54 protein-coding genes, 1 tRNA gene and 2 riboswitches (2 of these 57 running past the window's edge) are annotated in these 56,250 nt (G+C 62.6%); of the genes, 33 read left to right on the top strand and 22 right to left on the bottom strand.

Annotation, left to right across the window (positions count from 1 at the left end; all coding sequences use genetic code 11):
• Both ACX80E_RS04625 and ACX80E_RS04620 read right to left on the bottom strand, forming a co-directional pair.
• Positions 1-233 carry the 5' portion of an ABC transporter permease gene (locus ACX80E_RS04625; RefSeq protein WP_459300734.1) on the bottom strand. 454 nt of this gene lie to the left of the window's left edge, so the window shows 233 of its 687 coding nt (coding positions 1-233); its start codon is at positions 231-233; its stop codon lies off the left edge, out of view.
• Positions 233-1,351: an ABC transporter ATP-binding protein gene (locus ACX80E_RS04620; RefSeq protein ID WP_459300740.1), complete on the bottom strand. Its 1,119-nt coding sequence runs from the start codon at positions 1,349-1,351 to the stop codon at positions 233-235. Before ACX80E_RS04620 ends, ACX80E_RS04625 begins: the two co-directional genes overlap by 1 nt.
• Before the next feature lie 318 nt (positions 1,352-1,669).
• Between ACX80E_RS04620 and ACX80E_RS04615 the strand changes: the two genes are divergently transcribed.
• From ACX80E_RS04615 to ACX80E_RS04590, 6 genes are all read left to right on the top strand, one after another.
• Positions 1,670-2,725, top strand: a complete 1,056-nt coding sequence (locus ACX80E_RS04615) for an ABC transporter substrate-binding protein (RefSeq protein WP_459300733.1) — start codon at positions 1,670-1,672, stop codon at positions 2,723-2,725.
• Positions 2,726-2,849: 124 nt separating this feature from the next.
• Positions 2,850-3,860, top strand: coding sequence for a FecCD family ABC transporter permease (locus ACX80E_RS04610; RefSeq protein WP_459300739.1), 1,011 nt, complete (start codon positions 2,850-2,852; stop codon positions 3,858-3,860).
• Entirely contained in the window at positions 3,857-4,897 is a 1,041-nt protein-coding gene (locus ACX80E_RS04605; protein ID WP_459300732.1) for a FecCD family ABC transporter permease, read from the top strand. The genes ACX80E_RS04610 and ACX80E_RS04605 overlap by 4 nt, the downstream gene beginning before the upstream one ends.
• Before the next feature lies 1 nt (position 4,898).
• Positions 4,899-5,774 carry an ABC transporter ATP-binding protein gene (locus tag ACX80E_RS04600; RefSeq protein WP_459300731.1) on the top strand — a complete coding sequence of 292 codons (876 nt, stop codon included), beginning with the start codon at positions 4,899-4,901 and terminating at the stop codon, positions 5,772-5,774.
• Entirely contained in the window at positions 5,771-6,748 is a 978-nt protein-coding gene (locus ACX80E_RS04595; RefSeq protein ID WP_459300730.1) for a siderophore-interacting protein, read from the top strand. Before ACX80E_RS04600 ends, ACX80E_RS04595 begins: the two co-directional genes overlap by 4 nt.
• A gap of 80 nt (positions 6,749-6,828) precedes the next feature.
• Positions 6,829-7,242: a VOC family protein gene (locus ACX80E_RS04590; protein WP_459300729.1), complete on the top strand. Its 414-nt coding sequence runs from the start codon at positions 6,829-6,831 to the stop codon at positions 7,240-7,242.
• 173 nt (positions 7,243-7,415) lie between these two features.
• Here the strand turns inward: ACX80E_RS04590 and ACX80E_RS04585 are convergent, their stop codons facing one another.
• Positions 7,416-7,907, bottom strand: a complete 492-nt coding sequence (locus tag ACX80E_RS04585; protein WP_459300728.1) for a MarR family winged helix-turn-helix transcriptional regulator — start codon at positions 7,905-7,907, stop codon at positions 7,416-7,418.
• A gap of 102 nt (positions 7,908-8,009) precedes the next feature.
• Between ACX80E_RS04585 and ACX80E_RS04580 the strand changes: the two genes are divergently transcribed.
• The 8 genes from ACX80E_RS04580 to ACX80E_RS04545 all read left to right on the top strand — a co-directional run bounded on the left by ACX80E_RS04580 (position 8,010) and on the right by ACX80E_RS04545 (position 16,869).
• Positions 8,010-9,869 carry an ABC transporter ATP-binding protein gene (locus tag ACX80E_RS04580; protein WP_459300727.1) on the top strand — a complete coding sequence of 620 codons (1,860 nt, stop codon included), beginning with the start codon at positions 8,010-8,012 and terminating at the stop codon, positions 9,867-9,869.
• 203 nt (positions 9,870-10,072) lie between these two features.
• Positions 10,073-10,852, top strand: a complete 780-nt coding sequence (locus tag ACX80E_RS04575; protein ID WP_459300726.1) for an SGNH/GDSL hydrolase family protein — start codon at positions 10,073-10,075, stop codon at positions 10,850-10,852.
• Positions 10,853-11,194: 342 nt separating this feature from the next.
• Positions 11,195-11,431 (top strand): 50S ribosomal protein L28, encoded by a 237-nt coding sequence (rpmB, locus tag ACX80E_RS04570; protein WP_044574618.1) that lies wholly within the window; start codon positions 11,195-11,197, stop codon positions 11,429-11,431.
• Entirely contained in the window at positions 11,431-11,598 is a 168-nt protein-coding gene (rpmG, locus tag ACX80E_RS04565; RefSeq protein WP_044574616.1) for a 50S ribosomal protein L33, read from the top strand. The genes rpmB and rpmG overlap by 1 nt, the downstream gene beginning before the upstream one ends.
• Before the next feature lie 4 nt (positions 11,599-11,602).
• Positions 11,603-11,908, top strand: a complete 306-nt coding sequence (rpsN, locus tag ACX80E_RS04560) for a 30S ribosomal protein S14 (RefSeq protein WP_038465689.1) — start codon at positions 11,603-11,605, stop codon at positions 11,906-11,908.
• A 296-nt stretch (positions 11,909-12,204) separates the two neighbouring features.
• A complete protein-coding gene (locus tag ACX80E_RS04555; protein ID WP_044574612.1) occupies positions 12,205-12,486 on the top strand; it encodes an HU family DNA-binding protein in 282 nt (93 codons plus the stop codon).
• A gap of 217 nt (positions 12,487-12,703) precedes the next feature.
• A complete protein-coding gene (locus ACX80E_RS04550; protein WP_459300725.1) occupies positions 12,704-14,944 on the top strand; it encodes a cytochrome c oxidase assembly protein in 2,241 nt (746 codons plus the stop codon).
• Positions 14,944-16,869: an NHL domain-containing thioredoxin family protein gene (locus ACX80E_RS04545; protein ID WP_459300724.1), complete on the top strand. Its 1,926-nt coding sequence runs from the start codon at positions 14,944-14,946 to the stop codon at positions 16,867-16,869. Before ACX80E_RS04550 ends, ACX80E_RS04545 begins: the two co-directional genes overlap by 1 nt.
• A 28-nt stretch (positions 16,870-16,897) precedes the next feature.
• Here ACX80E_RS04545 and ACX80E_RS04540 read toward each other — a convergent pair whose 3' ends face one another.
• The 4 genes from ACX80E_RS04540 to ACX80E_RS04525 form a co-directional block, all read right to left on the bottom strand.
• The gene (locus ACX80E_RS04540; protein ID WP_459300723.1) at positions 16,898-17,884 is read right to left on the bottom strand and encodes a hypothetical protein; all 987 of its coding nucleotides are present in this window, start codon (positions 17,882-17,884) and stop codon (positions 16,898-16,900) included.
• Between the two features lie 59 nt (positions 17,885-17,943).
• The gene (locus tag ACX80E_RS04535; RefSeq protein ID WP_459300722.1) at positions 17,944-19,521 is read right to left on the bottom strand and encodes a helicase HerA-like domain-containing protein; all 1,578 of its coding nucleotides are present in this window, start codon (positions 19,519-19,521) and stop codon (positions 17,944-17,946) included.
• Between the two features lie 207 nt (positions 19,522-19,728).
• Positions 19,729-20,142 carry an aspartate 1-decarboxylase gene (gene panD, locus ACX80E_RS04530; protein ID WP_459300721.1) on the bottom strand — a complete coding sequence of 138 codons (414 nt, stop codon included), beginning with the start codon at positions 20,140-20,142 and terminating at the stop codon, positions 19,729-19,731.
• 90 nt (positions 20,143-20,232) lie between these two features.
• On the bottom strand, positions 20,233-21,108 hold the full coding sequence (locus ACX80E_RS04525) for a LysR substrate-binding domain-containing protein (protein WP_459300720.1): 876 nt from the start codon (positions 21,106-21,108) through the stop codon (positions 20,233-20,235).
• Positions 21,109-21,239: 131 nt separating this feature from the next.
• Between ACX80E_RS04525 and ACX80E_RS04520 the strand changes: the two genes are divergently transcribed.
• Positions 21,240-22,571 carry an MFS transporter gene (locus tag ACX80E_RS04520; protein ID WP_459300719.1) on the top strand — a complete coding sequence of 444 codons (1,332 nt, stop codon included), beginning with the start codon at positions 21,240-21,242 and terminating at the stop codon, positions 22,569-22,571.
• Between the two features lie 114 nt (positions 22,572-22,685).
• Positions 22,686-23,780 (top strand): fatty acid desaturase family protein, encoded by a 1,095-nt coding sequence (locus ACX80E_RS04515; RefSeq protein ID WP_459300718.1) that lies wholly within the window; start codon positions 22,686-22,688, stop codon positions 23,778-23,780.
• Positions 23,781-23,850: 70 nt separating this feature from the next.
• Here the strand turns inward: ACX80E_RS04515 and ACX80E_RS04510 are convergent, their stop codons facing one another.
• The 5 genes from ACX80E_RS04510 to ACX80E_RS04490 all read right to left on the bottom strand — a co-directional run bounded on the left by ACX80E_RS04510 (position 23,851) and on the right by ACX80E_RS04490 (position 27,521).
• Positions 23,851-25,035, bottom strand: a complete 1,185-nt coding sequence (locus ACX80E_RS04510) for a N(5)-(carboxyethyl)ornithine synthase (RefSeq protein ID WP_459300717.1) — start codon at positions 25,033-25,035, stop codon at positions 23,851-23,853.
• Positions 25,036-25,188: 153 nt separating this feature from the next.
• A tRNA-Gly gene (locus ACX80E_RS04505) sits at positions 25,189-25,259 on the bottom strand.
• A 143-nt stretch (positions 25,260-25,402) separates the two neighbouring features.
• Entirely contained in the window at positions 25,403-25,720 is a 318-nt protein-coding gene (locus ACX80E_RS04500) for an SHOCT domain-containing protein (protein WP_459300716.1), read from the bottom strand.
• Between the two features lie 130 nt (positions 25,721-25,850).
• Positions 25,851-27,029: a cation:proton antiporter gene (locus tag ACX80E_RS04495; protein WP_459300715.1), complete on the bottom strand. Its 1,179-nt coding sequence runs from the start codon at positions 27,027-27,029 to the stop codon at positions 25,851-25,853.
• A gap of 6 nt (positions 27,030-27,035) precedes the next feature.
• Positions 27,036-27,521 carry a cation:proton antiporter regulatory subunit gene (locus ACX80E_RS04490; protein WP_459300714.1) on the bottom strand — a complete coding sequence of 162 codons (486 nt, stop codon included), beginning with the start codon at positions 27,519-27,521 and terminating at the stop codon, positions 27,036-27,038.
• Between the two features lie 146 nt (positions 27,522-27,667).
• On the opposite strand from ACX80E_RS04490, the gene dcd reads away from it, so the two are divergent.
• On the top strand, positions 27,668-28,243 hold the full coding sequence (gene dcd, locus ACX80E_RS04485; RefSeq protein WP_459300713.1) for a dCTP deaminase: 576 nt from the start codon (positions 27,668-27,670) through the stop codon (positions 28,241-28,243).
• Between the two features lie 36 nt (positions 28,244-28,279).
• Here the strand turns inward: dcd and ACX80E_RS04480 are convergent, their stop codons facing one another.
• Positions 28,280-29,605 carry an MFS transporter gene (locus ACX80E_RS04480; RefSeq protein ID WP_459300712.1) on the bottom strand — a complete coding sequence of 442 codons (1,326 nt, stop codon included), beginning with the start codon at positions 29,603-29,605 and terminating at the stop codon, positions 28,280-28,282.
• Between the two features lie 198 nt (positions 29,606-29,803).
• Here ACX80E_RS04480 and ACX80E_RS04475 point away from each other — a divergent pair, with 198 nt between their 5' ends.
• Genes ACX80E_RS04475 through mnhG form a run of 6 tightly spaced genes read left to right on the top strand, consistent with a single transcriptional unit; the run spans position 29,804 to position 36,215 of the window.
• Positions 29,804-32,779: a Na+/H+ antiporter subunit A gene (locus ACX80E_RS04475; protein ID WP_459300711.1), complete on the top strand. Its 2,976-nt coding sequence runs from the start codon at positions 29,804-29,806 to the stop codon at positions 32,777-32,779.
• Positions 32,776-33,348 carry a Na(+)/H(+) antiporter subunit C gene (locus tag ACX80E_RS04470; protein ID WP_459300710.1) on the top strand — a complete coding sequence of 191 codons (573 nt, stop codon included), beginning with the start codon at positions 32,776-32,778 and terminating at the stop codon, positions 33,346-33,348. Before ACX80E_RS04475 ends, ACX80E_RS04470 begins: the two co-directional genes overlap by 4 nt.
• Positions 33,345-34,973, top strand: coding sequence for a Na+/H+ antiporter subunit D (locus ACX80E_RS04465; RefSeq protein WP_459300709.1), 1,629 nt, complete (start codon positions 33,345-33,347; stop codon positions 34,971-34,973). The genes ACX80E_RS04470 and ACX80E_RS04465 overlap by 4 nt, the downstream gene beginning before the upstream one ends.
• Positions 34,970-35,584, top strand: a complete 615-nt coding sequence (locus tag ACX80E_RS04460) for a Na+/H+ antiporter subunit E (protein ID WP_459300708.1) — start codon at positions 34,970-34,972, stop codon at positions 35,582-35,584. The genes ACX80E_RS04465 and ACX80E_RS04460 overlap by 4 nt, the downstream gene beginning before the upstream one ends.
• Positions 35,581-35,856 carry a monovalent cation/H+ antiporter complex subunit F gene (locus ACX80E_RS04455; protein WP_459300707.1) on the top strand — a complete coding sequence of 92 codons (276 nt, stop codon included), beginning with the start codon at positions 35,581-35,583 and terminating at the stop codon, positions 35,854-35,856. The genes ACX80E_RS04460 and ACX80E_RS04455 overlap by 4 nt, the downstream gene beginning before the upstream one ends.
• Positions 35,853-36,215, top strand: a complete 363-nt coding sequence (mnhG, locus tag ACX80E_RS04450; protein WP_459300706.1) for a monovalent cation/H(+) antiporter subunit G — start codon at positions 35,853-35,855, stop codon at positions 36,213-36,215. Before ACX80E_RS04455 ends, mnhG begins: the two co-directional genes overlap by 4 nt.
• 124 nt (positions 36,216-36,339) lie before the next feature.
• Here mnhG and ACX80E_RS04445 read toward each other — a convergent pair whose 3' ends face one another.
• A complete protein-coding gene (locus ACX80E_RS04445; protein ID WP_459300705.1) occupies positions 36,340-36,600 on the bottom strand; it encodes a DUF4235 domain-containing protein in 261 nt (86 codons plus the stop codon).
• A gap of 171 nt (positions 36,601-36,771) precedes the next feature.
• A riboswitch (TPP riboswitch) is annotated at positions 36,772-36,890 on the top strand.
• Between the two features lie 44 nt (positions 36,891-36,934).
• On the opposite strand from ACX80E_RS04445, the gene ACX80E_RS04440 reads away from it, so the two are divergent.
• The 5 genes from ACX80E_RS04440 to ACX80E_RS04420 all read left to right on the top strand — a co-directional run bounded on the left by ACX80E_RS04440 (position 36,935) and on the right by ACX80E_RS04420 (position 42,773).
• Positions 36,935-37,567: an ECF transporter S component gene (locus ACX80E_RS04440; RefSeq protein ID WP_459300704.1), complete on the top strand. Its 633-nt coding sequence runs from the start codon at positions 36,935-36,937 to the stop codon at positions 37,565-37,567.
• Between the two features lie 2 nt (positions 37,568-37,569).
• Positions 37,570-39,168: an ABC transporter ATP-binding protein gene (locus ACX80E_RS04435; protein ID WP_459300703.1), complete on the top strand. Its 1,599-nt coding sequence runs from the start codon at positions 37,570-37,572 to the stop codon at positions 39,166-39,168.
• Positions 39,165-39,962 carry an energy-coupling factor transporter transmembrane component T family protein gene (locus ACX80E_RS04430; protein WP_459300702.1) on the top strand — a complete coding sequence of 266 codons (798 nt, stop codon included), beginning with the start codon at positions 39,165-39,167 and terminating at the stop codon, positions 39,960-39,962. The genes ACX80E_RS04435 and ACX80E_RS04430 overlap by 4 nt, the downstream gene beginning before the upstream one ends.
• Positions 39,963-40,036: 74 nt before the next feature.
• Complete coding sequence (locus ACX80E_RS04425) at positions 40,037-40,990, top strand: L-lactate dehydrogenase (protein WP_459300701.1); 954 nt, start codon at positions 40,037-40,039, stop codon at positions 40,988-40,990.
• Between the two features lie 250 nt (positions 40,991-41,240).
• On the top strand, positions 41,241-42,773 hold the full coding sequence (locus ACX80E_RS04420) for a UDP-N-acetylglucosamine 1-carboxyvinyltransferase (RefSeq protein ID WP_459300700.1): 1,533 nt from the start codon (positions 41,241-41,243) through the stop codon (positions 42,771-42,773).
• A gap of 185 nt (positions 42,774-42,958) precedes the next feature.
• On the opposite strand, the gene ACX80E_RS04415 is transcribed toward ACX80E_RS04420, so the two are convergent.
• From ACX80E_RS04415 to ACX80E_RS04405, 3 genes are all read right to left on the bottom strand, one after another.
• Positions 42,959-44,170 (bottom strand): O-succinylhomoserine sulfhydrylase, encoded by a 1,212-nt coding sequence (locus ACX80E_RS04415; protein WP_459300699.1) that lies wholly within the window; start codon positions 44,168-44,170, stop codon positions 42,959-42,961.
• A gap of 68 nt (positions 44,171-44,238) precedes the next feature.
• Entirely contained in the window at positions 44,239-44,634 is a 396-nt protein-coding gene (locus tag ACX80E_RS04410; RefSeq protein WP_459300698.1) for a rhodanese-like domain-containing protein, read from the bottom strand.
• Positions 44,631-44,891 carry a DUF1737 domain-containing protein gene (locus ACX80E_RS04405; protein WP_459300697.1) on the bottom strand — a complete coding sequence of 87 codons (261 nt, stop codon included), beginning with the start codon at positions 44,889-44,891 and terminating at the stop codon, positions 44,631-44,633. The genes ACX80E_RS04410 and ACX80E_RS04405 overlap by 4 nt, the downstream gene beginning before the upstream one ends.
• 88 nt (positions 44,892-44,979) lie before the next feature.
• A riboswitch (SAM riboswitch) is annotated at positions 44,980-45,101 on the bottom strand.
• Between the two features lie 113 nt (positions 45,102-45,214).
• Between ACX80E_RS04405 and ACX80E_RS04400 the strand changes: the two genes are divergently transcribed.
• Entirely contained in the window at positions 45,215-45,862 is a 648-nt protein-coding gene (locus tag ACX80E_RS04400) for a Pr6Pr family membrane protein (protein WP_459300696.1), read from the top strand.
• Positions 45,863-45,874: 12 nt separating this feature from the next.
• Here ACX80E_RS04400 and ACX80E_RS04395 read toward each other — a convergent pair whose 3' ends face one another.
• On the bottom strand, positions 45,875-46,765 hold the full coding sequence (locus ACX80E_RS04395) for an aminodeoxychorismate lyase (RefSeq protein ID WP_459300695.1): 891 nt from the start codon (positions 46,763-46,765) through the stop codon (positions 45,875-45,877).
• Between the two features lie 10 nt (positions 46,766-46,775).
• Positions 46,776-47,387, bottom strand: a complete 612-nt coding sequence (locus ACX80E_RS04390) for a DUF308 domain-containing protein (protein ID WP_459300694.1) — start codon at positions 47,385-47,387, stop codon at positions 46,776-46,778.
• 152 nt (positions 47,388-47,539) lie between these two features.
• Between ACX80E_RS04390 and cls the strand changes: the two genes are divergently transcribed.
• Positions 47,540-49,018 (top strand): cardiolipin synthase, encoded by a 1,479-nt coding sequence (gene cls, locus ACX80E_RS04385; RefSeq protein ID WP_459300693.1) that lies wholly within the window; start codon positions 47,540-47,542, stop codon positions 49,016-49,018.
• Between the two features lie 70 nt (positions 49,019-49,088).
• On the opposite strand, the gene ACX80E_RS04380 is transcribed toward cls, so the two are convergent.
• The 3 genes from ACX80E_RS04380 to ACX80E_RS04370 all read right to left on the bottom strand — a co-directional run bounded on the left by ACX80E_RS04380 (position 49,089) and on the right by ACX80E_RS04370 (position 52,851).
• A complete protein-coding gene (locus ACX80E_RS04380) occupies positions 49,089-51,200 on the bottom strand; it encodes a chorismate-binding protein (RefSeq protein ID WP_459300692.1) in 2,112 nt (703 codons plus the stop codon).
• Between the two features lie 123 nt (positions 51,201-51,323).
• Positions 51,324-51,944 carry a LysE family transporter gene (locus ACX80E_RS04375; RefSeq protein WP_459300691.1) on the bottom strand — a complete coding sequence of 207 codons (621 nt, stop codon included), beginning with the start codon at positions 51,942-51,944 and terminating at the stop codon, positions 51,324-51,326.
• An 82-nt stretch (positions 51,945-52,026) separates the two neighbouring features.
• Complete coding sequence (locus tag ACX80E_RS04370; protein WP_459300690.1) at positions 52,027-52,851, bottom strand: methyltransferase domain-containing protein; 825 nt, start codon at positions 52,849-52,851, stop codon at positions 52,027-52,029.
• 361 nt (positions 52,852-53,212) lie between these two features.
• Between ACX80E_RS04370 and dnaK the strand changes: the two genes are divergently transcribed.
• The 3 genes from dnaK to ACX80E_RS04355 form a co-directional block, all read left to right on the top strand.
• Positions 53,213-55,081 carry a molecular chaperone DnaK gene (gene dnaK, locus ACX80E_RS04365; protein WP_459300689.1) on the top strand — a complete coding sequence of 623 codons (1,869 nt, stop codon included), beginning with the start codon at positions 53,213-53,215 and terminating at the stop codon, positions 55,079-55,081.
• A gap of 2 nt (positions 55,082-55,083) precedes the next feature.
• Entirely contained in the window at positions 55,084-55,647 is a 564-nt protein-coding gene (locus ACX80E_RS04360) for a nucleotide exchange factor GrpE (RefSeq protein WP_459300688.1), read from the top strand.
• Positions 55,648-55,812: 165 nt separating this feature from the next.
• A protein-coding gene (locus tag ACX80E_RS04355) for a DnaJ C-terminal domain-containing protein (protein ID WP_459300687.1) crosses the window boundary here: on the top strand, positions 55,813-56,250 show its start. It continues 552 nt past the right edge of the window; only the first 438 of its 990 coding nucleotides appear in the window; the start codon lies at positions 55,813-55,815; the stop codon falls past the right edge of the window.

The following is a 56,250-nucleotide window of genomic DNA, read 5'->3' as shown; positions in this document are numbered from 1 at the left end:
AGGATCTTGGTGCCCAGAATGCTCGGCAGAATCACGAACAAGGCCAGCGACGGGATGGTGTACAGCAGAGAGCCCAGCGACAAGATGATGCCGCTGGCCATCTTGTTGAGCCGGGCAAGCTGCGCCAAGGGGATGGCGATCAGGACACTGAGCACCAAGGGCATCACAGCCTGGATCAGGTGGTAACCGGACAGGTTCAGCACTTGTGGCACGTTGGCCATAAACCACTGCATCAGTAGCGGCTTTCTCGCGCGGCCTCAATTGCAGCCAAAACCTCGGCAGCCTTGAGTACTCCCCTCACCTGGCCATCGCCATCCACCGCAACACCCAATCCGGAGGGCGAGGACAGTGCGGCATCCAAGGCATTGCGTAGGGGATCGCCGCTATGGAACAGTGATCCGCCGGGGATCAGCGCTACCGGGGTCGACGCCGTGCCGGAACCTTGGAGCAGCCAGCCTTGCGGGCGGTTGTGGGCGTCCACCGCGAGAACCCAAGCGGTGCTAGTGGGAACAGCTGAGGTGGCGGTAGCCACGGCGTCGTCCGACTTAGCAGCCCCGTTCCATAGGACAGTGGGAACCGGATGAATGGGCAAGGATTCGCCCAGGCTGAAGGACAGGCGCCGGAAACCGCGGTCACGGCCCACAAAACCGGCCACAAAGTCATCGATTGGAGCCCGGAGGATTTCTTCCGGAGGCGCGTATTGGGCCACGCGGCCGCCGCTGGCAAACACTGCCACGGTATCGCCAAGGATGGTGGCCTCGTCGATGTCGTGGGTGACGAAGATGATGGTTTTGGCCAGTTCCCGCTGTAACCGCAGCAGTTCCTGCTGCAGTTCAGCCCGGACAACTGGGTCCACAGCTGAAAAGGGTTCGTCCATGAGTAAAACTGGCGGATCGGCGGCCAGCGCCCGGGCCACACCCACACGCTGTTGTTGCCCGCCGGAAAGCTGATTGGGGTAACGCTTTGCCATGGAAGCTGGCAAGCCAACTGTTTCCAACAGTTCCAAGGAGCGCTTCCTGGCTTGGGTGCGCGGCACCTTGTTGAGCCGGAGCACTGTGGAAACGTTGTCCAGAACTGTGCGGTGCGGCAATAACCCTGCCTGTTGCATCACATAACCCATGGAGCGGCGCAGCTCGGGGGCGGGGATGGTGCTCACATCACGTCCGCCAACAGTTATGGTGCCCGAGGTGGGGTCCACCATGCGGTTGATCATGCGCAAAGATGTGGTCTTTCCGCAACCTGACGGCCCAACAAAGACAGTAATCTTGCCCGTTTCAATGCTGAGATTCAGCCTGTCTACGGCCGGTGTCTCGGACTGGTAAATCTTGCTCACGTCCGCAAATTCGACCATGGCGCTGACGCTGCGATTGATGGTTTCTTGAACTGATACGGCGCTTGTGCTTGGCGTCGCCATGGTCAGATCCTCACTGTTGGTGGGCATGATCCGCTGCCCTTTGATCATAGGCGCTATTTACCTCAGGGACGCTCAGTTCCGTTGAAGCACGGTTCATCCTTGACGTCCCCACTACATGGCCATTTAGAAACAGTGTTGCGAAAAGTGTCAAATAAGACACTAAAATGTTCTCTATTGCGAAAATGATCCGCTAAGGTAGGTAAGGCTTGCATAACAAGGGCAAGTCTCATTGTGGGGTCACCGATAGGAATTGTCATGGAATTTTCGCGTCGTCAGGGTCTGAAGCTGGGCCTGTTTGCATCGGTTGCTGCCTTGGGAGTCGGCCTGGCAGGCTGCTCAACGGGTGCCGTCGGCGGGACGGGTGCGCAGAACACGCAAGCTGCCGCTGACACCTTCCCCGTCACCGTCAAGCACATTTACGGTGCGACAGTCATCAAGGCAGCCCCGCAGCGCGTGGCCACCGTGTCCTGGGTGAACGACGACGTTGCCATCGCCCTGGGTGTCATCCCCGTGGGCATGCCCAAGAACGAATGGGGCGGCAACGACAAGTTCTCCACAGCATGGAAGGATGCCGCACTGGACAAGGCTGGCGCGGCCATCGGCAGCGACAAGGCACCCGCGCAGTACTCGGAAACCGACGGCATCAACTTCACCGAGATCGCCAAGACCACCCCGGACATCATCCTGGCCGCCTATTCGGGTCTGACGCAGGATGACTATGACAAGTTGAGCAAAATTGCTCCCGTCATCGCCTTCCCGGAGGCCGCTTACGGCACCTCGTGGCAGGATTCCACCACCATGATCGGTGCGGCCCTGGGCAAGTCCGCGGCAGCCAAGGAACTCATTGCCGCCACCGAGAAGACTGTCCAGGACCAGGCCGCGAAGTACCCGCAAATCGCCGGCAAAACCTACATCTACGGAAACTTGGAGCCGGCCAAGAGCGACGGCGTCAACGTGTACCTCTCCGGCGACAACCGGCCCAAGTTCTTGAGCAGCATTGGCATGGAACTGGCTCCCGTGGTGGTTGCCGCGGAGAAGGGCACCAAGGAGTTCTACATCCCCTGGTCTGCCGAAAAGGCGAATGAATTGGACTCCCAGGTCTTCGTCAGCTGGGTGCCCGACGACAAGACCACGGCGGCCATTGCTGCCGACCCGCTGCTGGGCCAGATCCCGGCAGTGAAGAAGGGCGCCTTCGTGGCGGACTCGGACCAGATGCTCACTCTGGCCATCTCCGCATCATCACCCCTGAGCCTGCCCTGGGCCCTGGACGCCTTCCTGCCGCAGCTGGCCCAGGCAGCGGACAAGGTTTAAGGATCCGTTAGTGAGAAGCACACCAGTCGCTGCGAGGGAAAAGGCCTTGCCGGAAACGGTTTCTGTGCCCTCCCTCGCAGCCGCCGGGGTGCCCTCGGGGACCACCAGCGTCGGCGCCACCCCGATAGTTCCAAAAATCAACAACAGGCGCAAGGCTGTGTGGCTTGGTGCGCTGGTGGCTGCCTTGGCCGTGATTGTCTTGTGCTCCCTGGCGGTGGGGGCCCGCAGTATCGCCCCGACAACCGTGGTGGATGCGCTGATACATTTTGATCCAAGCAACGGCGACCATGCCGTGGTCCATGCCCGCATGGTGCGCACAGTCGCCGGACTCGTGGTGGGCCTGGCCCTTGGTCTGGCCGGAACATCCATGCAGGGCGTGGCCCGGAACCCGCTCGCCGATTCCGGGATTCTGGGGGTAAACGCCGGGGCCGCTTTGGCTGTCGTGGCAGGAATATTCTTCTTTGGTGCCGCCAGCGTCTCCAGCTACCTGTGGTTCGCCTTCCTGGGAAGTGCCGTTGCCGCAGTGGTTGTTTACACGGTGGCCAGTCTGGGTCGCAGCGGCGCAACACCTGTCAAGCTGGCCCTGGCTGGCACCGCCATCTCGGCAGGTTTGGGCTCACTCATGAGCGCCATGCTGGTGACCAGCCAGGATTCACTGGAGTTGTTTCGCAGCTGGCAAGTGGGGGCGCTGGCCGGAAAGTCGTGGGAAGCGATTGTGGCCGTGCTGCCATTCGTGCTGGTCGGTGCCTTGATTTTGTTGTGCACCGGGAAACTGCTGAACACTCTTGCCTTGGGCGATGACATGGCTCGCGGGCTGGGTCAACGCCCCGGCCTGGGCCGCGCCGTCTCCGCCCTTGGCATTGTTGTGTTGTGCGGCTCAGCCACAGCCCTGGCCGGCCCCATAGCGTTTATCGGACTGGTGGTCCCGCACCTGCTGCGCGGACTTGTGGGACCCGACTACCGCTGGCTGCTGCCACTTTCGTTGCTTGCCGCCCCCGCCATCTTGCTGCTGGCCGACGTCGTTGGGCGGGTCGTTTTGCTCCCCGGCGAGGTTCCGGCAGGGATCTTGGCCGCCATGCTGGGAGCGCCGGTGTTCATTGCCGTGGTGCGCCGCGGGAAAGCGGCCGAGCTGTGAGTATTCTCCAAAAACCGGCAACCGGCAGCTGGGTGCGTCACCAGCGCAAGGCCCCGCGCCGCCGTCGAACAATCCTCACGGCCTCCCTCGGACTGGTGGTCCTTGCCTTGCTGGCGGTGAATATTTTGTTGGGCAGCTACACGGCCACCATCCCCGATTTCTTCGCCATGCTGGGAGGAGAAACCATACCGGGGGCCAGTTTCATCGTCATGGAAAACAAGTTCCCGCAGGCCGTGTTGGGCTTGTTGACAGGCGCCTCCTTTGGTGTGGCCGGCGCAATTTTTCAGTCGATGCTGCGCAACCCGCTGGCCAGCCCCGACATCATTGGTATCAGCTATGGCGCCAGCGCCACCGCCGTCGCCGCCGTCGTCCTCTTTGGGGTGCGCGGCGCCGGCGTCTCGGTGGCAGCCATCGTGGGGGCCCTGGTGGTGGCCCTGCTCATCACGGTGTTGGCTCGTGGACGCGGCGGCACCGGGCTGATTCTCATTGGTATTGGTGCGGCGGCGTTTATGCAGGCGGTCGTGACGTTTCTGCTGTCCCGGGCCGATATCAACAATGCCCAGGAAATCATGGTGTGGCTGACGGGTTCGCTGAATTCAGCGACTTGGGAGCGCGTCACCATTTTGGCCGTGGCGCTGCTGATTCTGCTGCCCTTCACGGCCACCGGGTCGCGCGAGCTGCGCGGCCTGGTCTTGGGCGATGACACTGCCGCCGGGCTTGGCTTCAACGTTCCGCGCGCCCGCTGGCTGCTCACCACGTTGGGTGTGCTGCTGGCCGCCTTCCCCACGGCCGCTGCCGGGCCCATAGCTTTTGTGGCGTTCCTGTCCGGCCCCATTGCCAAACGACTCAACGGGGGATCGGCCAGCCTGCCCCTGTCGGCGCTGGTGGGCGCCGCAATAGTCCTGGCCGCAAATTTTGTCGGCGTCAATGCCATCCCGGGGGTGTCCCTGCCCGTGGGAGTCGTCACAGGAGCCTTGGGTGCGCCCTTCCTGCTCTGGCTGCTGATCTCATCCAACCGCGCCAACCAAGGAGGCTGAGATGACCGACCCTTCATCCCAACGGCCCGCAACACTGTCCGCCAACCAGCTGTCCTTGGGGTACGGCGAACGAAGCATCGTTGAGAACCTCTCCGTTGAGCTGCCCGCCGGCAAGGTGACAATCATTGTCGGGGCCAACGCCTGCGGAAAATCCACGCTGCTGCGAGGTCTGGCGAGGCTGCTGAAGCCAAGTGCCGGCGTCGTCCACCTGAATGGGGCCGACATTCACAAGGTCCCCACCCGCGACCTGGCCCGCGAACTGGGCATCCTGCCGCAAACCCCTGCGGCGCCCGACGGCATCAGAGTGGCCGATCTGGTGGGCCGTGGCCGCAGCCCGCACCAGGGCTGGTTCCGGCAGTGGACCCCGGCCGACGACGACGCCGTGGCGGCAGCACTAAACGTCACCGGCACCGCCGAACTGGCTGAGCGCAGCATTGACGAGCTGTCCGGCGGGCAACGCCAACGTGTCTGGATAGCCATGGCGTTGGCGCAGGAAACGGACGTGCTGCTGCTGGATGAGCCCACCACGTACCTGGATTTGGCCCATCAGGTGGAGGTCCTGGATGTTGTCTCCGAGCTCAACGCCCGGCGCGGCATCACCGTGGCCATTGTCCTGCACGACCTGAATTTGGCTGCGCGCTATGCCGATCACTTGATCGCCATGAAAGCCGGCGCCATTGTGGCCCAGGGGGAGCCGGCCCAGGTGCTGACGGCCGGGCTGGTTCAGGACGTTTTTGGGCTGGAGTCGGTGGTGGTGGCTGACCCCGTGGTGGGCACCCCCATGGTGGTTCCCATCGGCAGGCGGGCGGCGCTGTTGGCGGATGCTGCAGCCAGCAAGCTATCAACTATCGGTGTGGCCGAGGGTGTGCACGCATGAGCTCGGCAATCCTGGAAAGTGAAGCCATCGAGGCGGATCCCATCAAGCCCATGCGGGCCTTCGAGCTGCGGGTCAGCGCCGTGCAACAGTTGAGCGAGCATTTCCGCCGCATCACCTTTGTTGGTCAGGATCTTGAACTTTTTGGCTCCAACGCCGACGGCGAGACCCTGGACCTGCGTGTGAAGGTCATGATTCCCTCGCCCGGCCATGCGCTGCCGGCGTTGAGCAGTATCCGCGGTTCGCTGCAGGACGACTGGTACCAAAAGTGGCTCGCCGTGGATGAAGCGGTGCGCGGAGTGATGCGTACCTATACGGTCCGTGCCCTGCGTCCGACAGTGCCGGCGTCGGGTGGGCAGCCAGCCGTTCCGGCCGAGCTGGACATTGACTTTGTGCTGCACCTGCACGGCGGATCCGGCCCGGCTGCCGCATGGGCCGCGGCGGCGCAGCCCGGGGACCCGTTGCTGCTGGTGGGCCCGTGCGCACGCTGGGGCGATTGTCTGGGCATTGAGTTTGCGCCGGGTTCGGCCGAACGCCTGCTGCTCGTGGGGGATGAAACGGCTGTCCCGGCCATTGCCGCCATTTTGGAAACGCTGCCGGCCCACATTGCCGGGCATGCTGTTCTGGAGGTGCCCACCGCCGGTGACTTCCTGGACATTTCCACACAGGCCAAGGTGGAAGTCCGCTGGCTGGCCAGGGGCCGGAACCCGCACGGCGAGGCCTTGTCCCAACAGGTCCGCGCCCTGCTTGCGCCGGCCGCGTGCGAGCTCGGTGAGGAACCCGAGGATGTGGATGTTGATGCCACCATCCTGTGGGAAACCCCTGCCGCCACCACCAGCCACGGCCTGTATGCGTGGATTGCCGGAGAGGCAGCAACCATCCGGGGGCTGCGCCGCTACCTGGTGCGTGATGTTGGCATGGACAGGAACGCCGTCGCGTTCATGGGGTACTGGCGTCAGGGGCAGGCGCTTTCCTAGGGCAGCTACTGACAAGGGAGGCGAATGGGAGCATACTTTCATTCAACCCACACGGGCCTTCCTCGTTAAGGAGACATACTATGACCACGCGACTTAACCCTTATTTGAACTTCAGTGGCAACGCCAAGGATGCCATGGAATTTTACCAGGGAGTGTTTGGCGGGCAGCTGGAGCTCAGCACTTTTGGCGACTACCAGGCCTCCGAGGATCCCGCAGAGGTGGACAAGATTATGCACGCCATGTTGACCGGGGACAATGACGTGGTGCTCATGGGTGCTGACGTGCCCCCGGCCATGGAGTTCAGTGCAAATTCCAGCGTGTCCCTCTCCGGTGACGAGGAAGCGGTGCTGCGCGGCTGGTGGGACAAGCTCTCCGACGGTGCAGCAGTGACCGAACCGCTCACCAAGGCCCCCTGGGGTGACGTCTTTGGGATGTTGACCGACAAGTTCGGCGTGCCGTGGCTCGTCAACATCGACGGCGCCGCGCAGGGCTAACTGTAGTCTCCGCAGAATTGTCCACGGACGTTAGGAGCATGCGGCGGCGGCCGCGTTAGGCCCTGATCCCCACGCTCTCGCAGCAATGGTTGCTTTTTTGCGAATGCTATCGCACTTCAAATGGGGCAGTGCGATAGCGTCGCCCAAAAAATGACCATTGCTGCGATAGCGTTTTAGTCGCGGAGTTGGCCCAATAGCCGGGCCAGCTCCGCGCGGTCCGCGGCGTTGAGCCGGGAAAAGAACTCATTGGACTTGTCGCGGCGCTCGGCGCTGACATTGGCAAAGAGCTGCACACCAGCCTCCGTTGCCACCAGCAGGGTGGCCCGCCTGTCAGTGGGGTCGGGGTCGCGGCGCACCAGCCCCTTGGCCTCAAGCTGATCCACCACCTCCGTGGCGGAGCGTGGGGCAATGCGCAGGCGCTCGGCTAAATCTTTGAGCCGGATGGCTTCCTGACCTTCCTGGCGTCCGGCGGCCTGGCGTCCGGCGGCCGGGCCGGGATCGCACGGCTGCGCGCCGTGTTGCCGGCGCAGCAGTGTCATCAGCGCCCGCCACTGATGCGGGGTCAACTCCCAGGGGGCCAATTGCTCGGCCCAGGTGCGCCGAAGTCCGCGAAACGCGCCGTGAAAGAGTTCGCCGAGGTCGGGCGCATCGTCAAGGGAAGCCATGCCTACCATCATACTAAACTTGACGATCAACCACATAGTGAGGTAACCTCGGTATTAGTTGGTGCGAGTCCCGCACCCCGCACACCATTGGAGGTGGCGCTCATGACGGAGAGAGTCCTCAAGCAAAATCCAGGCCGTGAGAATCCCGGCCCCGCAGACTTCAACGCCCGTGGCCCGGCCCGCATCAACCCGGCCGACAAACAACAAATCAAACGTCATCCCGTGCGTTTGCGGCGCGTAGCGGCCCTGTTCGCCCCGCACAAGGCGAGAATTCTCGTCGTCGTACTTCTCATTAGCGCCGCCAGCATCATCAGCCTGGCGCAGCCGTTTCTGATCCGCAGCATCATTGACACGGCACTGCCCCGGCGGGACGTGCCGCTACTGGCGTGGCTCGCCGGGGCCATGATTGCCATTGCCGCGGCCACGGCCCTCATCGGCGTCGTCCAAACCTGGATGACCACGGACATGGGGCAAAAAATTATGCACACCCTGCGCACCCGGCTGTTTGCGCACCTGCAAAAACAGTCCCTGGCGTTCTTCACCCGAACCCGCAGCGGCGAGGTGCAATCGCGGCTCAACAACGACATCTCGGGCATGCAGTCGGTCATCACCTCCACAGCAACCGGTGTCGCCTCAAATGTGACAACCGCCGTGGCCACGGCTGCCGCCATGATTGTCCTATCCCCGCAGCTCTCACTGTTGTCGCTGGTTGTCATCCCGCCCGCCATCTGGTTCTCCCGCCGGGTGGCACTGCTCCGGCGCGACATCACCTCCACCATGCAGGCCGAACTCGCCACCATGAACACCTATGTGGAGGAAGGCCTCAGCGTCTCGGGGATGCGGCTCGCGAAAACACTTGGCACCACGGACCGCGACGCCGCCCGCTACACGGACAGTTCCCACCGGCTCATTGGCCTGGAACTGCGCTCGCAGCTGGCCGGGCGCTGGCGGATGGCCACCATGGGCATCATCTTCTCAGCCATTCCCGCGCTGATCTACTTTGCCGGCGGCCTGCCCGGAAACACCATGAGCATCGGCACCATCGTGGCGTTCACCGCGTTGCAAGCCACCATCTTCCGCCCCATCATGGGCCTGCTGAACCTTGGCGTGCAATGGGTGAGTGCCATGGCGTTGTTCAGCCGCATCTTTGAATACCTTGATTTGGTGCCGGACATTGCCGCCCCCGCTTCCCCCGTGGCACTGGATCCTGCCCTGGTCCGTGGCGAGGTCCGTTTTGAGAACGTGCATTTTGCCTACGACGGCGGGCCCGAAGTTTTGCGCGGAATCGAGCTGACGCTGCCCGCCGGCACCACAACGGCTGTGGTTGGCCCAACAGGTTCGGGGAAGTCAACGCTTGGCGCGCTGGTGCCGCGGCTGCAAGACGTCACCGGTGGCCGCGTCACCATCGACGGGGTTGATGTGCGCCAGATAGCCCCGGACACACTGGCCCGCATCGTCGGCGTCGTGTCCCAGGAAACGTACCTGGTCCACGCCTCCATCGGGGAGAACTTGCGCCTTGCAGCACCCGGCGCCGATGACGCCACCTTGTGGCGGGCCCTTGCCTCCGCCCAGATCGCGGACCTGGTGGCGGGGCTCCCCGAGGGCATGGACACGATGGTGGGGGCCAGGGGGCACCGTTTCTCCGGCGGCGAGCAACAGCGGCTGGCTATTGCGCGGACCATTTTGCGCAACCCCCGGGTCTTGATTCTCGATGAAGCCACCTCCGCCCTGGACAACACCACCGAGGCTGCCGTTCAGGTGGCGCTGGATCACCTGGCCGTGGGCCGGACCACGCTGACCATTGCGCACAGGCTGTCCACGGTGGAGGACGCCGAACAACTGGCGGTGCTATCGGGGGGCGCACTGGTGGAGGTGGGTGCGCCGTCGACCCTCCGCGACGCGGGCGGCGCCTATGCTGCGCTCATCGCGGCCGGCGACCAGGTGTTCGAAACCGTCTCCTAGGCTCCGGCGCAGACGCCGGGGGCCGTTGTGGACTTTCGCCCATGGCCGACCAGCATCGAAAGTCCACAACGGCCCCGCAGCTTTCGCAGGAGCTATTCCCGGAGCCAGCCGGACATAGACTTGGCGTAATTAGCCCTCCGCCTTGTCCGTTGCACACAAGCTTCGCAGCACGCCGGCGCAGGGCGCGGCGGCAAGGAGTAAACGTGGAGTTTTCGGCACGGTATGTGGCATTGGGCGATTCATTTACTGAAGGGTTGGGGGACACGGACACCACGCTGCCCAATCACGTGCGCGGTTGGGCCGACAGGGTGGCGGCTCAGCTGGCCCTGGCCCACCCGGAGGAGCAGTACGGTTACGCCAACCTTGCCATCCGGGGCAAGAAGATGCGCCAGATTCTTGCCGAGCAGATTGATGCGGCAGTGGCCATGAAACCCACGCTCGTCACCATCTATTCAGGGGTCAACGACATTTTGCGCCCCAAAGTGGACATTGATGCGATGATCGCCACCTACGCCGAGGGCATCGCGAAACTGTCGGCCACGGGGGCCAGGGTGCTGATCTTTACCGGCTACGACGCAAGCTCCTCGCGAGTATTTGCCAGCATTCGCGGCCGCACAGCCATCTACAACGAGTTGGTGCGCGAGGTCGCCGACAATCACGGCGCAGAATTGGTTGACTACTGGCGTTTCCGCGAATACAACGATTGGCGCCTGTGGGGGATCGACAGGATGCACATGTCCACGCCCGGACATATCAACATGGCCAACCGGGTGCTGGCCCAATTGGGTGAAACCGTCAGCATCCCCATGCCCGATCTGCCGCCCATCCAGGTCAAAACGACGGCCGAAACGCTCAAGGACAATGCCACCTGGACCAAGGAATACATGGGCCCCTGGGTGAGCCGCCGCCTGCGCGGGGTGTCCTCGGGTGACAACCTCGGCGCCCGCTGGCCGGCCCTCCACTCGCCGCTCGTTCAAGGCTAGGGGCGCCCGGTGGAAGGCCTGGGCGGAAGTCATTTCCGCGTCGGCTTCCTTGTTCCGGGGCGGGTATGGTATGCCAATTAGCCTTAATCGCCTCTAAGGAACTAGACTGGGTAGGCGCTAGGTAGCGCGGAGCGTGTGCAATTGCTCCGGTTTGCGGTGATTACCCTCCCGTTGGCCGGTAGTTAGGGGCTCAAGTTGCGTGCATTCGGGTATTCGCCGGACGGTCACCTTCTTATCATCATGTAAATGACGAAAAAGGAATCATGCTGTCCAAGGGCGGACGCTGCCTACTCGCACGGTTTGCACCAGTGAACCGTTTCCATTCATTTTTTAGGAGTGATCATGGCAGCTCATTGCCAGGTGACTGGAGCCGAGCCGGGCTTCGGACATAGCATTTCGCACTCGCACCGCCGCAACAAGCGTCGGTTCGATCCGAATATCCAGAAGAAGCGCTACTGGGTACCGTCCTTGCGCCGCAACGTTACGTTGCAGCTTTCCGTCAAGGGCATCAAGACCATCGACGTTCGCGGTATTGACTCCGTCGTCGCCGACATTCTCGCTCGTGGGGTGAAGCTCTAGTGGCAAAAGACAAGGACGTACGTCCGATCATCAAGCTGAAGAGCACCGCGGGTACCGGTTTCACGTACGTAACCCGCAAAAACCGTCGTAACACTCCGGACCGTTTGGTTCTGAAGAAGTACGATCCCAAGATCCGTCAGCACGTCGAATTCCGAGAGGAGCGCTAAGACTATGGCTAAGAAGTCCATGATCGCGAAGAACGAGCAGCGCAAGGTCATCGTCGAGCGTTACGCCGAAAAGCGTCTCGCCCTGAAGAAGGCCCTCGTTAACCCGGCCTCCACCGACGAAGAGCGCGAAGCGGCCCGTCTGGGCCTGCAGAAGCTCCCCCGCAATGCATCGCCGGTACGTGTTCGTAACCGCGACGCCATTGACGGCCGTCCGCGTGGAACGCTCCAGAAGTTCGGCATCTCCCGTGTACGCTTCCGCAAGATGGCGCACGCTGGCGAACTGCCCGGTATCAAGAAGTCCAGCTGGTAACATCCAGTTGCAATGAGGGCGGTGACCATTACGGTCGCCGCCCTTTTTGCTGCCCATTTGTGCCCGAACCCCGCCGTTGCGATGGTGCTTCCCTCGCGACGGCGTTACGCCCTGCGCGGGGTGAAAGTTGTTGGCTGAGAGCGAAAAAACCCTAGAATCCGGCAAATTTGACGGGCAAATCACTGGAAAGTGCCGAAATTTACCGGAATCCTGCGGAATAACTGGTATGTTCGCTAGCAGTGGTTGACACGCAACCGCGTGGAATTAGATTTACTTGATCGTCCAGGAGGACAAACATGGCTAAGAATCGTAGCGAACTGGTTGCTGAAGTTGCCGCAAAGGCTGAGACCAGCCAGACAGCAGTAAACGGCGTTCTGGATGCACTCTTCTCAGTATTCGAGAGCTCAGTTGCTGCCGGCGACAAGATCACCATCCCGGGCTGGCTCTCCATCGAGCGCACCGACCGTGCAGCTCGCACAGGCCGCAACCCGCAGACCGGCGAGACCATCCAGATCGCAGCAGGCCACAGCGTGAAGCTTTCCGCTGGTTCCAAGCTGAAGGCAGCTGTCAAGAAGTAGTTTCTTCGACGCACCACGTGAAGGCGGCCAGCATTTGTTGGCCGCCTTCACGCATTTAAGGCTCTGGGGGCCGTTGTGGACATTCGCCCATGGTGCACCGGCGGCGAATGTCCACAACGACCTCGGCGGTCCATAAGAGCCCCCGGAACCCGGGCCGGTCCTTTCCTGAAAGCTCCCTGATTCGCCGGATGTTCCCTAGGTGCTGGACAATGGAAGCGTGCCACCCGTAGATTCTTCCCCAGTCACCGCCGCCCGCCCCCTGCCCCCGCCGCCGGAGGGTACTTTTGCCAACGGAGTACGCAGCCGCTGGTGGTGGTTGGCGCTGGTCGCTGCCATGGCCGGCGTGGTGGGGTCATTGCTGTGGACAGGGGCCGCAGCCGTGCAACAACTGGCCGACCCCGGCGCGTTTACCCGGTGGGGCCTGCCCCTTGTCACCACCATTCACAACTTGGCGCTCTCCACGGTCATTGGCGCCCTGCTGTTCGCCGTGGTGATCCTGCCCAAGGACCACAAGTCACACCGCCCGCACTCCGGCCAGCAAAAAGCTGACGCAGCCAAGCGCGCGCAGGCCCCCGAGCACCCGGCATTCACCCGGGCCATGACGCTGGCCATGGCGGCCGGCGGGGTGTGGACAGTGTCCGCGATAGCCGTTCTGGTCCTGACGTACTCCAGCATTTCCGGCCTGGCGTTGGCTGGCACGGAGGAATACAGCAAAATGCTGGTGTTCTTCATGACCGAACTCCCCGTGGGCCAGGCCTGGCTCACGATCACCATACTTGCCGCGGTGGTCACCACGCTTGTCATTGGTGTGCGCAGTATCAGCGCCCTGGCCGTGCCGCTGGTCCTTGCGCTGGTCGCGTTCGTGCCACAGGCCCTGATTGGCCACTCGGCCTCCAGCGCCGATCACAAGGGTGCCGTGAATTCGTTGTTCCTGCACATCACCGGCGCCTCACTGTGGGTTGGCGGGATCATTGTGCTGGTGGTGATTTCGGGGGTCCTGGGCAAAATCACCGCCCAAACACTGCAACGCTTCTCGGCCCTGGCCATTTTCGCCTTCGTGGCTGTGGCCGGCTCGGGCGTTATTAACGCCTCCATCCGCATTACCAACTGGCACGACCTTTTCTACTCCTCCTACGGCCAACTGCTGCTCGCCAAATCCGCCGCCACCATTGTTTTGGGCGTGATCGGCTATATGCACCGCGCCTGGATCATCCCGCGTCTGCGTGGTGGTGAGAAGAGTACGACGGCGGCCAGCACCCGGCGCTTGTTGTGGCAGTTGATCTTCGGGGAACTCTTGATCATGGGCGTCGTCAGCGGAATCGCCGTTGGTTTGAGCCGTTCGGCCCCGCCGCAGTCGCGTGAATTGTCACAGGAAACGCTCACCCCCGCCCAGATTCTCACCGGCTACCCGCTGCCGCCGGAGCTGGAGTTTGTCCGCTGGTTCACCGAATGGCGGATGGACTGGCTGTGGGTGGCGTTCGCTGTTTTGGCTGGTGCCGCCTATCTGGCGGGCCTGGTGAAATTGCGCCGTCGCGGCGACAAATGGTCTGTGCTGCGCAGTGTCTCCTGGTTTGTGGGTTTGTTGGCGCTTGTGTACATCACCTCCGGGGGCCCTGCCGTGTACGGGGCTGTGCTGTTCAGTGCGCACATGGTGGAGCACATGGCATTGATGGTCATCGCCCCGCTGTTCCTGGCCCTGGGATCACCGATCTCCTTGGCGTTGCAGGCCCTGACACCGCGTCGGGACGGCTCCCGCGGGATCCGTGAATGGATTCTGGTGCTGGTGCATTCGAAGTTCTCCAAGGTTGTCACCCACCCGCTGTTTGCGGCGGCGAATTTCTCCGGCAGTTTGGTTCTGTTCTATTACTCGCCGGCGTTCAACCTGGCCATGCGCTACCACGTGGGCCATGAGCTCATGATTGTGCACTTCACACTAACCGGCTACATCTTTGTCCAAAGCATGATTGGTGCGGACCCGCTGCCCACCCGGGCCCCCTACCCGTTTAGGCTCTTGCTGCTGCTGGCCACCATGGCCTTCCACGCCTTCTTCGGTGTGTCCTTGATGATGGCCACCTCGCTGCTCTCGGGGGAGTACTTTGGCAACATGGGCCGGCCCTGGGGTGATGATGCGCTCACCGACCAGCAAACAGCCGGCGGTATCGCCTGGGGGGTGGGAGAAATCCCCACCCTGGCCATAGCGATGGGTGTGGCGTATATGTGGTCACGCTCCGACGCGCGGGAAACAAAACGCAAGGACAGGGCAGCCGACAGGAATAAGGACGCCGAACTGGGCGCTTACAATGACATGTTTGCGCAATTGGCGGCCCGCGATGACGCCATGGCTGCCTCCAGCCACGGAACTAAGCGGCCGCAGACTGTTCGCAAGGGCACCAACCCCAACGCAGTGACAACGAGTGAGTCGGAAAACCCGGCCGGTACGCAAGGAGAAACACACTAGTGGATTCCGCAACGAAAACCAGCACGGTCCGGGTACGGGCATCCGAACTGGAGGGCCGCGGCTGGTTGAACACCGGCGGCGCCGAACTAAACTTGGAAAAGTTGCGCGGCAAGATCGTCGTCCTTGATTTCTGGACGTTCTGCTGCATCAACTGCCTGCACGTGCTTGACGAGCTGCGCCCCTTGGAAGAGAAGTACAAGGACGTCCTGGTCACTGTTGGTGTGCATTCACCCAAGTTTGAGCATGAAGCAGATCCCGTGGCCCTGGCGGCGGCCGTGGAACGCTACGACATCCACCACCCGGTGTTGGACGATCCGGAGCTGAGCACCTGGCAGGCTTATTCGGCCCGGGCCTGGCCCACACTTGTTGTGGTGGACCCAGAGGGCTACATTGTGGCGCACCTCTCCGGTGAGGGCCATGCTGCCGGTCTTGAATCCTTCATCCCGGAACTGATTGCCGAGCATGAAGCCAAGGGCACGCTGCACCGCGGCGACGGTCCTTACGTTGCCCCCGAAGCAGTTTCCCGCGATCTGCGCTTCCCCGGAAAGGTGCTGCCCCTCAGCGGGGGCACCTTCCTGGTCTCGGACACCGGCCACCACCGCCTGGTGGAAATGGCCGCCGATCTCAGCACGGTGATCCGCACCATCGGCACGGGCACCAAGGGTTTCCGTGACGGAACTGCCGCCGACGCACAGTTCAACGAACCTCAGGGCCTTGCCCTGCTCCCGGCCGAGCTGGCAACGGCAGCCGGGTACGACGTCGTCGTGGCTGACACGGTGAACCACCGCCTGCGCGGGATTACGCTGGCCACCGGCGAGGTCCACACAGTTGCCGGTAACGGCGTGCAGCGGCTCCTGGAGGCTGGCCCGGCCCGCGTGGACCACGACGGCGCCAGCACCTCCGCGGCAGATCTCGGCACCGCGCCGCTTGAGGTTGCCCTGTCCTCGCCCTGGGACGTGGCGTATTCAACGACGCTGAAAACAGTGGTTGTGGCCATGGCTGGCACCCACCAGATCTTCGACTTTGACCCCTCCACGGGCGCCGTCAGAATTATTGCCGGCAACGGTTTGGAGGGCTTGTTGGACGGTCCCGGGGAGCAGGCCTGGTTTGCCCAGTCCTCGGGCCTCACCGAGGATGCCCAGGGCAACATCTGGGTGGCCGACTCCGAGACGTCGGCGCTGCGCGTGCTGACGTTCGCCGATGATGGCGCGGTCACCGTTGAAACAGCCATTGGTGAGGGCCTGTTCGACTTTGGCTTCCGCGACGGTGACGCCGGCCAAGCCCGCCTGCAGCACCCTCTGGGTGTTGCAGTGCTGCCCGACGGTTCGGTGGCCATCGCCGATACGTACAACGGTGCCGTGCGCCGCTACGACCCCGCCACGAAGACTGTCAGTACGCTGGCCCGCGGCCTTGCCGAGCCCAGTGACGTGCTGCTCGATGAGAGCGGTGAGGTGCCGCTGCTTATTGTGGTGGAGGCCAACAAGCATCAGCTCATCCGCCTGCCGCTGCCCAAGAACGCGCTCCAGGTGGACGAAGGGGCAGTCCAGACGCACCGCCCCAAGACGCCCGTGGCGCCCGGCGAGCTGGCGCTGACCATCCGTTTCTCCGCACCGACCGGGCAAAAGCTCGATGACCGCTGGGGCGACCCCACGCAGTTGAAGGTTTCCGCCACGCCGCCGGAGCTTCTGATCAGTGGCGAGGGAACCACCGTGGGTCTGGCGCGGACGCTGGTGCTGTCAGCCAATGTGCCCGAGGGAATTTTGCACTTTACTGCCCGCGCCGCAGCGTGCGACGGTCCCGAGGACGCGAACGGTGAGATTCCCGACCACGCCGCCTGCCACCTGTACCAGCAGGACTGGGGCATCCCCGTGCTGATGAGTGCCGACGGCACGTCCGAGCTGGCGTTGGATCTGCGCGGGCTCTAGACGCTGGGAGCCCTAAACGCTGGGAGCGTTACTCGCCCAGCTGCGGGGTGACCACAACTGTTGTCCCGGTGATGGAGAGCTTGGCTGTGAAGGTAAAGTCATCAGCGCTCTTCGCCGGGGCGACCAGGCCGCTAAACAAGTCCTGCTCCGTGTAGGCCACCTGGGCTTTCACGCTCAGCGGGGCCATGACCCATTGGCCGCCGTACGGGGAAATGGTGATGGCCGGGTACTCCAGAACGGACCATTTCACGGCCGAAACGACCCGGTTATTGGTTGCCGCGTTCATGGGGCAGCCCGTGGGCATGAGGACGGCTTGTTTTGCGCAGGTGTCCAAGTATTTATGGATGGTGCCGTCCACTTGGGCCAGCAGATCGCTGGTGGGACCTGTGGAGAGTCCGACGGCGGGAATCGACTGATCGGCGCCGCTCACCGCACGCGTCACTGGCGCAGCGGCGAAGAGCTCGGACTTGTACTCCAGTTCGTAGCTGCCCGGATAAAACACGGCAAAGGAATTCTTGCCCTCGGGCATGTTGGCCGCCGCGCCGTTGATGCTTGCCTGGTTGGCATTGACCACCGAGGCATCGATGGTGGGCAAGGTGGTGGGGGCCATGGTCCAGCTATCAAAAAACAGCCAGTGTTTGGGGCCCTGGGTGAGTGTGAAGTCGGTCTTGAACGGGGCGTTGCCTAGGGTGTAGTTCAACGTTACGGTTTTGTGGTTGTCAGGGGCAGAAACTGCCTCGCCAATACTGACGTTCTTCAGGGCGGCTTGAGAATTTGCCAGCGCCTCGCCATCCAGTGCGGAAGCGTCCGCGCTGGGAACCTTAGCGTGCAACAGCCCCAGCGCCTTGGCACCGTCGCCATCCTTGAGGGCAGCCAAATAGTTGGCAACCGTCTTCTCCGGACCAAACTCGCGGTTGTTGACAATCGAGATGGTCACGATGGACGCCGCGATGGCAAGCATGAGTAGCAGCAGCCATGCTGCTGCAATCTTAATGAGCGTTGTCCCGTCCTTCACGCGGTCAACTGTACCGGCAACGGGTGTGTAGACCGGAATCGGGGTGGAACCGGTGCCGATCAGCGGCGGCGTTTTCTGGGCGCCGTGCCAAAGATGTCGCGCATGAGGTTGCGGCCCAGGGAGGTGCCCATGGAGCGGACCATGCTCTTGAAGCCGCCGCTGAATGCCCCACCCAGGGCGCCCATCACATCTGAGGCGATTCCGCCGTCGTCGGTAAGGGCGGGAAGCGGTACGGGCGGCAGCGGCGGAGCCCCCACGGCCGGGCCAGTACTGGGCGGGGGAGCTGCGGGGGTCTGCAACTTCTCAAAAGCGGAGACAGGGTCGTGGGCTGTTCCATAGGTGGGAAGCAACGCCGAGGCCGCAATGACAGCCTTGATGGTGTCCTCCTCGCTGGGGCCCATGAGGGATCCGGGCGCGCGCAGGCGGGTCAACGCCACCGGGGTGGGTGCACCGTTTTCGTCCATGACTGTGACAACAGCCTCACCAATGCCGGCGTTGGTCAGCACTTCCTCAAGGTCGTAGCTGTTGATGGGGAACGTGGAGACGGTGGCCTTGAGGGCTTTGGCGTCCTCGGGGGTGAAGGCGCGCAGGGCGTGCTGGATGCGGTTGGCCAGCTGGGCCAGCACGTCGGCCGGAACGTCCTTGGGTGTCTGGGTGACAAAGAAGATGCCCACGCCCTTGGAACGAATCAGGCGCACCGTCTGGGTGATGGCGGTCAGGAACGCCTTGCTGGCGCCATTGAACAGCAGGTGGGCCTCATCGAAGAAGAACACCAGCTTGGGTTTGTCCAGATCGCCCACTTCGGGCAAATCCCGGAACAAATCAGCCAACAGCCACATCAAGAAGGTGGAGAACAGCAGCGGCTTGTCCTGGATGCTGGGCAGTTCCAGGCAGGTGATGACGCCGCGGCCGTCGGGGGTTGTGCGGAGCAACTCGGCCGTGTCGAACTCGGGCATGCCAAAAAATTCGCCCATGCCCTGGGCGTCCAGGGTGATCAGGTTACGCAGAATGACGCCGGCCGTGGCCTTGGACAGCCCGCCGAGTTCGGCCAGGTCCTCCTTGCCGTCGGCGGAGCTCAGGAATTGGATGACCGCGCGCAGGTCCTTGAGGTCATAGAGTTCCAGGCCCCGGGTGTCTGCGTAGTGGAACACCAATTGCAGGCTGGATTCTTGCGTTTCGTTGAGGTCCAGCACGCGGGCCAACAAGATGGGGCCGAAGGAGGTGATGGTGGCGCGCACCGGAACGCCGTTGCCGTTGCCGCCCAACGCCAAAAACTCCACCGGGAAGGCCTTAGCTTCCCATTGCTGGCCCAGCGCCTGGGTGCGGGCGGTCAGCTTATCGCTGCCTTGGGCGGCGGTGGCGAGTCCCGTGAGATCGCCCTTGATGTCCGCCATGAACACCGGCACACCTGCTGTGGAGAGTTGCTCGGCGATCATGTGCAAGGTGACTGTTTTGCCGGTTCCCGTGGCGCCGGCCACCAACCCGTGCCTGTTCATCATGGCCAGCGGCAAACTGACCTGCGCCTCGGGGCGGATCTCACCGTCCACCATGGCGGCACCGAGTGCAATGGAAGAACCGGTAAACGTGTAGCCGGCTTGAAGCTCGGCGATCAAATTTGTTGAGGTCTTGGTAGCCATAGCGAAAGCGTACCGTGGCTCACATTCGGTGGGCAGTATCTGCGGCAAATGTTGCCGGTGGCGTTCACCGGTGATCACGGCACGCAGCGCTGCGACCAAAACACGAGCCCACCGAGGAGGCTTCGATGACCGCTAGCACGGCGTCTCTGGGCGGAGACTGTTTACCGTGTGCACCGCATAAGCGCACACAGGGGAGAGAGCGCTATCTCAGGCTTGGGCCATGGCGGGTCGCAGCAGTCCGTCGGTGACGGCCTCGGCCGGATCCGAGCCAAGGTGCACAATCTTATTGTCCGCGTCGACGTGCACCACGGAAGGCAGGAAGTCCCGTGCCTCGGCCGTTGACATGTTGGCGTACGTCATCAAAATGACAAGGTCGCCAACGCCCACCAGATGGGCTGCGGCGCCGTTGATGCCAATGACGCCGGAGCCGCGAACACCTGCAATGGTGTAAGTTTCCAGCCGGGCGCCGTTGGTGATGTCCACAATGGAGACCATCTCGCCGGGCAGAATGTCAGCGGCGTCGAGAAGATCCGCATCAACTGTCACCGAGCCCACGTAGTGCAGATCGGCATGGGTGACTGTGGCGCGGTGAATCTTGGACTTAAACATGGTTCGCATCATAACGGCACAAGTCTACAGCTGTTGGGTCCAGATTCGCTGTGAGTTTAATAACCGGAACTCCGTGAGGTGCCTGCGGTGGGCCGGGTACAGTTAGCGGCGCCCCACAGGTGTGAGCTTGCGGCCCATGATGGCTTTGGTCAGGGCCTCCACCACATCCTTATTGGCCACCGGATTGCGGATCAAGGTGAAATCCACATCCCCTACGGGAGGCAGGTCGAAGCGTTTGGTGATGATCTTGAGATCTTCCGGGACCAACGACGTCGGCATGACAGCAACGCCGATCCCGGCACGTAGCGCTGCGAGGACGCCGCTGATCTGTTTGGTAGTGCAGCTGACCTGCCAGGTGCGGCCTGCCTTTTCCAGGGCGTCGAGGGCCAGTTTTCGGCTCAGGCTCGGCGCCGGATACACAATGACCGGCACCGGTGCGCCCGGCTCCAACACTGTTTGTTCCAGGCCCACCCAGGCGAACGTGTCCTGCTTGACCACCTCACCCTCCTGGGTGCCGGATACCCACTTCACAAACACCAAATCCAGGGCGCCAGCCTTCAATCTGCGGTGCAGCTGATCGCTCTGGCTCACCGTGAGCTCCAAATTGATGTGCGGATACAGTTGGCGGAACTCGCGCAATATGCGGGGCAGGCCCGTGATGGCAAGGTCGTCGGCCATGCCAAAACGCAGCCTTCCGCGCATGGCGGCGCCGGAGAAGTAGCGCGTGGCAACATCATTGGCCGCCAAGATGGTGCGGGCAAAGCCGGCCATGGCGTCACCGTTGTCCGTCAGACGCACCTCGCGGGTATCGCGGGTGACCAGCACCCGCCCAGCCGCCAGCTCCAACTTGCGCACATGTTGGCTCACAGTGGGCTGGCTGATGCCCAGGCGCTCGGCGGCCCGGGTGAAATTGTGTGTTTCAGCCAAGGCCACGAAGCTCCTGAGCTGAATGGGGTCAAAAGTGGGGGCATCAGACACGTGGCAGCTCCTGCAAGCTATTACGAAGCTCAATAGTATTTATAGCCATCATATACTTTCGACATAATAAGTTGAGACCTAGGATTAATAGGGACAAGCCCAATCCCCCTTCTAGTCTCAGGACATAAGCGTTGACGCCCCCATCAGCACCTCCGAATGCTGCCCTGACCGCCCCCCTCAACCTAGTGACGACCCGCCCGCCGTGGAGTCAAACTTTTTCCTCGCTAAAGATCCGCAACTACCGCATCTTCGCCTCCACCAACCTCCTGGCAGTCATTGCCGTGTGGATGCAGCGCGTGGCCCAAGATTGGCTGGTGCTGGAGCTCTCGGGTTCGGTGACAGCTGTGGGAATTACTGTCTTTATGCAATTCATCCCCTCCCTTTTGCTCATGCCGCTTGGCGGGATCCTGGCGGACAGGTATTCCAAGCACCTGATCCTGATCGTCTGCCAGGGCGCAGCCGGGCTGTTGGCCACGCTCATGGCTGTGCTGGCACTGACGGGACGCCTTGAGGTGTGGCATGTCTACGTCATAGCTCTTGCCCTGGGATTGGTGGTGGTGGCCGACCAGCCCGCACGCCAAGTCTTCGTCAACGAACTGGTGGGTCCACGCCAACTTCGCAATGCCATCAGCTTGAACTCGTCCATTTTCCAGATGGGCGGCATGATTGGCCCGGCCGTCAGCGGGGTCCTCATCATGGCCGTGGGCGGAGGGTGGGCCTTTGCCGTCAATGCTGTGGCGTGCACCGTCACGGTGATCTCGCTGCTCCTGATCCGCAAGGACGAACTGGTGAAAATGCCGCCGGTGAAACGCGCCAAGGGCCAGCTCATGGAGGGTGTTCGGTACCTCCTGCGCAAGCCCACCATTTTTTGGCCCGCCGCCATGGCGGCCGTGTTTGCAGTGTTTGGTTTGAGTCTGGCCGTGCTGATGGCCGCCTACGCCAATACAGTGTTCGACGTCGGCGCCGGCGGCTACGGCCTGCTCAACACCTTGGTTGCGCTGGGCGCCCTCGGTGGTGCGCTTGCCTCGACCCGCTTTGCCACCCTGCGCCTGCGCGGTGTCATGGCAGCCGCCGGTTCCTATGGTGTGGTGTTGATGCTGGCCTCGTTTGCGCCCACTATGGCAACCTTGGGGGCCGTCATGGTGGTGGCCGGGTTTGCCTCGCTGCTGTTTTTGACCAGCGCCAACCAGTTGGTTCAAATGTCCACGAATGTGTCGATTCGCGGGCGCGTCATGAGCTTGTACATCATGGTGCTCATTGGTGGGCAAGCCCTGGGGGGTCCGCTCATGGGCTGGCTGGCCGAGCATTGGGGGGTGCACGGGGCCACGCTCGTAGCTGGTGGCATGCCGGCCCTGGCTGCCGTGGTGTTTGGGCTGATCCTGGCCAAACGCGGGCAGCTGACCCTGAAGCTGGACTTGCGCAGTGCACGGCGCCCGCTATTTATTGTGCCCAAAGTCGGCTAACTTTCGACGGTGACGGAGCTTTCTGGCGCAAACGGGACTAAAATTAACGTACGAATGTTCTTTTCGGTTTCCTTTGCCGGCTTTGACGGTCGACCCTGACCAGCCGGTGACATCATGCAAACCCCCAATGGCCCCACAGTTCTCCCCGGATCGCCGCCACGGCATCCGGCACGCACCAACCCCATCGTCCAGTCCTATGCGGTGCTGCTGAAAACTGTCCGTGCCGCAGGACTCATGCGCCGCCGTCGCACGTTTTATATGCTGCTATTCGCTGTCCTACTGCTGATACTTGCCGCGGCCGGCACCGGGTTCGTGTTGTTGGGGAACAACTGGTTCCAACTCGTGATAGCTGCGTTGTTGGGCGTCTTGTTCACGCAGTTTGCTTTCCTGGCCCATGAGGCAGCCCATCATCAAGTGTTCGCCTCGGGCTGGGCCAATGACTGGTCGGCCCGGATCCTGGGGCCGCTGCTGGTGGGCATGAGCTACGCCATGTGGGTCAAGAAGCACACGGCACACCACCAGAACCCCAACGTGGTGGGTAAGGATCCGGACATTGAGACGGGAGTGGTGGCGTTCTACGAGGAAGGTGCCGCCACCAAGCGCGGGTTCGCTGCCGTTGTCACCCGCCATCAGGGCTATTTGCTGTTCCCGCTGATCTTGTTTCTGGGTTTCAGCTTGGTCCTGGACTCGGCCAAGACCTTGTTTGGTCGGCGCGGGGTACGGTACAGGTACGTGGAGATCGGGCTGCTGGTCCTCCGTTTTGGGCTTTATCTGGCCGTCGTGTTCCTGATGCTTCCGTGGGGCCTGGCTTTGGCCTTTGTGGGCGTACAGATGGGGGTGTTTGGCTTCTACATGGGTGCGTCTTTTGCGCCGAACCACAAGGGCATGCCCGTTTTGGCGGCGGGCAGCCGGGTGGACTTTTTGACCCGGCAGGTGGTGACCAGCCGCAACATCCGCGGCGGCTTCCTCATGGACACGCTCATGGGCGGGCTGAACCACCAGGTGGAGCATCACCTGTTCCCGGACATGGCCAGGCCGGAATTGCGCCGCGCCAACGCCTTGGTGGCGGACGTCTGCCGGCGCAACAACATTCCCTTTACCGAAACCGGCTTGTTCCAGTCATACAGTATCGTGGTGCACTACTTGAACCGGGTGGGGCTCAGCGCTGCTGACCCCTTTGAATGCCCGCTGGTGCGCCAGCTCAGGTGACGCGCACCGCACGGCCGTAAAGGCGTGGGAGCGGCGCGCGCCGGCTGAAATCCGGGAACTGACGCCGGAACTACGCCCCGGTCAGTGGCAGGTGAGGGTAGTTCGGCTGCCTCCGCTGGAACTCGAGGATCGCCGGGTTGAGGATGACGCCGTCGGCAATTTCAATGGCGCGGGCAATGGTGTCATGGTTCTGCCATTCACTCGGGCCGGCCAAAACGGGCTCGATAAAGGGCATCAGGGCCTCACTGATTTCCCAGCTGGCCGAGTTCCACAAGTAGCTGGGGCTGTGGTCCACGGCGTAGTAGTTGATGTTCTTGCCCACGGTAAACATGGGGTTCGTGAACGTTGTGCTGCGGGCCCAGCTAAAACCCATGCCTTCGTCGCAGGAAACGTCAACAATCAAACTGCCCGGCCGGAACGCGTCCAGATCGGCCTCGGCCAGGTAGGTCATCGGGGCGTTGGGATCTTGCAGGGTGCAATTGACGACTACGTCCGCCTCGGCCAGGAACTCGCTCAGGGCTACGTCGCCGTCCTCGAGCATGACAAAACCCTTGTACGGAGCTTCGGGGGCGAAATCAAACTGCACCATTTCCGCCGAATGGATGGGCGCGGCCACGGCTGCCACGTTGCGGCTGGTCAGGACCTGCACGTCATGGATGCCCAGGGCCTTCAAGGCCGTCACGGCGCCGCGTGCTGTGGCACCGAAACCAATGACAACTGCCTTGAGTCGGCGTCCGTAGTCACCGGTGGAACCCGTCAAGGTCAGCGAGTGCAACACTGATGCGTACCCGGCCAGTTCGTTGTTCTTGTGGAAGACATGCAGGCCAAAGCCGCCGTCGGACGCCCAATGATTCATGGCCTCGAAGGCAATCAACGTCAACTTCTTGTCAATGGCCAGCTGGGTGATGGCCCTGTCCTGAACACAGTGCGGCCAGCCCCACAGGATTTGGCCGTCCTTCAAATCTGCCAGATCCTCGGCTTGGGGCTTGGGCAGCAGGACAACGTCCGACTCCGCGATGACCTGCGCGCGGGGCGCAACAGCCCCCACCAAGGCGGCCAGGGTGGCGTCTGGCACGCCAAAAGGTATTCCGTACCCAACTTCGACGACCATGCGCGCGCGGATGCTCTCCTCTATGCGGGAGAAATGCTCCGGATGGATGGGGGTCCGGCGTTCGTTGGGTTTTCGTGACGCTCCCAAAACGCCCAGTCGCAGCGTTGAGGGGAGGGCATTACTGCTCTGAGAATCTTCGGACATGATGTGCTCCTTTACGCAGGAGCCCTTCTGGGTCCTCTTCTCTGACCCTACACGCAATGACTTGCGCCACATTTGGCCTGCGGGCTCAAAGCGCGAAAAAGACGAAAAAATGCTGCCCCCAACGACGAGTTGAGGACAGCATGGTCACTTCTGAGCGGGCGACGGGAATCGAACCCGCGTATCGAGCTTGGGAAGCTAGCGCTCTACCATTGAGCTACGCCCGCATTGGCACATCCGCAGCCTCAGGCCGCCATGTTCCGCTATTGATTCTAGCCCGTGCGCAAGGGTGCTTTGGACCATTGACACGCACCAGCCGGCCCGGTTTTTTTGAAGAACAGCCGCGCCGGGCCGGTGTGCGCAGTGGCAGCTAGCTGATGATGGATGCTTTTACTGCCGCAAATTCGGCGTCCGTGAGGGCGCCCGCCGCGTGCAGGGCCGCCAGGCGTTCGAGTTTGCTTAACAAATCATCGGCCGCTGCCGGGGGCACGGGCGCCGCTTGCCGCGGTCCCTGCTGCACTGCCTGCTGCGCCATGGCGGCCTGCTCGGCTGCTTGCTGCTGCGCAGCCTGCTGTCCGGCGGCCTTGGCGTTGACAGCATTGCTGGCAGCCGTGGCGGTTCCGGCAATAACGGCTGTGCGTGCGGCTGTCCCCAAAAGGGAGCGGCGGTTGCGTCTGCCAAAAGCCATGGTGGTCTCCTTGAATTAGTGCCGGTGGGGCAACGGGCCCGCGGGTGTATTTATCATACGACGGCGCACCACCTGTGTGACTGGGCACACTATCTGGCCGGGTCTCCCGTCGTGAGGGTGCGGTGCTCGATCAGAACACCGGATCCGGTTTTTTGCCTTGGAACAGTGCCACAACTGCTTCCACATATCTGGCGGCGACGGGGCCACTGACAGCCATGATGAGCACATAGGTGGTGGCAAGTGCCGCCAACTCCACCGGCACCACCCCCGAAGCGACGGCCAGCCCGGCGATGACGATGGAAAATTCGCCGCGCGCAATCAAGGCGGCGCCGGTCCGGGCGCGGCCGGGCACCCCAATTCCCTGTTTCCCGGCAGCCCACCAGCCTGTTGCCAGCTTGGTGAAGGTGGTCACCAGGGCCAGTAGCAGCGCAACCCCCAGCACCGGCGGGATGGTGCGGGGGTCGGTGTTGAGGCCAAAGAGCACAAAGAACATGGCCGCAAAGAGGTCGCGCAGGGGTTCAAGGACGCGAGTGGCGTTCTCCGCCGTGCCCCCTGAAATGGCAATCCCCAACAGGAATGCACCCACCGCGGCGGAGACTTGCAATGCTGAGGCCAGGCCAGCCACCAGCAACGCGGCCCCGAGGAGCTTGAGCAGGAAGGATTCCCTGTCGGGGCTGTCCAAAACGTTTGACATCAGATGCCCGTAGCGCAAGGCACCCACCAGCACCAGCGTGATGACCGCCAAGGAAATCGCCAGGGCGCTCAACCCGCCGGCAAAGGACACCCCGGCCAGAACTGCTGTCAAGATCGGCAGGTATGCGGCCATGGCGAGATCTTCAATGACCAAGATGGAGAGAATGACAGGTGTCTCGCGGTTGCCCAGGCGGCCCAGATCGGCCAAAACTTTGGCAATGATGCCCGAGGAGGAGCTGTAGGTGATGCCCGCCATGACGAGTGCACCCACGGGCCCCCAGCCCAGCATCAACGCCACGGCAATACCCGGCAGCATGTTCAACACCAGGTCCAAAAGCCCTGCCATCCAGGACTGTTTGAGCCCCGTGACAAGCTCCTTGGCCGTATATTCCAGTCCGAGCATCAGTAGCAGCAGGATCACGCCAATTTCGCTGCCAATGTGCGCAAATTCTTCGATCCCATCAAAGGTGATGAGACCGCCCTCACCAAAGGCCAAACCGCCCAGCAGGTACAGCGGTACCGGTGACATGCCAATACGCCCGGCAAGGCGACCCAAAAAACCGAGCCCGAAAAAGACTACGCCGAGCTGGATCAGTGAGAGGGCCGTCGGGTTCATGTAGAACTACAATCGGGACTGCAAAATGTGTGCAGCCTCCGCCAGTCCTTGATCGGTGCCAACAATGACAACCATGTCATCCACGCGCAGGATCTCATCCGGTCGCGGGGAACCAAGCACCTCGCCGCCGCGCAACAACGCCACAATGGAGGCACCTGTTTTGGTGCGCATCGCTGTGTCTCCCAGCGGACGCCCGGCATAGGCGGAGCCCTTGCGAATCAAAATCTGGTGGGTTGTCACACCCGAAAGGTTCTCCTGCTCGGCGCTGAGCTGAGCAATGAGCTGGGCGGATCCCAGCAGGGAACCGAGCCCTGCCGCTTCCTCGGCGCTGAGCGGGATGGACGCTGCGCAAGCGTCGGGATCATCCACCCGGGAGAGGATCAGCTCCGTTTGGCCGTCGCGGTGGGTCACAACGCCCACCCGCCGCCCGGAAGAGAGCCGCAACTCCCTGCGAACACCAATTCCTGGAAGAGGTGTCTCTTCAATATTCATGGTCTTACCTTAGCTGTGCCGTTGTGTGAATACCCCAAGTTATAACAAGTACAAGGGCAAAAATAGTCCCGCGCTGGCCCTCGGGGGAAGTGCGTGCCGGTCCACCGGCTGATGGGTGAGGGCGAAAAATGCGCTATTTTTAGAGGGTGCTGATCTCTGACCGCGACATACGTGCCGAAATTGCCGCCAAGCGTATTGTCTTGGACCCCTACGAGCCTTCCATGGTGCAGCCATCAAGTGTCGATGTGCGCATTGACAGGTTCTTTAGGCTCTTCGACAATCACCGCTACGCCCACATTGACCCGGCCGAGGAACAGCCGGATCTGACCCGCATGGTGGAAGTGGATCCGAACGAACCGTTCATCCTGCACCCCGGCGAGTTTGCGTTGAGCTCCACCTATGAAACGGTGACCTTGCCCGACGACGTCGCGGCACGGCTCGAAGGGAAGTCCTCGCTGGGCCGCCTGGGCCTGCTCACGCACTCCACCGCCGGATTCATCGATCCAGGTTTCTCCGGGCACATCACCTTGGAACTCTCCAACGTGGCGACCTTGCCCATCAAGCTCTGGCCCGGAATGAAGATCGGCCAGTTGTGCTTCTTCCAGCTGACCTCCCCGGCCGAGAATCCCTACGGCACGGGTCCGCACCAAAACCGCTACCAGGGTCAGCGCGGACCCACAGCGTCGCGGTCATTCCAGAACTTCCACCGCACCAAGATCTAGTCGTCGCGCGTGGCTTTAAAGCCGACGGCGGCAGTACTAAGCAGCTGCGCCGTGCGGCGGGGCCTTGACGGGCAGTAGCAGCAGCAGGCCCAGCAGCAGCACCGCCAAGATGCCAAGGATGCCCCAACGCTGGGCACCGAAGATCACAATGGCAAGTCCGAAGAGATTCGGGGCCAAGAAGGAAACAGCCCTCCCGGTGGTGGCATAGAGTCCGAACATTTCCCCTTCTTGCCCCTCGGGGGCCAGCCGCCCCATAAAGGTTCGCGCCGAAGACTGGGCCGGGCCCACAAACAAGCACAGGATCAAGCCGAAGACCCAGAACGCGTTCTTGCCGTCAAGAAACAGCAGGGCCGTGCCGGAAATCAGCATGCCCACCAGGGACGTGACGATGACCGCCTTGGGGCCAAATTTGTCGTCCAGGAAACCGGCTGACAGGGCGCCCACGGCGGCAATCACGTTTCCGGCTATGGCAAAGACCAGTACGTCGCCGGTCTCGAAACCAAAGGACCCCACAGCCAGGACTGCGCCGAAGGTGAAGATGGCGGCCAACCCGTCCCGGAAGATGGCGCTGGAAATCAGAAAGTACAAGGTATGCGGCGCGGTCCTACCCAAAAGCCTGACAGTCCTGTACAGCTCCTTGTACGACTGGAAGAATCCCACACGCGGCATCTTCGGGTCGGGCTTGGATTCGGGGATTGCCAGAAACACGGGGATGGAAAAAACCAGTATCCACAGGGCCGAGAACACGGCCACCGCGCGGTAGGTCATGCCGTCCGCGGCGGTGATACCGAACAGCCCCACCTCCGGCTTGATCAGGCCGTAGTAGACAACCAGCAGGGCCACGATGCCGCCCAGGTAGCCGGCGGCCCAGCCAAAACCGCTGATCTTGCCGATGGTCTTCTTGGTGGAGATCTGCAACAACATGGCGTTGTAGTTCACGCCGGCCAGTTCAAAGAACACGTGACCGGCGGCGATGAGCATGCAGCCCATGAGCAGGTAGGACTCGTGGGGTTGAACAAAGAAGCACGCCCCCGTCAGCACCACCACAATGAGGGTGTTGATGCCCAGCCAGAGCTTGCGCTGTCCGCTGTGATCCGAGCGTTGCCCTGCCACCGGGGCCAGCAAGGCAATGGCAAGCCCGGAGATGGACAAGGCAAAGGCAAGCGTTGCTGTGGCCTTATCTGCCCCGCCAAAGTCGTTGCCAGTCAGATAGAGCGCGGTGAAAATGAAGGTGGTCATGACAGCGTTAAAGGCCGCCGCGCCCCAGTCCCACATGGACCATGCCACTACCTGCCAGGGGGTACCAGGGGTCTTGGGGGTCGCTGCGGGAGGTAACACGGCAGCGGGGGGAGGGTTCGTCATACGCCACATGGTAGCTGGCGCAGTGGTCCGGGGAGGATATGCGGTGAGAACATTAAGCTCCGCAAGGGCCTCCCACGAGTCGCCGCGTTGCTGCGGCGGCGTTGCCGGGACGCCGATATTGATAGGGTTGAGGGGTCGGGAACCGACTGTTACCCCCGTGATTCGCTCATTTCCAGCCCGAAACATGCGGAGCCTTTAGTGTTGTTTGTCCTCTGTGCGCATTTCCTTGTGGCCATTGTCGCGCCCGTTTTGTTCGCCCGCTGGGGCAGGGCAGCCTTTTACGTCCTTGCCGCCGTCCCCGCGGCAAGCTTTGCGTGGCTCCTGGCGCAGTATCAAAACGTGTATTCGGACACCGCGCCCGGCCCCACCGTGGACATTCCCTGGATCCCGGTCCTGGATCTGAACCTCACGTTCCGCATGGACGCGCTGTCATGGCTGATGTCGCTGCTGGTTTTGGGTGTGGGTGCGCTGGTCCTGGCCTATTGCGCCAGGTACTTCAAGACGGACGACGCCGGTCTGGGCGGCTTTGGTGCCCAGCTGCTGGCCTTCGCGGGCGTCATGTTTGGCCTGGTGACGGCCGATAACCTCATTCTCTTGTTTGTTTTTTGGGAACTGACAACTGTTCTTTCCTACCTCCTGATCGGCTACGCCCGCACCCGTATTGCCGCCCGACGAGCGGCACTGCAGGCGCTGATAGTAACAACCTTCGGCGGTCTCGCCATGCTCGTGGGCTTGATCATGCTGGGCGAAAGCGCGGGCACCTACAGCATCTCGGGCGTGCTGGCCAAGGCACCAGAGCTGTTGGCAACGGGCGGCACTGCGCGTGTGGTCATGGATATTGGTGTGGCCCTGATCCTGGTGGGTGCCGTCACGAAGTCGGCACTCCTGCCGGTCCACTTCTGGTTGCCGGGCGCCATGGCCGCGCCTACGCCCGTGAGCGCCTACCTGCACGCCGCAGCCATGGTGAAGGCCGGAATTTACCTTATCGCGCGGCTGGCGCCGGGTTTTTCCCAGACCGAGTACTGGCAGTTCATGATTGTGGTGCTGGGGCTGAGCACCATGCTCCTGGGTGGCTGGCGTGCACTGCGCCAGTACGATCTCAAGCTCCTTCTGGCTTACGGCACAGTCAGCCAGCTGGGGTTTCTGACCCTGGTGGTTGGTTTGGGTGGTCAGGAGGCCGCCATGGCAGGTATGGCCATGGTGCTGGCGCACGGCTTGTTTAAGGCGGCGCTCTTTTTGGTGGTGGGCATCATTGACCACCAAAGCGGCACCCGAGACATTCGTGAATTGTCCGGTGTCTTTAGATCCGCACCAGCGCTGGGCGTTGTGGCGCTCATCGGCGCAGCCTCCATGGCCGGGCTGCCGCCCCTGGCGGGGTTCATCGCCAAGGAGGGCATCTTCCAGGCCTTCATAGCTTCCGCAAACTATGGCCCGGCCGGCCCTGGCATTGGTTGGAGTGTTCTGGTGGGCTTGGTGCTTGGCTCCGTACTGACGTTCGCCTATAGCGCCAGGTTCATGTGGGGCGGTTTTGCCGTCAAGCCCAAGGGCATGGCGTCGGTGTTTAGGCCCGTCAGCTGGCCCTTCCTGGCGGCCCCTGCGTTGCTGAGCTTGCTCACCGTCGCCTACGGGTTCGTCCCGCACCTGGTGGAGGGTTGGGTTAAGCCCTACAGCCAGCAATTCCCCGCCTATGACCCCCACGGCATGCACCTGCTGCTGTGGCACGGATTGACGCCGGCGCTGGGCCTGAGCGCCATGGTGGTGGCGGCCGGTACGGCACTGTTCCTGCTGCGCAACAAGGTCGAAGGCTTCCAGGGCAAGATCCCCGCCATGGTTGACTTTGAGCGCGGCTACCGGCAGTCAATTGTTGTGCTGGACATGGTGGCCATTTGGGTCACGGGCCACACCCAGCGTGGTTCGTTGTTCTTTTACTTAGCAGTCATACTCTCCACCTCCATCGCCTCGATCCTGGCAGTGCTTTTCCTGACGGATCAGCACTGGAGCGATGACCTGTACTTTGTGGATCCCGGTTCGCCCTTCCAATTGATTGCCGGTGCGGTGATCGTGATTGGGGCGTTTGCTGCGGCCCGGGCCAACAAACGGTTCATGGCGGTGCTGATGGTCTCGGTGACCGGCTACGGCATTGCGTTGCTGTTCGCCCTCCAAGGGGCGCCGGATCTTGCCCTGACCCAGATGCTGGTGGAAACCATTATTCTTGTCGCCTTCGTGCTGGCCTTGCGCTCCCTGCCGGCAAGTCTCTTGGAACGCACGGCCGGTAGCCATCGCGTCGTGCGCCTGATCCTTGGCATAGCGTTCGGCGCCACCATGGTGGTGGTTGCCATCGTGGCCATGGGGTCACGTATCCATGATCCCGTCAGCCTGCATATGCCTATCTTGGCATATGAGGGTGGTGGCGGCCTCAACGTTGTCAACGTGACGCTTGTGGACATTCGGGCTTGGGACACCTTTGGTGAGATTGCTGTGCTGGCCATAGCGGCCACGGGCGTTGCCAGCCTGATCTTTGTACGGGGGCGCGGCCAGCGGCTTGCGCGCGCCGAGACTGTGGCCACCGGCAGTGTTGGCAAGCAGCAAGCCGCATCCTTGGGGTCAACCGCACACCTGGCCAAACGGTTCGCCGCATCAGCGGGCAATCCTTGGCTGGTGGCCGGGCGCACCCTGGCCCCGGAGCGCCGCTCCATCATCATTGAAGTGGTGACAAGGCTGGTCTTTCACAGCATTATCGTCATTTCCATCTACCTCCTGCTCGCCGGCCACAACGGCACCGGAGGTGGTTTCGCCGGGGGGCTGGTGGCTGGCCTGGCCCTCACCATTCGCTACCTGGCCGGTGGTCGTTTTGAGCTGGCTGAGGCAACGAGAATATCCGCCGGAACCCTATTGGGCTTGGGCCTGACCATCGCCGCACTGACCGGGCTCGCACCACTCCTCCTTGGCGGGGAAGTATTCCAAAGTGCCATTATTGCCTTCGAATTACCCATCTTTGGCCACGTGAAGTTCGTGACCTCCACACTCTTTGACATAGGCGTCTACCTGGTGGTTGTTGGTCTGGTGGTCGATGTCCTGCGCAGCTTGGGCTCGGAGATCGACCAACATGAGGAGGACGGCATGGGCGGCATCGAGCTTTTCCAGGATGACGAGCCGTTGGAGGTGGGCAAGTGAGTATCAATCTGACCCTCCTGCTGGTGATGGGTGTGCTGTACGCGGTGGGACTTTTCCTGTTGCTGGAGCGGAGCCTGACGCGAGTCCTGCTCGGCTTGATGCTGCTGGCCAACGCCACCAACATCCTCCTGCTAACCACCGGCGGCCATGCCGGGTTGGCGCCAATCTTCAACAAAGACCTTCCGCCCAGCACATATAACGATCCCTTGCCGCAGGCCTTCATTCTGACGTCCATTGTGATTTCCTTCGCCGTGACAGCTTTCCTGCTCAGCTTGATCTACCGCTCCTGGCTGCTGAGCCGCGCCGACCACATCCAGGTGGACAGTGAGGATATTCGGGTCGCCATGCAGGACCTGTACGACGATGAAGAGGACTCCGAGATTGCCATTGAGGTCTCCGACTTCCATGAGAACGATCAGCCACCGGGAAGGCGTGAGACAGTTCCAGGTATTCGGGCCAAACGGGTGACGGAGGCCAGGAACGCCGCACGCGCCAAGAAGGATGTACACCCAGAATCGCCGAATCTAGAATCGCCGAGCCCCGAGTCACCTAAGGAGGAGAAAGTATGAACGTTGCCAGTCTGGCGCCGCTTGCGGTAGTCCTACCCTTCCTGGGTGCCGCATGGGCGTTTGTGCTGATTCGGCATCCCCGTGCCCAGCGCCGCGTCAGTCTCGGGACCCTCACGCTCACCTTGGCCCTTGAGGTTTGGGTGCTGGCCAGTGTGTGGCATTCGGGCCCCATCGCCGTGGAAATCGGTGGGTGGGCGCCGCCCTTTGGCATTGTCATGGTGGCCGATCAATTCTCGTCGCTGCTCCTGGTGGTTTCCTCCGCCGTCAGCTTGGCGGTTCTTGCCTATGCCACCGGACAGGGCGCCGCGGACGGTGAAGAAAGTGGCCCCGTTTCCGTCTTCCACCCCACCTATTTGATCCTGGTGGCAGGCGTTTCCAACGCGTTTTTGGCCGGTGACCTGTTCAACCTCTACGTGGGCTTTGAGATCCTGCTGACGGCCAGTTATGTGCTCATGACTCTTGGCGGGACCGGGCCGCGCATCCGTGCCGGCATCACCTACGTTGTTGTCAGCGTGGTGTCCTCGCTGCTGTTCCTGATAGCCATCGCCATGATTTACGGCGCCACCGGAACAGTCAACCTGGCCGATCTGGCCATCAAACTCGGTGAACTGGATCCGGGCACTCAGCACCTGCTGCACGTGTTGTTGCTGGTGGCGTTTGGGATCAAGGCGGCAGTCTTCCCGCTCTCATTCTGGCTCCCGGACTCCTACCCCACAGCACCAGCGCCGGTGACGGCAGTGTTTGCCGGGCTGCTGACAAAAGTGGGTGTTTACGCCATCATCCGTACCGAGACGCTGCTCTTTCCCGCAGACCATTTCAACGGCGTGCTACTGGTGGCGGCGTTGCTGACCATGTTGGTGGGAATTCTCGGTGCCATAGCCCAGACAGATATTAAACGTATGCTTTCCTTCACCCTGGTGAGCCATATCGGGTACATGATTTTCGGCGTCGCACTGTCCTCGGTGATTGGCCTGGCCGCCACCATTTTCTACGTCATCCACCACATCACCATCCAAACGTCCCTGTTCATGGTGACAGGCCTGGTGGAGCGGCGCGGCGGCAACTCCTCGATCATGCGCTTGGGCGGGCTGGCCAAGCTCTCACCTATTCTCGCCGTGCTGTACTTTATCCCCGCCATGAACCTGGCCGGCATCCCGCCATTCTCGGGCTTCCTGGGCAAGCTGGGGCTTGTGCAGGCGGGTGTGGCTGACGGTTCGCCGCTCGCCTACGCGGTAGTTGTGGGCGGTGTCGTGACCAGCCTGCTGACCCTGTTGGTCGTAGCCCGCGTCTGGAACCGGGTGTTTTGGCGTAGCACGGCCGACGCCGAAGATCCCGACCCGGTACTGCTCGCCACCGCGCCGGATGCCTCGGGCAAGCAGAGCATGCGTGCCCTGCGCACCAGCAAACACGTGGATGCCACGCAGGGGCGGTTCTCCGGCGAGAATGAGGTTCCGATCCTGCCAAGGATGATGGTGTATTCCACCATGGGGCTGGTGGTGCTCGGTATTGCCATGACAGTATTCGCCGGCCCGCTCTTTGACTTAAGCCAGGACGCGGCCACCAGCATGCTGGAACGGACTGCCTATATTGAAGCCGTTCTCGGACAGGGGGCGGGGAACCCATGAGCCAGGGCGTGAAATTGAAGCGCAGCGGCACTGCCTGGCAGAAACTGCCGTTGCTTGTTTGGCTTGTTCTGGTGTGGGGTGCGCTGTGGCAGGACTTCAGCGCCGGGAACCTGGTCTTTGGTGCCTTGATTGCCATGGGCGTCTCGCGCGCGTTTTACCTGCCGCCGGTTGAACTCAGTGGGCGGTTCAACGTGCTCCGTGCGGTGACTTTTGTTCTGTGGTTCATCAAGGAAGTTGTGGTCGCCAGTTTCCAGGTCTTGTATTGGGCCCTGTCCAGGGGGCCACGGATTCGCAACGCTGTCATTGCCGTGCCCTTGCGCAGCACCTCAGATCTGCTCATGACGGCTGTGGGGCACGTGCTCTCACTCATCCCGGGGTCCCTGGTGGTTGAAGTGGATCGAGGCACGGCAACACTTTACGTCCACGCCATGAATGTGGAGTCGCCCGCCGGTGTTGAAAAAGTTCGTCAAGGCATCCAAGACATTGAGGCTGGGTTGATACGCGTTATGGGCACCAAGGAAGAACTGGCTGCACTGACGGCAGAAGCCGGCGGGGCGCCCATGGTGACGCACGTGGCTTCTGCTCCGCCGAAAGCGCAGGAGGAGAAATGACGGCGATGAGCGTTGTTGTCATCATTGTTGCGGTAATACTTTCGCTGGCGGCGGCGGGCACCATCTACCGCATTGCGGCCGGCCCCTCACTGCTGGACCGTGTCATTGCGGCGGATGTTTTGTTGGCCATTTTTGGTGCGTCCCTGGCCACTGAAATGGCCATGAACAAGCACACGGACAATCTGGCGCTTCTGGTGGTCCTGACAGTCATTGGATTCATCGGCTCAGTGACTGTGGCGCGTTTCGTGGCGCACAGGAAGGAAGACGTATGAACGCCCTCATTGATGTGGCGACGGCCATCTGCTTGCTCGGCGGGGCGCTGATGAGTCTTGCTGCGGCCATTGGCCTGCTGCGCTTCCCCGACCTGATGAGCCGTATGCACGCAGCCACCAAGCCGCAGGTGCTCGGTTTGCTGCTCATGCTGTCGGCCATGGGATTGCAGCTGCGGATGTGGTCGCTGCTGCCGATCTTGATTGTGGCGTGGCTCTTTCAGTTGCTCACAGTTCCCGTCTCTGCCCACATGGTGGGCCGTGCAGGCTACCGGACCAAGCACCGCCAGCCGGCCCGGCTCAGCGTGGACGAGCTGGATCAGGTAGTTGCCGCCGCCGTTGAGGGTGGCAGTAAGGACTAGTCCCCAACTCCGAGGGGCCCACCAACTCCTCCGCCTCGCCGAACGGGCAGTTGTGGTTGATGTTTTACAAAAACATCAACCACAACTGCCCGTTCAGATTCCTGCGCGCGCGCCGGGAGAGTATTTAGACCTCTTCTGGGTGGTGGCTAAAACGGGCGATCGCCTTTTTGGTGGTACGCCCGGCCAAAACCTGGATGATGGCCGCCACTGCCGAGGACACCAGGGCGAACGTCAGGGCCGAGCGGAGGCTATTTTCCAAGTCTGCGCCGTCTTTGGGGGGCTTGTTGCCAGTACTTTTCTCCCAAACAGTGTCCACCAGCTTGCTGGCCGCAAAACCAGCACCCAAGCTCACCCCGGTGCCGAGCAATTTGAAGACGATGTTCATGAAGGACTCCTTGCGTGTGTGGGACTGACCCAAGCCGGGCAAATACCTCACGTTTAGCCTAGTCGCTCACGCCCCCAATGCGCTGGAGCGGTGCCCTGCAGGGCGCATTACGGCACGTCACGGTGGCTATTAGGGCCCGGCATGGGGCGGGGGTAAACTTAAGTCGCAATTCAAACACGACAGGGGAGCGTCTACCCGCCAATGGGTACCGGCGCTGAGAGTGCGGTTCGCCGCAGACCCTCGAACCTGCTCCGGTTAGTACCGGCGAAGGGAGTCGAGTTCTCTTCGGCTGCGCGGAAGGTCCGCCTGCCGCCCCTCCTGCGAAGGAGGAACCATGAGCAAGTCAATCGCGAGCGAAAACGCGGCGCCAAGCAACCCAGCAGCACGCAAGTCCACGTGGCGCGTCGTGGACATTGTGGTGGTGTCAGTTCTGGGTGTCGCCATCGGCGTCATTTTCTGGCTGTGGTCCGCCGGTTATGGACTGATCAGTGCTTTCACGATCGCCTTCCCGCCCATTGGTGCGCTGTACGGCGGCGGCTGGTTGATCGCCGGCGTCTTGGGTGGATTGGTCATCCGCAAACCCGGCGCAGCGCTCTACTGTGAACTGATTGCCGCCTGTGTGGAGGGCCTGTTGGGCACCCACTTCGGCTTCACGGTGTTGCTCTCTGGCCTGGTTCAGGGCCTCGGTGCTGAGCTGGGCTTCGCGCTGTTCCGCTACCGCAAGTTCACCCTGCCGGTGGCCCTGCTGGCCGGGGCACTGGCTGGCCTGGCCATGGGCATCAACGACTCCCTGGTCTGGAATTTCGCCTGGGCCATGGAGTGGAAGCTCGTCTACGTGGTCCTGGCCATGATCTCCGGCGCCATCATTGCCGGATTGGTATCCTGGCTGGCCGTGCGCGGGCTGGCACGCACGGGGGCCCTTGCCAATCTGCCCTCGCGTGGCGCCGCAAGCGAACGAGCGGTGTAAACATGGCTGCCGCGCAGAACCGGGGGACTACTCCGGCGCGAATCAGCGCCCGGGGGTGGGGCTGGCGGCATTCGGGCCGGCACAACCGGGCCGTGCATGATCTCGAGCTGGAGATTGCCCCCGGCGAGCGGGTTTTGCTGCTGGGCCCTTCGGGGGCCGGCAAGTCAACACTGCTGCACGCCCTGGCCGGGGTGCTGGGGGACGACGAGGACGCCAATGAGGTCGGTGAGCTGCTCATTGATGGGCGCCCGGCGGCTGCATCACGCGGCCGGGCGGGGCTCATGCAGCAGGACCCCGACGCCCAGGTGGTGCTCTCACGCATTGGTGACGACGTTGCTTTTGGGGCCGAGAACATGGCTGTCCCGCGCGATGAGATCTGGCGCCGGGTGACAGCTTCGCTGGAGTCCGTGGGGTTGAAACTGCCGCTGGATCATCCCAGTTCGGCGCTGTCGGGCGGGCAAAAACAGCGTTTGGGGTTGGCCGGCATGCTGGCCATGCGCCCCGGCTTGTTGTTGTTGGATGAGCCCACAGCCAATCTGGATCCGGCCGGTGTGGTGGAGGTGCGTGACGCTGTGCGCCGCAGCCTGGATGAAACGGGGGCCACCTTGGTGGTGGTGGAGCACCGGGTGTCTGTGTGGCTGGAGGTGGTGGACAGGATTGTGGTCCTGGCTCCGGCCGCGCTGGGCGAGCCCGGCGGAGTGTTATTTGATGGCCCGCCGGCTGCCGTGTTGGCGCAGAGCCGGGACCTGCTGACGGCTGCCGGTATTTGGGTGCCTGGCTATGTGCCAGCTGTCCGGCCCAGGGCGGCGTTGACGACGTCCGACGCCGGGGCGGAACTGTTGCTTCAGGCGGACGCCCTTGCCGTCTCCCGCATCAAGGGGCGGCGCCGGCACCCGGTGCAAGCTGTTGCTGTGGTGCCCTCCGTGCGGGTCAGGGCGGGGCAGGCGCTGAGCGTGACGGGCCCCAACGGGGCGGGAAAATCGACGCTGGCGCTAACCCTGGCCGGCCTGTTGGCGCCGGCGGGCGGGGAGTTGCTGGCCACGGCAGCGTTGGCTCGCGGAGCCGGAGCCACGCCACTGAAATGGCGCGGGCGCCAGCTGATCAGCCGGATCGGCACGGTCTTTCAGGAACCCGAGCACCAATTTGTGGCGGGCAGTGTCCGTGCGGAACTGTTGTTTGCGCCGAAACTGTTGGGGCGCGGTGGTGACGCGGTGGATGAGTTGATGGGACGATTGCGGCTGGATCATTTGGCCGAAGCCAACCCATTCACGCTCTCCGGCGGTGAAAAGCGGCGGCTGTCGGTGGCCACAGTGTTGGCGGCCAGTCCACAAGTCCTGGTCCTGGACGAACCAACCTTTGGTCAAGACGCCAACACCTGGGCCGAGCTGGCCTCCCTGCTGACTGAACTGCTGGACGCCGGCACGGCCGTGGTATCAGTGACACACGATGCAGCGTTCAGCGCCGTGCTCGGTGGCGAACAGTTGGTGCTGGGCGCCCCCGTTCCCCACACCCTCCCTCAGCTCGCAAGCTCGCAGCCGGGACCTCGGGTGCGTGGCCCCATCGCCGCCCCGCTGCCGGCGGCGAAAGTGGTGCAGCAATGAGCGTCGACATCATCGCCACACCCCGTTCCACGGCGTGGTTGGCGCGGGCCAATCCGCTGGCGAAACTGGGCGCGGGCATGGCGATCACACTTGTTCTGCTGGTCAGTGTTGACTGGGTCTCGGCCACGGTGGCACTGATGCTTGAATGCGCACTCCTGCCCTTGGCCGGGCTGAGCGACCGCATGCTGTTGCTGCGCGGCTGGCCCGTCCTGCTGGCAGCAATTGTGGGTGGTTACGGGACGGCGCTGCTGGCACCCAAGACCGGCGAACTGTTGCTCGCTGTGGGCCCGGTGACCTTCACCAGCGGGTCGCTGGAAGCCGGTGTGGCCATTGCCCTGCGTGGCCTGGCCATCGCCCTGCCCGGAATCATCGTGCTGGCCTCCACCGATCCCACCGACTTGGCTGACGCCCTGGCCCAGAAGCTGCGGCTGCCGCATCGCTTTGTGCTGGGCGCCCTCGCAGCCATGCGGCTGGTGGGGCTGTTGGTGGCCGAATGGCAAACCCTTGGCATGGCGCGCCGTGCCCGGGGTGTGGGCGGTGAGCCCGGGCTGTTCCGTGGGGTCAAGGCACAGTTGGGGCAGGCCATGGCGTTGTTGGTGCAGGCCGTGCGCCGCGCCTCACGGTTGGCTGTCACCATGGAGGCCAAGGGATTCGGGGCCGGGCCGCGCAGTTGGGCCCGCGAATCCACTTTTGCTGCCCACGATCTGTGGGTCGCGGCCGGCGGCGTGCTGATAGCAGCCATCGCTGTGGCGGCCGCCGTCGTGCTGGGAACGTGGAATCCCGTGTTTGGCTAGCATTTCCGCACGGAGACAGGGAAATAGCCGGACACAAACAGTGACAGCAACATCGGGGCTGGGATACTGGTGGCATGACGATCGCACGCAGCACCAAGCTCACCATTGTCGGCGCCGGAAGCGTCGGCACCTCCCTCGCCTACGCTGCGCTCATTCGAGGGTCCGCGCGTGAGATTGTCTTGTATGACATCGCCACAGCCAAGGTGGAGGCGGAAGTCCTTGACCTGGCCCACGGGACACCGTTTGTCGGCGCCCCGCGCATCACAGGCGGAAGCGATATTGCGCTGGTGGCCGATTCCGATGTCATCGTCATCACGGCCGGGGCCAAGCAGGAGCCGGGCCAGACCCGGCTTGAGCTGGCAGGGGTCAACGTCCGAATCCTGGAGAAGATGCTGCCGCAGCTGGTGGCCTTGTCGCCAAATGCTGTCTTTATCCTGGTGACGAACCCCTGCGACGTGCTCACGGCAGTGGCGGAGCGCATCACCGAGCTGCCGCACGGACGCATCTTCAGCTCGGGAACTGTGCTTGACTCCGCCCGGCTGCGCTGGCTGGTGGCGGAGGCCGCCGCCGTCGCGCCGCAAAGCGTGCATGCGCTGATCGTCGGCGAGCACGGCGACACGGAATTCCCCTTGTGGTCCACAGCGACCATCGGACAGACCCCGCTGCCGGAATGGACCGACTCCTCCGGAACCCTGCTGTTTCCGCGTGAACGGCTTGAAACGCTCACCCACGACGTGGTCCATGCCGCCTACAAGGTCATTGCCGGTAAGGGCGCAACGAACTACGCGATCGGGCTCTCCGGTGCCCGCATCGTCGAGGCCGTGTTGGCTGACGAGCGGAGCATCCTGCCGGTCTCAAGCGTGCTGCACGGTTACCGCGGCATAGACGGGGTGGCCCTCAGCGTGCCCTCGATTGTTGGGGCGGGCGGTGTGCAGCGCGTCCTGGACACGCACATGGACGCCCGCGAGGCAGAACGGCTCCAGCACTCCGCCGAGACTCTCGCCGCCTCCATCGCACAGTTTAGCTAGGATGAGCCTCGCCACGGATCGAGGTGGTGCCGCCTCAACCGTGTGAGGCAAGCCTCTCGCCGGGCGTTGCGGCGTGGGTTGGCACGCCCTGCCGGGGCCGGGGTACCGTAGAGTGTGACCCGGGCCCTGAGGCGGCACAACGCCCACGCCTATCGCATGTAACGGTTAAAGTTGCCCGTTTTTGAGCGCAAATCGCCCGGTGGGTCACAAATGTCGAGAAGAATATGCATCCTGTGATATAAAAGTTGTTATGACTCAAATGGCTGCAGAAACTGTTGGCGTACTGGTTCGCGATGCGCGCACCGAAAAAGGCTGGACCCAGGGTGAATTGGCATCCCAATTGGGGACCAGTCAAAGCGCCGTAGCCAGGATGGAACAAGGCAAACAAAATCTGAGCTTAAGGATGATCCAGCGGATGGAATCACTGTTGGAAGCCAACCTGGTGAGCGTCGGAGCTACCACCAAGAACGCCGTCACACACTTGCGGGTGCACGGAGAGCGCGAACTTTCCGGCAGTGTGCAGGTCAACTCCAGCAAGAACGCCGGTGTTGCCCTGCTCTGCGCCAGCCTGCTGAACCGCGGCACCACCACGTTGCGCCGACTGGCCCGCATCGAAGAGGTCAACCGCATTGTTGAGCTACTGACCTCCATTGGTGTCCAGTGCACCTGGCTCGAAGACAACGACCTTCAAATTCGCAGGCCCTGTGTGCTGGATCTTGCCTCCATGGACATCGCAGCAGCCAAGCGGACCCGCAGCGTCATCATGTTGCTGGGCCCGCTCCTTGACGAGCAGGAAAGCTACCGGATCCCCTACGCCGGTGGCTGCGACCTGGGCACCCGCACCGTGGAACCGCACATGCAGGCGCTGCGCGAATTTGGCCTGACGGTCAACGCCCACGACGGTTTCTATCAGGTCCACGCCCCTGCGAGCGATGCCGAGGACCGCACCTTTGTGCTGACGGAACGTGGTGACACCGTCACCGAAAACGCCATCATGGCCGCCGCACACCGCGAAGGCACCACAATTATTCGCAACGCCAGCCCCAACTACATGGTGCAAGACCTTTGCTTCTACCTGCAGGGCCTGGGTGTCACGGTGGAAGGTGTTGGCTCAACAACACTGACCATCAGGGGCAAGTCCCGCATTGACATGGACATCGAGTACGCGCCGTCCGAGGACCCCATCGAGGCCATGAGCCTGATTACGGCCGGCATCGTCACCAAGTCTGAAGTCACCGTGACACGCGTGCCCATTGAGTTCATGGAAATTGAGCTCAAGGTGTTGGAGCAAATGGGCTTTAAGTACCGCAAGTCCGCCGAGTACGTGGCCCGCAACGGGAAAACCCGCCTCGTGGACATCACCACGCTGCCGTCCGAGCTGAAGGCGGCGCCGGACAAGATCCACCCCATGCCTTTCCCGGGCTTGAACATTGATAACTTGCCGTTCTTCGCGGTCATCGCCTCCTGCGCCGAAGGCACAACGCTCATCCACGACTGGGTGTACGAGGGCCGGGCCATTTACCTGACGGAACTGAACCGCCTCGGCGCCGGTGTTCGCTTGCTGGATCCGCACCGGATCGACATCACCGGCCCCACGGCGTGGCGAGCAGCTGAAATTGGTTGCCCCCCGGCGCTGCGCCCGGCCGCCTGCATCCTGCTGGCCATGCTGGCAGCCAAGGGCACCTCAGAACTGCGCAACATTTACGTGATCGAGCGCGGCTACGAGGACCTGGCCGAACGCCTGAACACCATTGGCGCGGAGATCGAGTACTTCCAGGACTAGAAATTCGGGGGCTGGCGCGGCGACAGTTTTCTTAACGTACGACGGCGGCATCCGAGGCCGGCAAGTGGATGGCGGTTTTCCCGCCGACGCGCAGGCGCTGATGGTTCTCCCCGTCAGCGAGCCGCCGGCCACCGTCATGTCCGGACCCGACGAGGCTAGCTTCTCCGCGTGGGCGCGCAAGCTCGCTAAATAGCGGACAACGCCTGCGCCAGGTCAGCCTTCAAATCCGCCACGTCCTCCAAGCCCACCGACAAGCGCAGGAAGCCGTCGGTGAGGCCAATCGCTGCACGCGCCTCCGGGCCCATGGCGCGGTGGGTTGTTGTGGCCGGGTGGGTGATCAAGGACTTTGCGTCGCCCAAATTGTTGGAGATGTCAATGATTTGCAAGGCATTGAGCAGGGCAAACGCCGCATCCTTGGTGGTGCCGACGGCAGGTTGTGCCAATTCGAACGTCAGCACCGTGCCACCGGCCTTCATCTGCTTCTTGGCCAGCTCGTATTGCGGGTGTGAGGGCAGGTGCGGGTACAGCACGCGGCTGACCTGCGGCTGGGACTGCAGGAACTCGCCCAACGCCAGGGCGCTGGTGCATGAATGGCTCACCCGCAGGTTCATGGTTTCCAGGCCCTTGGTCAGCACCCAGGCGTTGAAGGACGACAACGCAGGACCCGTGTGGCGCATCAAGTTCTTCACGGGACCGTCGATGAACTCCTTGCTGCCCAGGATGGCGCCACCAAGCACACGCCCCTGACCGTCAATGTGTTTGGTACCTGAATACACGATGATGTCCGCACCAAAGTCGCCGCAGCGCTGCAGCAGCGGAGTGGCAAACACGTTGTCCGCAACCACCTGTGCCCCCGCAGCATGCGCCAGATCGCACACAGCCTGCACGTCAATGATTTCCTGCATGGGGTTCGACGGCGATTCAAAGAACACGGCAGTGGTGGGCACCGACAGGGCCTCGCGCCACTGCGCCAGATCCGGCCCATCCACGAACACCGTTTCCACACCCCACCGCGGCAACAACTCGTTCAGAATGACAAAGCAGGAGCCAAAGAGCGACCGTGAGGCAACCACCCTGTCCCCGGCCGCCAGCAACGCACCCAAGGCGGTGAAGACGGCTGACATGCCCGAAGCCGTGGCAAAGCAGGCCTCCTTGTCCTCGAGCAGGCGCAGGCGTTCCTGGAAGGTCGCCACGGACGGGTTGCCGTAGCGGGAGTACACAAACCTGTCCACCTCGCCGGTAAAAGCCTGCTCGGCGGCCTCTGCCGATTCGTACACAAACCCTGAGGTCAGGAACAAGGCTTCGGAGGTTTCGGAAAAATTGCTGCGGTCAAGCCCGCCGCGCACGGCTTGGGTGTCCTGCGCCCACGTGGCGGCGTGCTCGTTAAAGTTGCTCAAGTGTTTACCTTTTATTTCGCTGGTGTTGCGTCGGTGGCGTGACGTACTGCGGCGGCACGGCCTGTGTGCTACTGGCGCCAGGGCAGGCTGCGGTTCTTCCAACCGTTGATGACCCGTTCGCCGTGGCCGTCGGGTTCTCCTTCAAAGCCTTCCAGAACGTTGTAGGCGGTATACCCGGCCGCAGTGGCGGCGTTCGCTGCGGCAATGGAACGTGCGCCGGAGCGGCACAACACCACCAGCGGCTTCTCCGTCGGTACAGTCGCCAGCAGCTGCGCCAGGAAGTCGGGGTTGTTGTGTCCACTGGCCAGGTTCCACTGGATAAGGACTGGTTCAGTGTCCAGGGCAGAGGTGTCCGGGACGCCAATATGCGCCCATTCTCCCTCGGTGCGCACATCAACCAGCACGGCTCCGGCGGCCAGGTATTCCCAGGCTGTGGCCGGGGCCAGGTCTCCTGCGTAGCTCATGCGATCCCGTCGCCGTCGAACTCCAGCTCGGCATCAAGTTCATCCACGGCCGTGGCTACTGCGGCATCACTGACGGCAATGGCCTGCGGGAGGATCATGGCCTGGGCGCAAATAACGACGCCACCATTGGCCGTCACCGCCGGTCCGCCGTGCAGCACATAGCCTTCGGCGAGGGCCTCGGAAATGCGCTCACAAAAGGACCTGTTGTCGGGACCGGTGATGAGCCGGTAGGCCAGGGGGGATTCGTCCGCGGACATGTGTTCTCCTTATTGCAAGAAAGCTGAAATCTGCAAGCGGGAGCTGGAGGCGGTGCTTAACAGCGACGGCTGCCAGGACACGCAAAAACGTTCACGCTTACAAACCTGTTGCTTTTGTTAGCTGGGTTTGCCAAGTATTCACCTGAGGCACCCCGCCGGAAAGGGGGTTGCCGGCCAGCAGGTCAGGGCCTAACGCTGGCGCTCATTACTCTCTTGAAAAAGTAACACATCAGCCACCGGGCGGGACCGAAAACAGGCCAGTGTGGCCGAACATGACGGCGGTGTTGCACTCCTCTTGCCGTGGCAGGTGGCAGGATGTACGCATGACAGTGACCCGTATCTTTGCCACCACCCGATTCCTGTTCGGGGCAGTAACCCTGGTCGCCGTGGGAACTCAACTGGGTGTCCACATCAGCAACGGCTTCTCGGCACTGAACTTTTTCAGCTACTTCACCAATCTGGGCAACATCTTCGCCGCGGTGGTGCTGCTGGTGGAGTCGGTGCTGACATGGCGTGGCAAGGAGCTGGGGCCGTTGTGGCACGTTCTGCGCTGCGTTTCGGTGGTCGCCATGGCCTTGGTGGGCATCGTCTTCAGCGCACTATTGCGGGAGGTGGATCTTGGCTCGTTGTTGCCATGGGTCAACACCTGGCTGCACTATGTGATGCCAGTTGTTGTGGTGGCAGACTGGCTCATTCAGTCCCCGCGCAAACCGATCCCACTGCGCAGCCTCTGGATTGCCGTCTTGTTTCCGCTGGCGTATTTGGCGTATTCGCTGCTCCGCGGTGCTATCACCGGCTGGTACGCCTACCCGTTCCTGAACCCCAGCAACGGCGGATACGGTGCAGTGGCCATCACCTGCGTGCTGATAGCCGTCGCGTTCGTAACAGCAAGTGTTGTGTTAATTTTGCTGGCCAACAAGTTCCGCCCCTTGGTGCCGGTCCACGCAGCGGCGGACAGTGTGGCCGTCTAACTGAACAACCCGCTACAGCGTTGTTGCTAAGAGTGCGCTGAGTTCGGCACTGAGCTGGGTGCGGTTTTCTGCCGTACCAATCTCCGCACCGTCAATGGTGTTCACGGGGGCCAGCAGACGCAAGCTGGAGATCAGCCAGACAGCGTCGGCGTCCAACAGATCCGCCGGGGTGACGGGGCCGTAGCCCAGTTCCCAGCCAGCCTCCTTGGCCGCAGCAAAGAGCGCGCCCTGGGTGGTTCCGGGCAAAATTCCTGTGTCCAGATGCGGGGTGATGAGCCGTTTCACGGGAACTCCCGAGTCATCGGAGAGGTGTGCCAGCAAGACCGAGGAGGTGGCTCCCTCCAACACCAACTGGTCACCGCTGATGAAGATCACATCATCGGCGCCCTGTGCGCGGGCGTGGCGCAGGGCGGCCATGTTCACCGCGTAGGAAAGTGTTTTGGCACCCATCAGCAGCCACGGCGCCCGGACGGCGATGTCGCTGTCGTAACCGCGCTCCAACAAGATGACTGACAGGCCTGCTGCCCGCTGCTCGGCCAGCGCCGGTGAGACAGCCGAAACTTGCACCCAGGCCGTCGGGGTGTTGGCGCCCTCGGGGCCGCGGGTGGCAATCAGCTTCACCACAGCCTGGGGTGAGGCGTCGGCGTGAGCCGTGAGCGCCGTCGTAATGGCTGCCAGCCAGGCCGCCGCGGCGGGAATCGCCAGATCCATGGCGCGCGCCGAACCGGCCAGCCGGTCAAGGTGGGCCTGGACTTTGCGCGGGACACCGTTGATGGCGAGCAGGGACTCAAAAATCCCGTCCCCCCGCGTCACGCCTTGATCCGTAGCCAAAATGGTGGGGGATGAGGCGTCGGCCAATCGGCCAGCGGGGTGAACGGGATCCAGAAACACCAAAACTGTCATGCTCTAGAGCTTAGCTGCCCGCCAGGATCGCCTTGCCAAAGGTGAACGCCCTGACCAGGCCAACAATGCCAAGGATGATCAGCATGATGGCGCTGATGAGCAGCAGCCACTGCGCCGTCCAGACGGGAACAACCAGCACCACAAGGCCCGCAACAAGGCTGATCACACCAAAGATGATGGCCCACAGCCGGGTGGAGCCCTTGCCGGCTTCGGCGATGGCCACAATGCCTTCGATGATCCACCCGATGCCCATGAAGATGACAGTGAAGATCAGCAGCGCTTCGCCGCTTGCCGCGGAGTTGCGCAGGATAATAACGCCGGCCACCAGGACCAGGAGGCCCAGGACCACATCCAGGACGCGCAACCCTGTGGAGAGGCCGTGGCTGAAAATACCCAACGCCACCTTCACACCACCGGCGATGAGGAAGTTGATGCCAAGGAAGATGGCCACCACGGCCAGGGTTTTAGTGGGCCAGAACAACAGGACGATACCCAAAGCCAGGGCCACGGCGCCACTGATGGCGAAAGCCACGCTCAAACCCTTGACGGCCTGTCGGGTGAGTTTGAGCGGATCGAGGGCAAAAATGTCGACTGTCACGTCGGGTTGGCCGGTGTTGCTCATGGTTGAGCCTCTATCTGCAAAGGAGAATGGAAAATCACGCTCAGCATAACCGCAGCACGTTACGCCGCGAGCTAAGAACAACCGTGCCGCAAACTACCGTTAGGCTATTGTCACTCGCGTTAGGGAGTAGCTGGCGATATTAGGGGGCCTGCATGATCTGGACGGCGTTCAATCTGCCAACAGCCAGCGCCTGGTTTTCCCTGCTCATTTTGGTGGTGGATCTGGCCATCCGCGTTGTGGTGCTCGGTGTTATTCCCGGCAACCGGCGCCCCACGACAGCCATGGCGTGGCTGCTGTGCATCTTCTTCCTGCCCTATGTTGGTTTGATCCTGTTCCTCATGTTCGGTAACTTTCGGCTCTCACGACGCCGGCGGGAGACCCAGGACGCCGTGAACCTGCGCATTGTCGAAGGTACGGCGGAGATTGCTGCCCAGGTCCCGGACTATCACGGCCCAGCGTGGGTGAAATCCGCCATGGAGCTGAACCGAAACTTAGGCTACTTCCCGGCGTTGGGCGCCAACTCCGTTCAACTGATTGAGGGCTATCAGGAGTCGTTGGATGCCATGGCCGATGAAGTCAGCCGCGCCACGGACTACGTCAACGCGGAGTTTTACATCATGAGCTCCGATGACTGCACCGACAGGCTCTTTCGGGAGCTTGAGGCGGCAGCCGATCGTGGTGTGCGCGTCCGCGTGCTCTTTGACCACATTGGTTCCGTGCGGGTGCCTGGCTACCGGGGGATGATCAAACGGCTAAAGGCCAGCCAGATTCAGTGGCGGCGCATGCTGCCGCTCCTGCCGGTCAAGGGCCAGTGGCGCAGGCCGGATCTGCGCAACCACCGCAAAATCCTCGTGGTGGATGGGCGCGTGGGTTTCACCGGCTCCCAAAACATTATTGAGCCGTCCTACCGCAAGAAGAAAAACCACAAGGTGGGGCGCCAATGGGTGGAGCTCATGTCCCGGCTGGAGGGCCCCATAGTTGGTACCTTGAACGTCATGTTTGCTACGGACTGGTCGTCCGAGACCGAAGAGAATCTCGAGGCGGAACTGGCCAGCTACCACTGGGATTCCTTTGCCGGCGGTTCACTGTGCCAGGTGGTGCCCAGCGGTCCGGGGTTTGTCACCGAGAACAACTTGCGTCTGTTTAACACCCTGCTGTACTCGGCGGAGGAGTGCATCACCATCTCCAGCCCGTACTTTGTGCCCGACGATTCGCTGCTTTACGCCATCACCACAGCCGCCCAGCGCGGGGTGGTGGTTGAACTGTTCGTCTCAGAACAGGGCGACCAATTCCTGGTCCACCACGCGCAACGTTCCTACTACGAGGCGCTGCTCAGGGCCGGGGTGCGGATTTACCTCTACCCCAAACCGCTGGTGCTGCACGCCAAGCACTTCACCGTGGACTCCGACGTTGCCGTGATTGGCTCGTCCAACATGGACATGCGCAGCTTCTCGCTGAACCTGGAAGTCACCGTCATGATGATTGACCGTGACGTGGTCCAACAAATGCACGCAGTGGAGGACCACTACAGGGCCATCTCGCGTGAGTTGAAATTGGCGGAATGGGTCAACCGGCCCATACTGGCACGCTATGTGGACAACGTGGCGCGCCTGACAGCCACGCTGCAATAACGCGTCGGCCGCGAGCGGCCTTTGGCGTCTCCTTTACGTCGCCTACAAAAATGCCAGTTCTCCGCTTTGATCAGAGCGGGAAGTCGGCGCCTAGCGTGGACAGGACACCGAAGGCCTTGGCCTGGATCTCCTGCCATTCGGCCTCGTCATCGGAGTCTGCCGTGATGGCGCCGCCGACCCCCAACGAAAGGTGCGTGCCGCCGTCGTGCGTGTCGGTCAGGACCAGCGTGCGGATCACCACGGAGAGGTCCATGGCGGCATTGAGGGAGAAGTAGCCCAACGCGCCGGAGTAAATGCCACGCGGCCCGGACTCGAGGGTGTCGAGAATGGCCATGGTGCTAATCTTTGGCGCACCCGTCATGGACCCCGCCGGGAACGCTGCGGCGACGGCTTGCGCCCGCGAACTGCCCGGAGCCAGCTGCGCCTCAATGGTGCTGACCATCTGGTGCACGGTGGTGTAACTTTCAATGGCGCACAGCCGCGGGACCGTTAGGGTGTGCGGCAGGGCAAACCGGGAGAGGTCGTTGCGCAGCAGGTCCACGATCATCACATTCTCCGCCCTGTCCTTGAGCGAGGCGGCTAAATCCGTCTTCAGCCCGGCGTCCACAACAGGGTCTAGGTCGCGGCGCCGCGTGCCCTTGATCGGTTCGGCGCGCATCAGCCCGGAGGCGTCAATGCGCAGGAAACGTTCCGGGGATGTGCTGCAAACACTGAGCGAATCCAACCGCATGAACGCAGCAAACGGGGCGGGACTGCGCGTGCGCAGGGCTGTGTAGGAAGCCCAGGCGTCCACCTTTGCCGGTGTGCGTGCTTCCAGTTGCGTGGTCAGGCAAACCTCGTAGGAATTGCCGTCGTGAATTTGCGTCTGGGCCGCGGCGATCATGTCCTTGTACCGGAGCTCGCCGTCCCGCGCCACAAAGTGGGGTGGGGTTCCGCCGAGCCTTGGTGCCACGTGTGCGCCAGCTTGCTGCTCGCCCGCTCGTTGGGCGGCGGGAGTTGTGGATTGCACGGCGTTGCGAACCAGCGCCAGGTAGTTGGCGGCTTCCGCGGTGGAGGCCAGATGGTGGGCGCCCGTCAGGGTTAGCACGTACAGACAGTTTTCTTGGTGGTCCAGCACCACCGCGCGGCCGGCAAAAAACAAGGCGGCCGCGGGCAGGGCCGTGGCATCGCCGGCCCGCGGCGCCGTGGCCGTCCCGCCTGTTTCGGCCTTGAGCTCGTACCCCAAATAGCCCAGCCAGCCGAGCGTGAAATCGCCGGGGTAGTGCTGGGGCGCTCTAACTGCCTTGCGTCCCCAGACGGAATCCAGCCAGCGGAAAAACGGGCCGCGAATACGTGTCGTGACCTGGCCGCAGGCAACTGTTGTCATGTCGTGGTCGTAGCGGGCCAGCTGACCAAAGCAGCCGGAGTCATCAGCCATGATGGAAAACCGCGCCCTGCCGGCAGGCATGGCGGTGGTGTCGCTGGTTTCGGCGATGGAGCTGTCGAGCCAGATAGCGTTTTCGGAGTCCCCGTACAGGGCCTGAAAAAATTGCGCACCGGGTGGCAGCGCGTCGATGCGCACGGCCGAAAACTCCAAGCCCCGGCGGCGGGCAAGCTCAGGGCTCAGCACATGTTCCAGGGCGGGCAACTGGGTGAGCGCGTCCAGAACGAATTCCGGGGCGCCGGCCACGCCGTGGGTGCCGTCCACCACCACGTCAGCTCCCGCGATGCTTCCGGCGTCGCTGCGCAACAGTTCCTCCTGCGCGGCCCAACTGTCCCAAAAGGGTGCGTACGTCTCGCCGTCACGGGCCAGGGCGCGCTCCTTGCGAGCCTGGCTGGGCGCATCCACCCAAATCACTGCATCCAAGAACTGTGCGGCACGGCCATGAGATGACCCCACCCCCTCCACGAGCACCACCTGGGCGGCATCGGTGGTGCGGGCGGCGCCGTCGTTCTTGGCCTCCCAATCCCACGCCGTCCAGGAGGCGGGCGAGCCCTGGCTCAGGGGGGCCAGGACCTGGTCAATGTAGCGCTCAACCCCGCCAGCCAAACCATCCCAGCCGGGGTAGATGTCCTCCAAATGGAACAGCGACACCGTGCGATGGCGGCGCAGCAGTGCCGCCAATTCCACGGCAATAGTCGTCTTTCCGGCGCCCGATCGGCCGTCGACGGCGATGATGACCGGGCGTTGCGAACTCGTCACGCGTATACCCCGGCAGTGTGGGTGATGATCCGGGAGGAAATGGTCATTGGATAAGTCTATCGATGCCGGGGCTCAACCCCGGGCCGATGGCGTGCGCAGCGTGCCCGCTGGGGCAGCAGCCGGCTAGACAAGTGCCAGCAGGATGCCCACGGCAATGAACAGCACGCCAAAACTCCTGTTGAGGATCAGCTGACCGCGCTCACTGGCCGTCAGGTGCTTGAGCTGTTTGGCGCCGGCGGCGAAAACAAACCACATGACAACAATGTCGATAACCACCACAGTCGCCGTCAAGACCGCATACTGCGCCAGCAATGGCTCGTTGGGCCGGATGAACTGCGGCATGAACGCCAGGAAAAACACGATGGCCTTGGGGTTGAGCAGGTTCACCCACAGCCCGCGCCGGAACATGGAGAACCCGGATTCAACCGCGGCGGGGGAGTCGCCGCCGTCGGACGTGTCAGCCTTGGCCAACAGCTTGCGGATACCCAGATAGACCAGGTAGGCGGCGCCCACATAGCGGATCATCATGAACAGCACGGGTGAGCTGGAGACTATGATGCCCACACCCGCCGCCACGATGACAACATGGATGACCAGTGCCAGCTGCTGGCCCAGGATGCCCCAAAATGAGCGGCGGAAGCCGGAGGTCAGCGCATTGGACATGGTGTTGATGGCGCCTGCGCCGGGGGTCAGGCTGATCATGGCACCGGCGCCGGCGAGGGCAAGCCACAAAGAAAATTCCACTAGGCAAGCTTACGGGGCACGCACGTTTATGCGCACTTGGGGGCGTTGGGGTGCCTGCGCGCGGGCCGCTAACAAAAACGTCTCAGACCAAGGCGATGATTTCCCCGTTGGGCATCACAAACCAGCCGTCCTCCCTGGCGCCCCAGGCCCGCCAGCCCGCCGAGATCCGCTCTAGGGTGGCGGTGGTGGCGAAACCGTACGCCACCACCTGCTCGGCGAAGGCTGAACCCACCACCCTGTCCGCCCAGATGCCGGCAAGCCAGGCGCGCTGCTCGGCTGTTGCGTACAGCCAGTTGGCGCTCGACGGCGTCACCTCGGTGAAGCCGGCAGCTTTCGCCCAGTGCAGCAGGCGCCGGCCCGCATCGGGTTCGGCTTGATTGTGCCGGGCCACCTGCTGGTAGAGGGCCATCCACTCATCGAGTTCGGGCAGCTGCGGGTACCAGGACATGCCGTGGAAGTCCGCGTCGCGCGCAGCCACAATGCCGCCGGGTTTTGTCACCCGGCGCATTTCTACCAGTGCCTCCACCGGATCGCTCAGGTGTTGGAGGACCTGGTGGGCATGCGTCACGTCAAAGGTGTTGTCCGGGAAGTCAAGGTTGTAAACATCCCCCGTGTCAAAGCTGAGATTGGGCAGGTGCTGGGACCTGGCCAGTGCGGTCGCGGCGGCCACCACCTCCGGCGCCCTATCAAGACCAAGAACCTGCCCCGGGGCCACCAAACGGGCAAGGTCGGCAGTGATGGTGCCCGGGCCTGAGCCCACATCCAGCACGCGCAGGCCATGGCTAAGGTGCGGTATTAGGTACGCCGCGGAGTTTTCGACTGTTCGTGACGCATGTGATCGCAGCACGCTCTCGTGGTGCCCGTGCGTGTACACATCGCCTTGGTCCATGCCAGATTGCTCACTCATACAAGGGAGCGTACGCCCGCGACGACGCGGCGGCCAGAGCGGCCCACGATCCGGTCACGGAGCAGAGGGGGTGTGATGTGCGCCCGGACGCTCGTCGCGCGGCGGACGGGGCATTCCACGGTGCCCCCTGGTCCCCCAACGTAGCCCGGCGGCGGTGACCGAACACACAAGACCCGGCCATCCGGCGTCGTACTGTTCGCCGAAAGTGAAAGTTGAGTCGACTGCGCTCAACTTTATTTGACATCCAAACGAGCTTGAGTAAAGTTGAGTGCAGAACGCTCAATACCGCTGGTTGGGCGAACCCGCAGCTACCCTAGCCGCGGACTTGTTGAGGCAGCGGTTCATGAAAGGAACCACACTTATGTCACGTGCTGTAGGTATTGACCTCGGAACCACCAACTCTGTTGTATCCGTCCTGGAAGGTGGCGAGCCCACAGTCATCGCCAACGCTGAAGGCGGCCGCACCACCCCCTCAGTTGTTGCCTTCTCCAAGAGCGGCGAAGTTCTGGTGGGCGAAATCGCCAAGCGCCAGGCCGTCAATAACATTGACCGCACCATCGCCTCCGTCAAGCGCCACATGGGCACCGACTGGACCGTCGCGATCGACGACAAGAAGTACACGGCGCAGGAAATCTCCGCCCGCATCCTGATGAAGCTGAAGAACGACGCCGAATCCTACTTGGGCGAGAAGGTCACCGACGCTGTCATCACCGTCCCGGCCTACTTCAACGACGCCGAGCGTCAGGCCACGAAGGAAGCCGGCGAAATCGCTGGTTTGAACGTGCTGCGTATTGTCAACGAGCCCACGGCCGCCGCGTTGGCGTACGGTCTGGAAAAAGGTAAGGAAGACGAGCTCATTCTGGTCTTCGACCTCGGTGGCGGAACATTTGACGTCTCCCTGCTCGAAGTGGGCAAGGACGAAGACAACTTCTCCACCATTCAGGTTCGCTCCACCGCCGGTGACAACCGCCTCGGTGGCGACGACTGGGACCAGCGCGTCGTTGACTACCTGCTGAACCAGCTCAAGATCAAGGGAATCGACCTGTCCAAGGACAAGATCGCCCTGCAGCGTCTGAAGGAAGCAGCCGAGCAGGCCAAGAAGGAACTCTCCTCGGCCTCCAGCACCAGTGTTTCCCTCCAGTACCTCTCCGTCACCCCCGACGGCCCGGTTCACTTGGACGAGCAGCTGACCCGCGCCAAGTTCCAGGAACTCACCGTGGACCTGCTGGACCGCACCAAGAAGCCGTTCAATGACGTCATCAAGGAAGCCGGCATCAAGGTTTCGGACATCGACCACATCGTTCTTGTCGGTGGCTCAACCCGCATGCCCGCCGTCTCCGAACTGGTCAAGTTGCTCGCCGGCGGTCAGGAGCCCAACAAGGGCGTCAACCCGGATGAGGTGGTGGCCGTTGGTGCCGCACTGCAGGCTGGCGTGCTGAAGGGCGAGCGCAAGGACGTTCTGCTCATCGACGTCACCCCGCTGTCCTTGGGTATTGAAACCAAGGGTGGTGTCATGACGCACCTGATCGAGCGCAACACGGCCATCCCGACGAAGCGTTCGGAAACGTTCACCACAGCCGATGACAACCAGCCGTCGGTGGCCATTCAGGTCTTCCAGGGCGAGCGTCAGTTCACCCGCGACAACAAGCCGCTGGGCACGTTCGAGCTGACGGGCATTGCCCCGGCTCCTCGCGGCGTCCCGCAGGTTGAGGTCACCTTCGACATCGACGCCAACGGCATTGTGCACGTATCCGCCAAGGACAAGGGCACAGGTGTTGAGCAGTCCATGACCATCACCGGTGGTTCCTCGCTCTCCAAGGAAGACATCGAGCGCATGGTTCGTGACGCCGAGGAGCACGCCACCGAGGACAAGGCCCGCCGCGAGGCAGCAGATCTGCGCAACAGCGCCGAGCAGCTGCACTACTCGGTGGACAAGGTTCTGGCCGACAACGACGACAAGCTGCCCGAGGACGTCAAGACAGAGGTCAAGGCTGATGTCACCGAGCTCAAGACGGCCCTGGCCGGCGACGACGACGATGCAGTGAAGACTGCGTTTGAGAAGCTGCAGGCTTCACAGTCCAAGTTGGGCGAGGCCATCTACGCTGCCTCCGCCGCTGAGGGTGCCCCGGCCGACGCCGGAGCTTCCGAGGGTGCTGCACCGGAAGGTGCCGCCGACGAGGACATTGTTGACGCCGAGGTCATCGACGAAGACGCAGACGAGAAGAAGTAACCATGGCTGACTCAGTAAACCCCGAAGAGGTCCCGGAGGACGGGATCCCGGAAGGCGCAGCTCCCGACGGCGACGCACTGTCCCAGGCCGAAGAGATCCTCAACGGTGTTGAGGTTCCGGCCGAGGACGCTGTGGCCCAGGGTGCCGAGCCCGACGACGCTGCCGAGTTGAAGAACGATCTTCTTCGCCTGCAGGCCGAGTACGTCAACTACCGCAAGCGCGTCGAGCGTGACCGGGCAGTTGCCGGACAGATGGCTGTCATCGGTGTCCTGAACTCGCTGCTTCCGGTCCTTGATGGCATTGAAGCCGGGCGTGCCCACGGCGACATCGTCGATGGCCCGTTCGCCGCGATTGCCAACAAGCTGGAAACCGCTTTGGCAACGTACGGTTTGGAAAAGATTGACGCCACTGGCGTTGCCTTTGACCCCAGCGTTCATGAGGCGCTCATTCAGCAGCCTTCTGCCGACGTTGAAATTGACACTGTCAGCCAGGTGCTGCGCAGCGGTTACAAGTCCGGCGAGCGTATCCTGCGCGCCGCCCAGGTGATTGTGGCAGTACCGGAGTAGTCCCTAGTTCCTCCCTAGCCTCGTACCTCGGCTAGGGGCCCTCGGAACCATGGGCCCACCACGCCCTCCCGGCCTAAATTCGCTGGCGCGAATTTAGGCCGGGGCCCTCGGGCGCGTGGGCCCAACCACAGCACCACCCCACAAACTTTTTGGAAAGGAGGCGTCTTGGCAAGTCAGGACTGGGCAGAAAAGGACTTCTACAAAATTCTCGGTGTGGCCAAAGATGCATCGGATGCCGACATCAAGAAGGCATACCGGAAGTTGGCCCGTAAGTACCATCCGGACACCAACTCCGGTGACCCTGCCGCGGAGAAGACTTTCAAGGACGTCTCCGAAGCATATTCGGTGCTCTCCAGCAAGGAAGATCGCGAACAGTACGACGCCATCCGGGCCATGGGCGGCGGCGCCCGCTTCAGCGCAGGCGGTGCCGGCCAAGGTGGCGGCAACGCAGGCTTTGAAGACGTATTCGGCGACCTTTTTGGTGGCGGACGCGGCGCCCGCGCACCCCGCGGCGGCTCGCAAGGATTCAACGGCCAGGGACTCCCGCCGGAATTTGCTGACCTCTTTGGCGGCGGTGGCGGCGGTTTTGGCGGTTACCAGCCG

The organism is Arthrobacter sp. TMN-49, from assembly GCF_054511095.1.
This window is presented reverse-complemented; position numbering and strand designations above follow the sequence as displayed.

Excerpts from the sequence above, each read along its gene's own strand:
- ACX80E_RS04620 (WP_459300740.1), bottom strand. The coding sequence starts at position 1,351 with ATGGTCGAATTTGCGGACGTGAGCAAGATTTACCAGTCCGAGACACCG.
- ACX80E_RS04615 (WP_459300733.1), top strand. The coding sequence starts at position 1,670 with ATGGAATTTTCGCGTCGTCAGGGTCTGAAGCTGGGCCTGTTTGCATCG.
- ACX80E_RS04600 (WP_459300731.1), top strand. The coding sequence starts at position 4,899 with ATGACCGACCCTTCATCCCAACGGCCCGCAACACTGTCCGCCAACCAG.
- ACX80E_RS04595 (WP_459300730.1), top strand. The coding sequence starts at position 5,771 with ATGAGCTCGGCAATCCTGGAAAGTGAAGCCATCGAGGCGGATCCCATC.
- ACX80E_RS04590 (WP_459300729.1), top strand. The coding sequence starts at position 6,829 with ATGACCACGCGACTTAACCCTTATTTGAACTTCAGTGGCAACGCCAAG.
- ACX80E_RS04585 (WP_459300728.1), bottom strand. The coding sequence starts at position 7,907 with ATGGCTTCCCTTGACGATGCGCCCGACCTCGGCGAACTCTTTCACGGC.
- ACX80E_RS04580 (WP_459300727.1), top strand. The coding sequence starts at position 8,010 with ATGACGGAGAGAGTCCTCAAGCAAAATCCAGGCCGTGAGAATCCCGGC.
- rpmB (WP_044574618.1), top strand. The coding sequence starts at position 11,195 with ATGGCAGCTCATTGCCAGGTGACTGGAGCCGAGCCGGGCTTCGGACAT.
- rpsN (WP_038465689.1), top strand. The coding sequence starts at position 11,603 with ATGGCTAAGAAGTCCATGATCGCGAAGAACGAGCAGCGCAAGGTCATC.
- ACX80E_RS04555 (WP_044574612.1), top strand. The coding sequence starts at position 12,205 with ATGGCTAAGAATCGTAGCGAACTGGTTGCTGAAGTTGCCGCAAAGGCT.
- ACX80E_RS04535 (WP_459300722.1), bottom strand. The coding sequence starts at position 19,521 with ATGGCTACCAAGACCTCAACAAATTTGATCGCCGAGCTTCAAGCCGGC.
- panD (WP_459300721.1), bottom strand. The coding sequence starts at position 20,142 with ATGATGCGAACCATGTTTAAGTCCAAGATTCACCGCGCCACAGTCACC.
- ACX80E_RS04515 (WP_459300718.1), top strand. The coding sequence starts at position 22,686 with ATGCAAACCCCCAATGGCCCCACAGTTCTCCCCGGATCGCCGCCACGG.
- ACX80E_RS04510 (WP_459300717.1), bottom strand. The coding sequence starts at position 25,035 with ATGTCCGAAGATTCTCAGAGCAGTAATGCCCTCCCCTCAACGCTGCGA.
- ACX80E_RS04500 (WP_459300716.1), bottom strand. The coding sequence starts at position 25,720 with ATGGCTTTTGGCAGACGCAACCGCCGCTCCCTTTTGGGGACAGCCGCA.
- ACX80E_RS04495 (WP_459300715.1), bottom strand. The coding sequence starts at position 27,029 with ATGAACCCGACGGCCCTCTCACTGATCCAGCTCGGCGTAGTCTTTTTC.
- ACX80E_RS04490 (WP_459300714.1), bottom strand. The coding sequence starts at position 27,521 with ATGAATATTGAAGAGACACCTCTTCCAGGAATTGGTGTTCGCAGGGAG.
- ACX80E_RS04480 (WP_459300712.1), bottom strand. The coding sequence starts at position 29,605 with ATGACGAACCCTCCCCCCGCTGCCGTGTTACCTCCCGCAGCGACCCCC.
- ACX80E_RS04465 (WP_459300709.1), top strand. The coding sequence starts at position 33,345 with ATGAACGTTGCCAGTCTGGCGCCGCTTGCGGTAGTCCTACCCTTCCTG.
- ACX80E_RS04460 (WP_459300708.1), top strand. The coding sequence starts at position 34,970 with ATGAGCCAGGGCGTGAAATTGAAGCGCAGCGGCACTGCCTGGCAGAAA.
- ACX80E_RS04455 (WP_459300707.1), top strand. The coding sequence starts at position 35,581 with ATGACGGCGATGAGCGTTGTTGTCATCATTGTTGCGGTAATACTTTCG.
- mnhG (WP_459300706.1), top strand. The coding sequence starts at position 35,853 with ATGAACGCCCTCATTGATGTGGCGACGGCCATCTGCTTGCTCGGCGGG.
- ACX80E_RS04445 (WP_459300705.1), bottom strand. The coding sequence starts at position 36,600 with ATGAACATCGTCTTCAAATTGCTCGGCACCGGGGTGAGCTTGGGTGCT.
- ACX80E_RS04440 (WP_459300704.1), top strand. The coding sequence starts at position 36,935 with ATGAGCAAGTCAATCGCGAGCGAAAACGCGGCGCCAAGCAACCCAGCA.
- ACX80E_RS04435 (WP_459300703.1), top strand. The coding sequence starts at position 37,570 with ATGGCTGCCGCGCAGAACCGGGGGACTACTCCGGCGCGAATCAGCGCC.
- ACX80E_RS04430 (WP_459300702.1), top strand. The coding sequence starts at position 39,165 with ATGAGCGTCGACATCATCGCCACACCCCGTTCCACGGCGTGGTTGGCG.
- ACX80E_RS04425 (WP_459300701.1), top strand. The coding sequence starts at position 40,037 with ATGACGATCGCACGCAGCACCAAGCTCACCATTGTCGGCGCCGGAAGC.
- ACX80E_RS04420 (WP_459300700.1), top strand. The coding sequence starts at position 41,241 with ATGACTCAAATGGCTGCAGAAACTGTTGGCGTACTGGTTCGCGATGCG.
- ACX80E_RS04410 (WP_459300698.1), bottom strand. The coding sequence starts at position 44,634 with ATGAGCTACGCAGGAGACCTGGCCCCGGCCACAGCCTGGGAATACCTG.
- ACX80E_RS04405 (WP_459300697.1), bottom strand. The coding sequence starts at position 44,891 with ATGTCCGCGGACGAATCCCCCCTGGCCTACCGGCTCATCACCGGTCCC.
- ACX80E_RS04400 (WP_459300696.1), top strand. The coding sequence starts at position 45,215 with ATGACAGTGACCCGTATCTTTGCCACCACCCGATTCCTGTTCGGGGCA.
- ACX80E_RS04395 (WP_459300695.1), bottom strand. The coding sequence starts at position 46,765 with ATGACAGTTTTGGTGTTTCTGGATCCCGTTCACCCCGCTGGCCGATTG.
- ACX80E_RS04390 (WP_459300694.1), bottom strand. The coding sequence starts at position 47,387 with ATGAGCAACACCGGCCAACCCGACGTGACAGTCGACATTTTTGCCCTC.
- cls (WP_459300693.1), top strand. The coding sequence starts at position 47,540 with ATGATCTGGACGGCGTTCAATCTGCCAACAGCCAGCGCCTGGTTTTCC.
- ACX80E_RS04370 (WP_459300690.1), bottom strand. The coding sequence starts at position 52,851 with ATGAGTGAGCAATCTGGCATGGACCAAGGCGATGTGTACACGCACGGG.
- dnaK (WP_459300689.1), top strand. The coding sequence starts at position 53,213 with ATGTCACGTGCTGTAGGTATTGACCTCGGAACCACCAACTCTGTTGTA.
- ACX80E_RS04360 (WP_459300688.1), top strand. The coding sequence starts at position 55,084 with ATGGCTGACTCAGTAAACCCCGAAGAGGTCCCGGAGGACGGGATCCCG.